Below are 57,671 nucleotides of genomic sequence, written 5' to 3'. Positions count from 1 at the left end.
GTGATACTATTAAACAAAATTGATTTACTAGAAAAAGAAGAACTTGAAAAAATTGAAAATAAAATTCGTCTACAAAATAGATGTGCTGCCATAATAAAAACTCTAAATTGCAATATAAACCCAAATGAAGTAACCAATCAAGCCCAATTAACTAACAGTACAAATCATATCTCAACAGAGTTTAATGAAGAAACAACAATATTTAGAACCCATTTAGAGGATAATATTTCAAGTATAAAAAAACTTGTAGATAAAAAATTAAATAGAAAAGAGTTCGAAGAATCATTAAAAAATATTCCAAAAAATATTTTAAGAGTAAAAGGAATAGTAGAGTTTGAAGACTTAAACTCGCAATATATAGTTCAATATGTAGATGGCTTTTACGATATTAAAGAGATAGAAGATGATAAAAGAAAAGAAAATTTTTTAATCTTTATAGGAGAAAAAATCCAAGACTATGAGGAACTAGTGGCATAAAGAAAAGAGGTTTATGATAACCTTGGAGCAATATTAATAATAGCCCTATTTTATAATACTGAATTGTCATATTCGTCTTTATTTTTTGCTTTTTTGGCAATAGTTATTTTGATTTTGCTAAACTATTTCCATGTAAAAAAACTAGGTTTTTATCTTTTTGTTTGAATCTTCTTATGGTTTTTTATTTTAAACTCAGGAATACACGCGACACTTGCTGGGATAATCATAGCTTTTACTGCTCCTCTAAAAAGTACAACAATACAAAACAAAAATACATCTCCTTCAAAAATATTAGAACACCATAGTAGATTTTGGGTAAATTACTATATTTTACCTTTGTTTGTTTTTTTAAATACAGGAATAGATTTAAGTGAACTAAGCTTCAAAAACCTAATAACAAATTTATCACTAGGGATAATATTTGGTCTTTTTGTAGGAAAACAACTAGGCGTATTTTTATTTACATATATTTGTATAAAACTAAAAATATCAAAAATCCCAACTCTATCAAACTGGATGCACATATATGGAGTAGCAATATTAACAGGAGTAGGATTTACTATGTGCATATTTGTAGATACCTTAGCTTTTGAAGGATACACTTATATATTAAATTTTAATAAAGTTGCTATTTTAATAGGTTCAATACTATCGGCTGTTATTGGGTTTATAATCTTGAAAAAATCTAGTATTAAAAGTGATGGGTAAGTTATAAATATATTTATTAAGTCTTAATTCAACTACTGATTTCATATTAATAGAAAAAGATTTTAATAACTAATGGCACGCCTGGTAGGATTCGAACCCACAACCACCGGGGCCGAAACTTTATTTTATATAATATTCAATAAAATGTAAAAAATTAAATATCCACTAAAGCACCATAGAATAGGGCTTTTAAGATTTTAACAAAATTCAATTAAATCTAAAAAATTCAATTAAATCTATTGTCAGGTTGGAAATAGGTTGGAAAGATTATGATATAATATCCTCATGAATAAAAGAATAAAGACTTCTAAAACTGGCGTATATTATAGAGAATCTATTTCAAATGGTAAACCAGATAAAACTTATTATATCACATATAAAGATTTAAATAACAAGACAAAAGAAATTAAACTAGGTAAATTTTCAGAAGGTATTAGAGAAAACTATTGCTATCAGAAAAGAAATGAAATCATTACAAAAATAAGACTAGGTGAAGAGCCACCGGCTGCAGCAAAGAATAAAAAAGCTAAAAAAGTACTATTAGATGATATTCAAGAAAAATATTTTAAAACGAGAAAAGAAGGGAAAAGCAAAGATAGTGATTATTCTACGTTTAAAAAACATCTTAAGCCTTTTTTTTATGAAAAAGATCTTGAAAGTATTACAAAAGAAGATATCAGAAAACTTCAAACAAAAATTAAAGAGTCAAAAAACCAAAGACGATTGCCTCTATCAGATAAAACTGTTCACAATATACTAACAATTCTTAAATCGATTACTAGTTTTGCAATTAAGGAAGAGCTATTAAAAAACAATTATATAAAGTATATTGAACTTGAATCAATTAGAAACACTAGAGATCGATATTTGACGTTAGAAGAAATAAAAGAATTGTATAAATACCTAGAAGATAATCCAAGACTTTTTTTATTTACAAAAATTGCCTTAACAACAGGAGCAAGGTTAGCTTCAATTCTATATATTTCTAAAAAAGATATAGACTTTAGTAATCAGCGTATTACTTTATATGATTTGAAAAAAGATCAAGAAGGGAGAATCTCATATAAAAGTTTTTTAACAGATGAACTTACTATTTTACTTGATAAATGGTGTAAAAATCTAAACTTTAATGACAAAATATTCTCTGATAGACCAACAACAATTCAAAGACAGATGTTAGATATTCTAAATAAACTATTCAATCAAGATTTAGATAAAGAAGACAGAAAGAATAGAGCTGTAGTTCATACTCTTAGGCATACTTTTGCATCTCATCTTGCTATTAATGGAACTCCTATTTTTACGATACAAAAACTTATGAACCATAGTGATATAAAAATGACCCTTAGGTATGCTAAGTTATCTCCTGATAGCGGGAAAGATGCAATAAGCAATTTAAACTTTTAAAATAATTCCTAGTATATTATACTAGGAATTATTTAACTATTTGGAAGGGTTATTACCTCTTCCTTTTCCAGATGGTTTTCCTGTTGTACTAGGCCCATTAAAAGGTCTTGGTTTTGACATGATTTATCCCTTAAATAAAAATTTTACTACTTTTAATCAAAAAAGAGTATAAAAAATTATATATTATCTTTAAAAATAAAAATTACTCTAATAGTGAAACTTTATATTTTCACTTTTTACAAAATCATTCATTTTATCTTGCATACTATCATTTATATTCAAAGCATCTATTTTATTTTCAAAAAAAGAATATATATTCTTTATCAAATCATCCATATTAATAGTAATTTCATTGTCTAATTCTCCAAATATTTTTTCAAAACTTATACAATATTTTTTTTGTAGCCGATCTATTTCCTCAAAGGACTTATCTTTAAAAAGAGAACTTAACTCTTCTCGAAAGAAAGAATACCTTTTAATAAATCTATTCTCTATATCTACATTTATCTTATATGAGTCTTTTATATATAACAATCCCCTTGCTATTAAAAGTAATAAAAAACTTGCAAACCTTTCTTCCTTAGGATAATTTTCAAATAAAGCAACTGATAAAACTAACAATTTGAAAAACCCTGGCAATTTCCCTTTTTTCCAAGTTGAAATATCTTTTTCAAACGTAGATCCAAAGCTTTCATCTTCTTTCATTTCTTTAATAGCTGTTTTATATCCTCTCTTTTTTATATCTCTTAGTAGATTATTATGAATTAAAGAAAGTTCTCTTGCTATTCCATATGTATTTTTATTCTTTTTGATTTTTAATTGCTCTATATAGTGCATTAAAGATTTGGTTTTTATAGTCTCATCAAATAATTTAACATCAATCTTTATAGTTTTCATATGTTCTACTATATATGCTATTTGAAATGAGATTAAATCAATGATAGTATTATTATCACATACATTAAAAATCTGACAGAACTTAAAACTAAAAGATAAATTATTCAGTTCTTTAACATAAAAAAGATTGTTTTTTTGATTATTTAAAAGATTTTCAAAAAGTAAATAGAATGTATTTGGTTCATTATATAAAATTTGAATAAAAGTTCTATCTGAAATTTTTTCTTTATTCAAAAATTTAAAAAAATTTCTTTTTATAGATTCTCTCCATGAACTTTTAATCCTAAAAACATCTTCATCTGTATATATTCGCCTATTACCTACAATTCCCCAGATATTCCAAAACTCTTTGTTAAAATCTTCTAGCACTATTACAAACCACCTAATTATTCTATTTTCAGTATATAGTCAAATAGATTTAAATTATACTAAATTATATTCCATAATAACTAAAATTATATAATATTATTAATAAACACTAATATATACCCTGGATTTAATCTTCTGAAGCTGTAGAAATTTGGCCTGATTAATACACCAAACTTCCAAAATAATACCCTTGGAATAAATCACTTACACTTTAGCTAATACTTTTACATGCTCATATCAGCGAGGTTTCATAGTGGGTAATGCGATACTGTATATTTTTCATATCATTATAGTTATAAGTTATATCAATGATTTGTAGGTCAATGTAAAGTTATATAACTAGACTTAGAAAAAATACCTCAAGTTTGGTTGAGAATCTAGTATCAAACACTACGCCATATCTGCATGTAGTCCATCTTTTTAGCTTCAATTGTTTCCTCTCTCACTACGTCCGCAATGCACCTTTCAAAGGTTTTAATCCAAATAGTTATGGAACATTTTCGGTCTCTTTTTCATTTGTTCACCAAATGGCGTTTATACAAGATACCTATAACTAGAATTGGCCTTGTAGATGGCTACTTCATCAGACACAAGAGAATATGCCTATCTTTTAACAAGCAGTACTTAATTCTCAACAATTGAGTTGATTAAAAATTTTGTTTATGTTAAAATACAAAATATAAGATTTTATCTTAGTGAAGCTCTTCAGTCGCCAAACAGAGGGAGCTTCATTCACCCCTTCCAAATATAAAAAATCAATAACTAATTTTTATAAATTATGTATAATGTTTGAGACTTTTGAGTTTGAATAAATTATCGGCATACAATTATCAATCTCAAAAAATACTCTAGGCTCAGCAAGAAAATCAAGTGACCACTTGCTAAGCAGATTAATAATTGCTTTGCCGAGCCTAGAATACTTTATATTAAATTGTGGTAACTATTATATTAATATTTTTAAAGTCTGTACATAAAATAAAAATAGATTAATAAGTACTTCAATAAGCATTAAAAGCTTCAATAAACTACTATTAATTTAATAAAGATTTGAAGTTTATACACTAACCTTAAAAAAGAAAACTAATTCTTTCTAATATTTTAGCTATTAAATATACATTTATGATTTTTTTAATAAAATATATATTACTTAATTATATAAAGTTGGTCGTTTGTGAAAATATTAGATAATTTAAATACTTTATTAGGGGATGATTTAAAGCAATCGCTTTCAAATGGTTCAAAATTAAAAATAGCAGCTTCATACTTTTCTATTTATGCCTATGAAGCATTAAAAGAAGAATTAGAGAAAGTGGAATCAATTGAATTTATTTTTACTTCACCTTCTTTTACTCCAGTAGAAGCAACAGATAAACTAAAAAAAGAACAAAGAGAGTTCTTTATTCCTAAACAAAAAAGAGAAAAAGACTTCTATGGAAATGAATTTGAGATACAACTCAAAAACAAGTTAAACCAAAAAGCTATAGCACAAGAGTGTGCTAATTGGATAAAAAGAAAAGCAACATTTAAATCAAATACTACAAACTCACCTATGCAACAGTTTCTATGCATTGATGGAGAAGAGACTTCTGCCTATAATCCAATTTCTGGCTTTAGTGCCGTCGACTTAGGTTATCAAAAAGGTAATGCTGTTTCAAACTTTGTAAATAAAATTAATGATAAAGCAATGACTCAAATCTATTTAAATTTGTTTGATCAAATATGGAATGATGAAGAGAAAATACAAGATGTTACCAATAGTTTAATAGAACACATCTCTACAGTATACAAAGAGAACTCACCTGAGAAAATCTACTTTTTGATTCTATATAATATCTTTAATGAATTTTTAGAGGATCTAAATGAAGATGTACTGCCTAATGATTTAACAGGCTTTAAAGATACACTTGTTTGGAATAAGTTGTATAACTTTCAGAAAGATGCAGCAACAGGTGTTATCAATAAGCTTGAAACATTTAATGGATGTATTCTAGCTGATTCAGTTGGGCTTGGTAAAACATTTACAGCGTTAGCAGTTGTGAAGTATTATGAATTGAGAAATAGGTCTGTATTAGTTCTTTGTCCAAAAAAGCTTGCAGATAACTGGCTAGCTTATAATTCAAATCTAGTGACAAATATATTTACTAAAGATAGATTTAACTATGATGTATTAAATCACACAGACTTACAAAGAACAAGTGGTTATTCTCATGGTATAGCACTTGATAAAATAAACTGGGCAAATTATGATTTAGTTGTAATAGATGAATCCCATAATTTTAGAAATAACAATGCTTATAAAGATAAAGAAACTAGATATCAAAGATTAATGAATGAAATCATTAAAAAAGGTGTTAAAACCAAGGTTTTAATGCTTTCAGCTACACCTGTAAACAATAGATTCACAGATTTAAAGAATCAATTAGCCTTAGCATATGAAGGTAATGCAGATGAGATAAATGAGAAGCTTAAGACTACAAGAGATATAGAAGAGATTTTTAGACGTGCACAAGCTACATTTAACTGGTGGTCTAACCTAGAGGCAGAGAAAAGAACTGCTGAAGCTATTTTAAATGCTTTAGATTTTGATTTTTTTGAATTACTAGATAGTGTTACGATTGCAAGAAGCAGAAAGCATATTCAAACATTTTATGATACAAGTGATATAGGTACTTTCCCTAAAAGAAACAAACCAATCTCTTTTCACCCTAAACTTACTGAATTGCAAAATACATTAGGATTCAATGATATTTTTAAAGAGTTATCTTTATTGAAACTATGTGTATATGCACCTGTAAGTTATATCTTACCTAGTAGAGTCTCATATTATGAAGAACTTTATGATACAGAAGTTAAAGGTGGAAGAGGAAGGTTTAAACAAGTAGATAGAGAGAAGTCCCTTCAATCACTAATGACAACAAATCTTCTTAAAAGATTAGAGAGTTCTGTACATTCATTTAGATTAACGTTAGAAAAGCTAAAAGAGAATAATGAATTAATTTTAGAGAAAATCAAGCTGTTTGAACAAAATAAAGTAGGTTCAAAATTCAGTGACTTTACAAATATAAATGAAGATACGCTAGATGATGAAGATTTATCAAATTTTGATGATTTAACTGTTGGAAATAAAATTCAAATAGATTTATCAGATATGGATTTATCTTCTTGGAAATATGATATTTCAAGTGATTTAGAGATTATCAATGCATTATTGTTTGAAATGGAAAAGATTACACCAGAACATGACTTTAAATTTCAACATTTAAAATCTCATATTAAAAATAAGATGAGTAATCCAATAAATAAAGATAATAAAAAAGTTTTAATCTTTACTGCATTTGCAGACACAGCAATGTATTTGTACGATAACTTAGCTTTGTTATACAAAAATGATTATGATATAAATACGGGACTTATTACTGGTAGTCAGACTCCAAAATCAACTATTAAAGACACCTATGATTTACAAGGTCTTTTAACTTTATTTTCACCCATTTCAAAAGAAAAGAAACTTATATTCCCCGATGAACAAGAAGAGATAGATATTATTATAGCAACAGATTGTATTAGCGAAGGTCAAAACTTACAAGACTGCGATTACCTAATAAATTATGATATTCACTGGAACCCTGTAAGGATAATTCAAAGATTTGGACGGGTTGATAGAATTGGTTCTAAAAACGATGTTATTCAAATGGTTAACTACTGGCCAAATATCTCTCTAGATGAATATATAAACCTAAAAGAAAGAGTTGAAAATCGAATGATGATTGCAGACGTTACTGCAACAGGTGATGATAATGTTTTAAGTTCTAAAGCAAATGATATTTCGTATAGAAAAGAGCAACTTAGAAAACTTCAAGAAGAAGTTATTGAAATGGAAGATTTAAAGACTGGTGTAAATATCACAGATTTAGGTCTAAATGACTTTAGAATGGATTTATTAAACTACATTAAAGAGAATGGAGACTTAGGTTCATTACCAAATGGTCTACATGCAGTTGTAAATACTGATTATGAAAAAGGTTTAGTACCTGGAGTAATATTCATACTTTTAAATAGAGACAAAAGTGTGAATTCAAAAGTAGAAGGGCAAAATAGACTTTATCCATATTATTTAATATATATTGACAATGAAGCAAATGTAATTGCAGACCATACAGAAGCAAAAAAACTATTAGATTTAGCTAGAAATGCTTGTAAAGGGACAATTGAGCCTATTGATAAAGCATACCATACTTTTAATCAACAAACTAATGATGGAAAAGATATGTCTTTTTATTCAGACTTACTAGAGAAAGCTATTAAGTCTATGATAGACATCAACGAAGATAAAGATATAGATTCATTATTTACTGGAGGTTCAACTACTGCACTTGTAAATACTATAGAAGGACTTGATAATTTTGAATTAATTAACTTTATAGTAGTTCAGGATATTTAAATATGTACGCATATTTTGAATATCCTCTAAAAACAAGATTTAATAAAATCATACCAAAAAATAAGATATATGAAAAAGCATCAATAAATACAAGTTTGAAAGATAAGATTGTAAAACAAGTAGAAAAAATCATTTGGTTACACAAATTGTCTTCAACTACATTAAATCTAAATGCTACAGATAACATTACAGAGATTCAAGTATTTGATATAGAGCTAAAGCAAGATAATCTTGATGAAGATGTATTAAGGGCAATTGATAAAGCAATAGCATTTCCTATAATATTTCAACTAAGGAAAAAAGATAAGATACAAATCAAGTCTGCATATAAAAGGCTTAATGAAGCAGATACAAGTAAATGGATTGTTGATAAATACTTTAGTTCACCTTGGATTGATATTTCCCATCCAAAAGAATCATTACCTACGGTTTTAGATTTAGAAAAACTTTATGAAATAACAATTAAAGAATTAATACCAAATATCACATCTACAAATAAGTCTTTAAAAGAGGAAGTTGAAACACATAAGAAACTTGAAAAACTACAAAAACAATATGACCTGTTAAAAGCTAAAAGGTCAAAAGAAAAACAGTTTAATAAAAAAGTTGAATTGAATACTCAATTGAAACACTTAAAAAGTCAAATTATTCTACTAAACAACTCATAGTTACAATCAAAGTGCATTTTTTACAAAATTATGTCAAAAAATAAACTTTAATTAATATAATAGTCTATTCAACTTGACTTTTTTGCAATAAAATGTCAAAATATGGCAATTGATTAATAATAAGGTAAAACAATGCTAATTGAATTTAAAGTTAAGAATTATCGTTCTATAAAAGAGCAACAAACATTATCAATGGTAAAGTCAAATGCTAAAGAGCTAGAAGATACTAACACATTTACTACAACAGAAAAGAAGAAACCTATTAAACTACTTAGTAGTGCAACTATTTATGGTCCTAATGCATCTGGGAAAAGTAATTTACTAAAAGCTATGAAGACTATGCAAAGATTAGTTTTAGACTCTGATTCAAAAATTAAAAGAGGTACAAAGTTACCTATAACACCTTTTTTATTAGATAATGGTACGAAAGATGAACCAACTGAATTTGAAATAATCTTTGTTTCTAAAGAGGTTAGATATCAGTATGGGTTTATTTTAAATACTGAAAAGATATTGGAAGAATGGCTTTATGCTTTTCCAGAAGGACCTGCACAAACTTGGTTTGAAAGAGAATACAATCAAGATGAAGAAAAAACTGATTGGTATTTTGGTTCAAAGTTTAATGGAAATAAAAAAATATGGAGTGAATCTACTCGTAAGAATGCACTATTTTTGTCAACAGCAACTCAATTAAACAGTGAACAGTTAAAGCCTGTTTATGATTGGTTTAATGAAACTTTTCATGTATTAGAAAGTACAGCAAGACTAGACCCTAGTTTTACCTATGAGCTATACGAACAAGAAGAGTATAAAGATTTAATAAATAAGTTTTTAAATGTTGCAGATTTAGATATTGAAGAATTAAAAATTACAGAAGAAGAGTTTGATCCTTCAAAACTGTCTGAAGATATACCTGATGTATTAAGAAATAAGATAGTGGAAGATTTTAAAGATAAAAAACTTCTTGATGTTGCATCTGTGCATAAAAATATTCAAGGAGAAGATATATATTTTGACTTCGATGAAGAATCAGATGGTACAAGAAAGTTTTTAGCATTTTTAGGTCCTTGGATTGATACTCTTGAAAATGGAAATGTGCTTGTAGTTGATGAACTACATGATAACTTCCATCCATTAATGGTTAGGTTTTTAATAGAGTTATTTCATAGTAAGGAAACAAATAAAAAACATGCCCAATTAATTTTTACGTCACACGAAACTTCTGTAATGTCACAAGAGATTTTTAGGCGTGATCAAATATGGTTTTGTGAAAAGAAAAATAAAGCAACTGAACTTTTCTCACTGGTTGAATTTAAACCACGAAAAGGTGTAACAGATATTGAAAAAAGTTACTTTAGTGGTAGATATGGTGCACTTCCTTATTTTAAAAGTATAGAACGTGCTATGGGAGTTCAATATGTCGAGGAGAAATAGAAGTACTAATGTTGAAAAGAGGAATACTAAAACTCGTTATACTGGAGATACTGTATTAATCATTTGTGAAGGAACACAAACTGAACCAAATTATCTAATAGAATTAAAAGATTTTCTTTCTTTAGATAATGCTGCGATTCATATTGTTCCATCACAAGGGTCTGCTCCAAACTCTGTAGTTAAACATGCAAAAGAAGCAATTAAAGATGCATGTAATAAGGGGAACCCCTATACTAAAGTTTACTGTGTCATTGATAAAGATCAACATCAATCGTACACATCAGCATTACAAACGATCAAAGACTTTAACGAAAGTTCACGTAAAAAATGTGATACGATAATTTGTCCCATAACATCAGTACCATGTTTTGAATATTGGATATTAATGCACTTTTGCCAAACGACACAAAGTTTTGGTACATCAGGACATAGCCCTTGTGGACAATTGATAAGTACCTCACTTAGAACACATGTAAATGGTTATACAAAAGCAGATAGAGAATTTGCAAAAAAACTAATAGCTGAAAAATTAGAAGACGCAAGAGAAAATAGTGCAGTAACATATAAAGCAGCACAAAGTGCAAGTACAGATGACCCATCTACTAAAATGCATTTATTAGTAGATGAATTAGAACATTTAAAACAACACAAACATTTCCAAGATGATAGAAAAGGATGCCCTCAATGATAGAAAAACTAGATATGACAACACCTGATTTTACAAATGAAAATATAGCTCAAATTGCAGCACTATTTCCTAACTGTGTAACAGAAACAAAAGATGAAAAGGGAAATGTAAAAAAAGCTATTGATTTTGATTTGTTAAAACAAGAATTATCTGAAAATATTGTTGATGGTACAAAAGAGAGATACTCTTTAAATTGGCCTGGTAAGAAAGAAGCATTAGTAACTGCTAATAAGCCTATAAATAAAACGCTTAGACCTGATGTAGAAGATAGTGTAAACTTTGATACAACACAAAATCTATATATCGAAGGTGACAACTTAGAAGCTTTAAAACTTCTGCAAGAGAGTTATCTAAATAAAATCAAAATGATTTATATTGATCCTCCATATAATACTGGTAATGATTTTGTATACAAAGATAACTTTACAATTGACAAAGATGAAGAGCTTGAAGCAAGTGGCCAGATAAGTGAAGAGGGAAGACTTGTAGCAAACTTAGAATCAAATGGTAGATACCATAGTGACTGGTTATCTATGATGTATCCAAGACTTAAACTTGCTAGAAATTTATTAAAAGAAGATGGTGTAATATTTATATCGATTGATGATAATGAAGCTCATAATTTAAAAAAAGTCTGTGATGAAATTTATGGTGAAAATAATTTTATTACAGAATTAATATGGTCAGCAGGTAAAAAAAATGATTCAAGGTATGTGTCTGTATCACATGAGTATATTTTAATTTATGTAAAAAACATTGAATTTATAAAAAGTAAAAATATTATATGGAGACAAAGAAAAGAGGGTCTTGACAGTATATACGCACAATATGAAAAGCTAAAAAAAGAATTCGGAAACAACTATTCAAAAATAGAAGAGGCATTGAAAGTTTGGTTTAAAAACTTACCAGAATCAGATCCAGCTAAAAAAAATAAACATTATTCAAGTGTAGATTCAAAAGGAATATATTTTCCAGACAATATATCTTCACAGTCTGGAGCTTCACGACCAAGATATGAAATTCCACATCCAATTACCAAATTACCAGTGGCTGTACCATCAAGAGGCTGGGGATTTACGCTAGATACATTAAACAAACTCATTGCGGAGGATAAAGTAGATTTCGGGAAAGACCATACAACAGTTCCAAAACTAAAAGCTTACCTAAAAGATAGAGAGACTGAAGTTCCATACAGTGTTTTTTATATGGATGGAAGAGCTTCAACAAAAAGATTAATGTCTCTATTTGGGAAAAAAATATTTGAAAACCCTAAAGATGAGTTAGTTTTATCCAAAATTATAAATTTTGCTACAGAAAAAGACTCTATAGTTTTGGACTTTTTTAGTGGTTCCGCATCAACTGCCCATAGTATTATACATCTTAATAAAGAAGACAATGGTAATAGAAAATTTATATGTGTACAAATTCCTGAGTTAACTGATGAAAAATCTGAAGCCTACAAAGCAGGTTATAAAACCATTTGTGAAATAGGTAAAGAAAGAATAAGAAGAGCTGGTAAAAAAATAGTTGAAGAGAGTGGGAAAAGTGATTTAGATATTGGATTTAGAGTTCTTAAAATAGATAGTTCTAATATGGAAAATGTTTACTACAGTCCAGATGAGATAACACAAGAATCTCTTTTTGACACTACTGTTGACAATATAAAAGATGATAGAAACTCTTTAGATTTACTTTTCCAAGTACTACTTGATAGTGGGGTTGATTTAACTTTACCAATAGTAAAAAAAGATATCTTAGGAAAAGAAGTTTACTTTGTAGATGATAACGTACTTGTTGCTTGTTTTGAGAATACTATAGATGAAGCACTAGTAACTGAGATAGCTAAAATGGATGATATCTTAAAAGTAGTGTTCAAAGATAGTAGCTTTGAAAGTGATGATGTTAGAATCAATACAGAGCAAATCTTTAAACAATATTCACCTGATACAGACCTAAAGGTTATCTAATATGAATATTAGATTTAAAAAACAGCAGTACCAAGAAAATGCAGTAAATTCTGTAGTTGATTGTTTTAGAGGTCAAAAAAAAGTAGATGGTATTAGCTATAGAGTAGATCCAGGGAAAATAAAAACAGTCGCTCACGGTGAGCAATCTAATATAGATTTTGAAGAAGAGTTAAGTGGATTTAAAAATAGTGATTTTACTATTACTCCAATTCAAATTTTTGAGAACATCCATAAAGTACAAAGAGAACAAAATCTTCCAGTATCAGATAAGTTGATTACAAATAGTGTATGTGATATTAACCTTGATGTGGAGATGGAGACTGGTACTGGTAAGACATTTTGTTATACGAAAACTTGTTTTGAACTAAATAAACAGTATGGTTGGAATAAATTCATCATAGTTGTACCAAGTATTGCAATTAGAGAAGGTGTTCAACAATCTATAGAGCTTACACGTGAATATTTTAAAGAAGAGTATGGGAAACAAGTAAAATCTTTTATCTATAACTCTAAAGAACTTCATAATATAGAAGATTACTCTAGTGATGCTGGAATTAATATTATGATTATCAATGTTCAAGCATTTAATGCAACTGGAGCTGATAATAGAAGAATCTATGATGAACTAGATAGTTTTAATAGTAGACGTCCAATTGATGTTATAAAAGCAAATAGACCAATACTTATCATAGATGAACCTCAAAAGATAGAAGGTGATGCTAAAAAAGAGAGTAAGAGTTTTAAATCTCTAAAAGAGTTCAATCCTTTGTTTATACTCAGATATTCTGCAACATTCAAAAAAGAATATAACAAAATCCATAGATTAGATGCACTTGATGCTTATAATCAAAAACTAGTTAAGAAAATATCTGTTAGAGGTATTACTGTAAAAGGGCTTAGTGGTACAAATGCATATCTATATTTAGAAGGTATAGAAATAAGTAGTTCTAAACCACCAATAGCAAGATTAGAGTTTGAACTAAGAACTAATAGTGGTATAAAAACAGTTACTAGAAAAATTGAAGTAGGTGATGATTTAGAAGTTAAATCAGAAGGATTATCTCAATATAGAGATTTTGTAGTAAGTGAAATTGATGCTTATAAAAACAAGATTTACTTTAAAAATGGTATTGAACTTAGTGTTGGTGAAGCTAGTGGAGATGTAAATGAAGAGAGTATTAGAAGAATACAAATAAGAGAAACAATAAAAGCTCACCTTCAAAAAGAACAAATGCTTTATTCAAGGGGAATTAAAGTTTTAAGTCTATTTTTCATAGATGAAGTAGCTAAATATAGAATTTATGATAATGAAGATGAATCAAATGGTGAATACGCGAGAATCTTTGAAGAAGAGTATGAAGAAGCGGTAAAAAATATTGGTTTGATTTATGATAAAGATTATGAAGAATATTTAAAAGGGATTGGTGCCTATGAAACTCATAATGGATATTTTGCTCAAGATAAACATAAAAAGATGATTGATCCAAAAGTTTCAGCAAGAGGTGAAAATGCTGGACTTGCAGATGATGTAGATGCTTATGATTTGATTTTAAAAGATAAAAAAAGACTACTATCTTTTAAAGAAAAAACTAGATTTATTTTTTCACACTCAGCACTTAGAGAAGGATGGGATAATCCAAATGTTTTTGTAATTTGTACACTTAAACATAGTGATAATACTATTTCAAGAAGACAAGAAGTTGGTAGAGGGATGAGAATCTGTGTAAATCAGCATGGTGAAAGAATGGATAATCCTGCAACAGTTCATAAGACAAATATCTTAACAGTAATAGCAAATGAAAGTTATAAAGATTTTGTTACTGGTTTACAAAAAGATATTAGTGAAACATTAACTACTAGACCTAAAGTTGCAGATGCAGATTTCTTTAGTGGTAAGACGATTATTGTTGGTGAAGAGAAAATCAAAGTTGATGATAAAATGGCTAAACAAATCTACAAATATCTAGTTAAAAATGATTATGTAGATGATGAAGATATGATATCAAAAGATTACCATGATGCAAAAGATGAAGAAACACTTGCTAAGCTACCAGAAGAGCTAGAAGAGTATAAAGAACAAGTATTCCAACTAATTGATAGCCTATTTAGCAAAAATGCTCTTGATGGTATGGTTGAAGATGAGACTAAAGATAATACAAATCCAATAAATGAAAAGAACTTTAAGAAAAAAGAGTTCCAAGAGCTATGGAATAAAATAAATCAAAAAGCTGTTTATACAGTCGATTTTGATAGTAGTGAACTTGTTAAGAATGCAAAAAATGCTATAAATAAAGAGTTGCATGTAAAAGCTTTAGAATATACAGTTGTAGGTGGTACTCAAACAGATAATATTGCTTATGAGTCTTTGAAATCTGGAGCTGGATTTAAAGAAGAAGAAAAAGAGACAGTATCAGAAACTAGAAGCGTACAATCTAAAGTTAGATATGACCTTATAGGTAAGGTTGCAGAGAATACTAAACTTACTAGAAAAACAGTTGGTGAAATATTTAAATTAATAGAGCCTGATAAATTTAGACTTTATAGAGTAAATCCTGAAGAGTTTATTTCTCAATCAAGTAGAATCATCAATGAGCAAAAAGCAGCTATGGTAGTAAATAAACTTACATATAGTCCAATTGATCAAAAATTTGATAGTGATATATTCTTTGCTGAAAGTGAAAAACAAAACTTCTCTAAAGCAAAGAAAGTGGATAAGCATATTTACGATTACATCGTAACTGATTCTAAAAATGAAATTGATTTTGTAAATGAACTTGATACAAATAAAGAAGTTGTTGTTTATGCAAAATTACCAAGAGGATTCTTTATCCCTACCCCAGTAGGTAATTACAATCCAGATTGGGCGATATCATTTGAAGAGGGAAGTGTAAAATACATCTATTTTGTAGCTGAAACAAAAGGAAGTATGTCAAGCCTGCAGACTAGAAAGATTGAAGAGATAAAAATTGATTGTGCTAGAGAGTTCTTTAAAAAGATTAGTACAGATAAAGTGAAGTATGATAAGGTAGATAACTATGATACCTTGATGAAGATAGTTAATGGAAACTAGTTAATGAAAACAGAAAGTCAAAATAAAAGGATATATTGCATTTTGCAATATATCCTAAAGGTTTTTAAAAAAAAATGTAAAATAAATATTGGAAAATGGGAAATTTTCTAAATCTAATTTGATATAAGGAGCAAAATGGAATAGAAGCGAGTTAATTATTTAAACACTGATGTATATTGTTTTAAGCGTATAACCTGACGGCAATCAGGTTTTTTACACGCTTTTTGTATAAATTAAGTGTTACTAAAATTGGATGTAATTAGTACAATTAATCTATAAAAGTTCAAAAGAAGTATAGTTTCTTGTACATTAAACTAAAATAAACTAGATCATTAATTGATTTTTTTATTAAATATATCCTTTTTTGTAACACCAACTAATGTAAAGGATACTTTATTGGCTGAAAAAGTCTTAAATAGAAATATAAACCCTTCAGTAGAAAAAGAACTGTGGGCAAAAAGTGCTGGCAGATGTCAGTTTGATGGTTGTAATAGGGTACTATATAAATCTCCCGTTACTCAAGAAAAAGTTAATATATCAGAGAAAGCACATATTTATTCATTCTCAGAAGATGGACCTAGAGGTTGGAGCGATGAATTAGCAAGTGACCAGGCATTAATTAATAATATTAGTAATTTAATGCTTCTTTGTCACGATTGTCATAAGAAAATTGATAAAGATATTGATGGAACAATATATTCTGCAGAATTATTAAAACAATGGAAATATGAGCATGAATATAGAGTTTATATTACGTCAAGTATATCAATAGATAAACGATCTCATGTAGTTTTATATTGTGCTAATATTGGGGAACAAAACTCTACAATAAATACTAAAGAAGTATTTGCAGCTATGTTTCCAGAGAAATACCCTGTTAACGAATTACCATTAGACCTTTCAACAAAACTATCTTTCAAAGATGACGATATGATTTTTTGGCAAGCAGAATCACAAAACTTAGAACAGAGTTTCAAAGAAGTAATCTTACCAAAGATAAAAGATAATAACCCTGCAGACTTTTCGGTATTTGCATTTGCACCAATGCCTCTTTTAATAAAACTTGGAACGTTGTTTACAGATAAAATTTCTGTAGATACCTATCAACCGATAAGAGAACCAAAAACATGGTGTTGGCAAGAAGATCCAGAGGACTTTGAGTTTTTAATTTCAGAGCCAAGTAATTATTCAAAAGAGCCAGTCTTAGTTTTATCGTTAAGTGGAAAAATATCAGAAGATAGGGTTTATGAAGTTACTGGTGAAAATGTGAATATTTGGGAAGTGACTGTTTCTGAAAAGTTTTTACATAATGACTTTATAAAAGCAAAATCTCAACTCTCATTATTTAGAAAAGAGATGAGGAAACTTATGGTTAAGATTAATGAAAAGCATTCAAATAAACCATTGAAAATTTTTCCTGCAATGCCTATATCATGTTCAGTAGAGTTTGGAAGAATAAGAATGCCAAAATCAGATATGCAGTGGATTATTTATGATCAAAACAATAAACATAATAAGTTTATGGAAACAATAGTTATTGGAGCAGATACAAATGACTAACAGAAAAGAAAGTTTAATATTAGAAAAAATTGTAGAGTTATTAGAATTACCTGACTCGGCATATGAAAAAGCAAAAAATAGGTATGAAGATTTAGGAGACTGGTTTGATAGGGATGATTCACTGTTAAGTAGTAATGATGTACACATCTTCCCTCAAGGTTCATTTAGATTAGGTACCGCGATAAGACCTTTAGATAGTGAAGAAGAATATGATTTGGATTTAGCGTGTAATGCAAGAACAGGTATTTCAAAAGGCTCACATACACAAAAGGAATTAAAAGAAATTATAGGTATAGAGTTAGAGCTTTATAGAAAATCAAAAGGTATAAAGGCTGAAAAGGATGAAAAAAGAAGATGTTGGAGGCTTGAATATCAAGATTCTCTTAGTTTTCATATGGACATAGTTCCTTCTATTCCATTAGATGAATCAATTACAAATTTAATTTATGAAGACATTCACGAAAAGTTTGTAGCAGATACTAATTTAGCAAGAGATATTTCTAGTAAATCGTTATCTATAACTGATATAGAAAAAGATAACTATAATAAAATAGATGCAGATTGGAATATAAGTAACCCTGAAGGATATGCTATTTGGTTTGAGTCTCGAATGCATCCAAATCAAGTGACTTTATTAATGGAAAAAGCACAAGTTGATAAGTTACCAACTTTTAATCAAAAAACAGTATTACAAAGAGTTATTCAGTTATTAAAAAGGCATAGAGACTGTATGTTTAAAGATAATGAGGATTCAAAACCAATCTCTGTAATAATCACAACACTTTCTACTCATGCTTATAATGGAGAAACAGAATTGGCAAGTGCATTGAAAACTATTTTAAGAGATATGGATGACTTTATTAGTAGTACTATACCAAGAGTAGCTAACCCAACTAGACCTGAGGAAGACTTTGCTGATAAGTGGTATCTTCCAGACCATAAGCATTTAAAGTTAGAAGAAAACTTTAACTTATGGCTTATGGCTGCAAGAAGAGATTTTGCTTCAATAACTGGAAACGATAATGGTAGTTTTGATTCGGATTTTGTAGCAGAAAAGATGTCTATTTCTTTAACTGAAGCTACAAAAATAGGTATAGCTTTAGGTTTAGCTACTTCAGAGGTCTTTGCAAATGAGTTTAATATTAAAAAAGAGGAAACTGCAAAACCTTGGAGAAAGTCTTAAATGAGTTTAATCCATAAAATTAAACTAGAAGATTTTTTAAATAATAATATCCATATGTCTATCAAGCCATCAAATTTAGATGGCTTGATAGTTGAAGGAACATATCATTTTAAAGCAAAAACTGATGGGTATAAGGAACTAACTGATTCTTATAAATTGAAGATAACTATTAAAAATGACTTCCCCTCAAGTGTACCAATTGTTGAAGAGATAGGAGATAAAATTCCTAAAACTGAACATTTTCATATTAATCCGAGCACTTATAATCATAGTTTATGTTTAGGTGCACCTTTAAGACTGTTAGAACTTTTAAATAAAGAACCAACACTTAATGGATTTGTTAAATATTGTTTAGTTCCATATCTATATGCTGTATCATTAAAAATACAAGATGGAGTAGATTTAGTTTTTGATGAATTAGCTCATGGCGATGAAGGAATATTTTCAGAGTATAGAAATATATTTGGTATAGAAGATGAGAATGATATAAAGAAAATTATTAAAATGCTCTCGTTAAAAAAAAGAGTTGCAAATAAATTATCTTGCCCTTGTAATTGTGGAGAAAGACTTGGAAAATGTAAAAATAAATTGAATGTCAAGATTAATCGGTTTAGATATTTTGCATCAAGGTCTTGGTATAGTAAGTATTTAAGTGATTTTAAATAATGGTATTTATGTTAAAATAAAAATCAATTCGATTACAAGGAGGCAGTTATAGCAGAATTTATTGCCAGCATACTTGTATATGGTGTTTTGAATTGACTCATTAACGAAGAGATATTCCCCAATAAGGTGTTAGACTGATTTTATTAGTAGTCCTGGGCTATTGAATCGGGGTTGATTTGGTGTCATCCCTAGTGATGTGAGTAGTTGACACAGTTAGTTTTATCAGTCGGCGAAGCAGTATTCCAATAACTCTGCACCAATGCTTAGTGTGTAGCCAAAAACAAATCTAGGGCTTACAGGCAATACCCCATAAAGGACTGCCTGTATGATTTTACCTAACCAATGCATCCCTAATTTGTTCATCAGTAGGTCTAATATAACCTAAAGTTGTACTAACATTTTTGTGCCCAATAAAATTGGAGATAATTTTCACATTAATAGACTTACTTCCCATCTCCGTAATCAATCCTTGTCTAAATGAATGTGAAGTAAATCCAGGTCCAAGTATCTCTTTCATTTTGGAATTGACCTGTTGTATAAATACAATATTATTAATCTTATCTTTTCTATTGATACTTTTATGAATAACTCTATTTTCATCATTTTCATTTGTAAAATCAAATACCTTCTCAATTTCTTTTTTAAATGAACTAGATAAATAAATTTTTCTTTCACTAGAAGTTTTTGATACATAAACTTTTATCATTCTCTCATCAAGTAAATTTTTTATATCTTTTATTTTTAATTCCTGAACCTCATTTAATCTCAAACCAGAAAAGTATAAAAAAATAAATGTTCTAAGTAAATTGTCTCTTGTATTTTTTCTAATAGATTCATCACCTCTAATATATGACATTAATTTTTTAAACTCTACTTCTGTAATACTCTCTTTTATTCTTTTAATTTTCTCAACCATTTTTAAAAACCTTATAATTTATTAGATATATAAACATTTTATTATGTTTTATAAATCCTTTTTTTAATTTTTTATTTGTAAATACCATAAAACTGTAAGACCTTATAAAATATAGTATTTTATAGGGTCTTGAAATTTATCATGAAGTTTTCTATTATCATTCATATCATCCAAATCCAAACTTTCAATATCAAATTCTAAATCAACTAAAATATCTTTAAAATATTCAATATTTTCAATTTCACTTGCATCTACATTATTTACAATTAATTTTAAATATCCTCCAGCTTCACACCAGGTTTTATAAATTAATCTATGATTAGAACAAAGATGTTCATCTTTTGAACTAGAACATTTAACTTTTATATCTTTTAATAAACACATATCAATCCTTTTTATTTATTTGTTTTATAAAGTGCAGCTTCAATGAAGACAGAGAGAACATTAAAATAATAGTCAATATAAAAAATACAATATAAGCATACAGTGACAAATAGTAGTAAAATACACCAACTGCAAATATAGAGCTTAGTAAATAAATATTTATAAACTTATTTTCATAGTAAAGATTACTATATATCTCTTTTTTATTCATATTTTTTATATTTGAAATAATCTTATGATTGTATATAGTTACTTGAACAACTATAAGTAGATAACTACCTAGTAATATAATTTCATCTATTTTCATATATTTGATGTAATAAAAGATTTAGAGAAAAAAATAGTTTTTTAATCCTCTTCACTTTTTTTATCTTTTATAGTTTCTTTCCAATCATTTTTATCAATAATGCCAACTCCCACTCCAATTGATATAAGGCAAAAAACTAAATATATAAGAGCAAAGCTTACATCACTTGAACTTTTTACATAGTTTTCAAATGCCATAATATATAAAAAATAGAAAAATCCAACTATTAATGCAAGGGCACTACTAACTGTAATAAGTATATAAAACTCTTTAAAATACTCATTCATTGTTTTATAAAATTTACAAGACATAAATTACTCCTTTATTAAACATTTTGATAATTCAAAGATATTATCACCATCAGTTATTAAGTTAGACTCTTTTTTATAGTACTTATACCCTTTTGTAGAAGATACTACTTTATTATCACAAATAAGCTCTTGGTTATTTTCAAATGCTATAGCTATTTTATCAACTCTATTTTTATCTATACTATGAGTAAAATATAAAACTATATAAACAGCAATTAAAAATATAAGACCTTTTACATATTTAAAAAACTTCTTTTTCTCTTTTTCACACTCAATATCTTCAGACATAGTTACTCCTTTTATTTATTAACTTGATAAACAGGTTTTGTTTGTGAAAAGTATGCTATTGCAAAAGCTATAACTATGAGTCCAATTACACAAAAAGGAATAAATAAAATAGCTTGAATAATAGTAAATACTAAACCAAATAAAAATTTAGTACTTTGAATATTATAAATAGCAGTTCCAAGAAATATTAAAAAAGAGATAACCATTACAACTATTCCATTTAATATATCTTTCTCATCTTTTAAAGAACTAATGTACCATTCATATCCAATATAAGCAGATGCATAAATAGTCATATATATTCCAAATGTTGTTTCAGTAAAAAACTCATAGCTATATTTTTTATATGCATATTCATTTAATTTCATCATTAATCCAAATAGCAAAAATAGAGCTATTGCTACTGCTATAATTTTAAGTACTAGCATTTTTATTCCTTTTTTAATATTCATAATAAATGAATACTAAATAATTATATTAATATATTATGAATTCTAGTACTATAAAACTTATATTATTCTTATATTATTAATAATATTTATATTAAAAGTATATTTATTCATATATTATTAATCTTTTTACTAAGCAATTTAATTGTAAAATCTATTAAAGGAATTAAATGGCATACCATAAAGTTGTATCTAAGTTGATGGATTTTAGTATTAATAGTTACTATATATGGAAGAAAGAGGACAGACCAATAATCTCTTTACTTCATAAATATTTAACTGAAAAAGATATAGAAGAATTCTTAGAAACTGGTTCAATATCAAAGTTTGACAATATCCAATATTCAAAAGAAGATATTTATCAAGAGTATTTGATGTTTATAGCAAATTTTACTAATCAAGAATTATTAATATTTTTGAAACTAATTAAAAAAAATCAAGAGAATCTTTCATCCTTCTCTCAAAATTTTATAAAAGAAGTTATAAAATTTAAATGTGAGGAAGATATAAAAGTAAAACTAATTGAAGAGTATAGTAAAGTTATTGATAAAAATAAACTATTTTATTTAGGCTTGAATTTATTAATAAAAGAAGAGTTTAGAGGATTTTATAATTATGTAAAAAATTATGAGATTCATATGCCTCTATTCCATATTATAGAATATTTGAATGCATTTAAAGGGATTAAAGTAAAAGATATAGAAGAGTATTTTCCTCAATTAAAAGATTCTGTATTTGTAGAAAAATGTCAAGAGGAAGAGGATTATCAATCATTAGATTTTTCTGATGAATATTATGACAAGTTGTTGAAGCTGTTATAAAATAAAATCATCTATACAAAACAAACTTTTAAGCTTTAGGGAATAGTTCAGGGATAATCTCTGCTGCAAAATGTGAATTTAATTTAATCCTAATAGGGCTTGAAGGTTCACTAGATTGCAAATATCCTCTCTCTTCTAATTCTCTTACTATTTTTATTGCCGTTGGTTTACTAACTCCCAATATATCTTTAACACTATTTCTAGGTATTTCTCCTTGAACTAGAAGGGTTTGGAATATTATATTTGAATGTTTTGGTAGAGGTTTTATATTAAAATACATATTCTGCTCTGCGAACTTTACATAATTTGATATTCTTGATGAAATTTGGTCAATTCTAATCACACTTGACATATAACTAATTTGATCTAATGCAATATCTAACATAAACTCTAAAAAATAGGCAAGACCTTTTAATGATAAATTTCCTCTGCCATCATTATATCCACCTCTATATGGTTCATCAGCTTTTGATAAGGCATCTTGGTATCCATCTATATTTCTTGCTAAACCTCTTGATAAATTCCATAGTCCATAACCATCTAAATTTATTCTTTGAAATAGGTAATCTAAATATAATCTAGAAATCCTTCCATTACCATCAAAAAAGGGATGTATATACACTAATCTATGATGTGAGCATAATGCATTAATTAATTTTATTGTTTTAGTACTTGGTATACATTGATTATATAAAGTTTCAAATTCGTTAAAACAAGAATTTAATTCGTCATCTGCTGGTGGGATATGTAAACCTATTTTAACAGGTCCATCTCTGAGCTCTCCTGGCACCATTGAAACCGATAAATCTCCATGTTTTATGTCAAGAGTATGCTTCATTTCATCTTTTGAATAGAACTTTTCATGGATATTAAGAATAGTATTTTTTGAGAATAGTTTATCTTCACTATCTTCTAAAGCTTTTTTTTCAAGATATTTTTGTACTTCAATATGAATTAAAGACAATTGTTGTAAATTTTTTTCTTTAATGTCACTTGAGAAATCTTTTTTCATCGCTCTTTCAATATCAATAGGATGGGTACCTTCAGATTCAATTCTATTTGAGTAATAACTATTTGTAATTCTAAGTAACTCTTTTAAAGCACTAATAAAATGAATATTGTGTCCACCTGTTAATTTTGCACTTTCAACAACAACAGTTTCAGCTTTTTTTAAAAGGTTGTTATCTATTTTTATTTCATTTGTCTCTGGGATTACAGGGGTAATAAACATTTTAATATTCCTTCATTCTTTGCAATATATTTTACCTCAAATTTTACCTAGGTTTTTACCTATTAATATATCAATAAAATACCTTTGAATTGTATATTATCATAAAATCATAATTAAAACAATAAATTAAAATTTTATTAAATTTTTTACCTCTAATTTTACTTATAAGATATCGTTTATATTAATAAATTTTATATCACACAAGAAGGTTTAATAAAAAGAAAATTTAAATATAGTTAGGTTATCAATTACGATAAATAATGTTCAGTAATACTAGCTCTATAATGTTTCATTTCCCAAGAAACTCCTTGTAAAGCCTGTTCATATGAGTAACCACATTGTTGATATTCCCTCACCCTCCTTCGACAAAATGTCCAACGAAAACCGTGAGAACCATTTTCACTTTCTTTTGACATTAAGCAAGCTTGCCTAATGTCATTTGCATACTTTTGATATTTAATTCTAAAACTATTAACATTTTTATCTATAAAATATTGTTCCAACAACTCATATGTCTTTACTGAAACTAAAATATCCCCTACTTTACCTCCTTTTTCTTTTGTTTCAATAACTCCAATTTCTTTTTTTGTAATATCATCAATATTTATTCCTTTTAATTGAGATCTATTTATTAAAGTAACTCCCTCACTTCTTGCTCCACCTTCTAACTGCATTAGTGCAGCTAATTGATGGTTATAATATTCAAGATTTTCAATTATTCGATAGGGATTTATATATGCTCTAGATTTTTTTATATCAGAAACAAATTTTATTTTTTTTGAAGCGGATAAAAGTCTTTTTAGTTTACTAAAATCATACGATATTGGATTATCATATTTTTGTTTTGAATATTTATTTAAGATAAATTCTAATTTCATCATTGCACTTACAATTTTTTCAGCATACTGTTTTGTAGGATAATACTCAATTTTATAAAGATAATAAGCCTCAACATGTTCGTATGTTATTAATTCACAGTTTTTTAGCTTCCAGTGTTCTCTTAAATAGTTAAATAAGTTATTCCAAACTCTTCTGTATGTTTCCATACTTTTATATGATGCAACACAATTAAAATGATTGTGATCTGGATTTATTCTATCAATCTTTTTTGCACCTTCTACAAATATCTCCTTTGTTAGAACTGATGTTTGATAATAAACAGAACCCCTCATTTATTTCCTTTATCATTTTTTTCTCCTGCCTCATAATATACAGGTATGTGTTGAGTCAATCTACTTTTTGTTTGACTAATGAAGTATCAACATTAGTTCAATCTTTAGCTCATGAATGCTTGCATAACTTAATAAAATTATGACTTTACAGTTTTGCGAGAACTGATGAAACTCACCCTTCTTTGAAGGCACTCTATTTTTAATATAGTTTGGTTAAGACAAATAGAATAACTCTTAAGTCAAACCCAATTTTTTAACAATGAATTGAAACATTGTCTTATTTTCATAAGATAAAAATAAAACTTCATCCTAGCATGTATTTTGTAAACTATTTACCTAATTAGTTTTATATTATTACCATTAACTTATTTTTACTTCCGTTTCCTTTTTTCTGATTAAATAGCTATAGGTACTATGAATTCAAATTTTAAGAATAAAAAAACAAAAATAATTTACACTATATTTTACTTCTAAATTTACACATTGTTTACACTCTTGTTTACATTATTTATATATTATAAGTACATTTTTTATAGTATTTATCTGATAAATTGTTTAAAAACTATTAAGAATTTAATCAAGTTCTATACAAATAAGATTAGTAATAAAAATTGTAGTTGCTGTTCTATATGAGAGTGTTAGAGATTTTGTGTCACTCTGATAGAATTTATTCCAAAGGATTGAACAATGAATCAAACACTTGATTTAATAGATGCACTTGAACAAATTAAAGTAGATGCAAAAAAAGATGGTAAAGATGTAGTTTTAGCTCCTCTTATCAAACAACTTACAGAAGCTGCATTGCAAGTAGAACTTGAATCTCATCTTATCACAGAGATAAATAAAAATAGAAAAAATGGTAAAACTACTAAAACTATGAAAAGTAGTGTTGGTGAATTTGAACTTGATGTTCCAAGAAATAAAAGCGGTTCTTATGAACCTCAAATAGTTAAAAAACATCAGACTCATATGTCAATAAGAAATGGACTATGCCTATGAAGAATTAGTCTTTAACCATTTCTCAACTTGCTATATTTTTTGAAGGAAGGCTTGAAGAAAAATTAGATTTGTAATTTAAACAAGTGACTTTTATTGTTCCAAAACTCTAAAAGGTTTAAGAAAATTTAATATTTAGACTTTTTGAACACTTTGAGGAACACGGTAAGCTTATAATTACTACCTGTGTTCAAAATATAAGAAGTTAATGATAAGACTGTTCAGAATTTTGTGTCCTAATTTTTGTAGCCAGATCAAAACTAAAATAGAATTAAAAAAACATTGGAACAATCTATTGTTGTAATATCCAACTTTCAAGCAGACATAAAATTTAATTTATAATTTAAATATCTTTATATAAGAGTAAGTTTTCTCTAGCTTCAACAGCTTTTATATTTTCATTATTTATAATATCTTCATCTAAAAGCTTATAAAAAAGTTGTTTGTAAGCCTTTTTTCGTAGTGTTTTTATAGACTTTCCATAATGTTCAACTTCGATTTTATCATTTAAAAATATTTTAAAATAAGAATTATCTTCTTTTTCTCCGAATGAATCTTTTAAGACAATCTTTCTATTTTTTGCTAAAGTTTTTGATAAGTCTATATAGTCTATCTGTGTATTCGTATTTTGATTAAGTGTTGTAAAAAAATGTAAAAAAACTTTGTGAAAAAATTTATTACAAAGCTCCTTATTTTTGTCATTAAATATATAAATCATAGTGTATAAAAAATCTCTATTTGGAATAGACTTACTACTATTTCTTGTATCTATATTTAAGAAAGTGTATATATTATTTAAAAAGTTTTCAGATTTAAAATAGTTGATTGTTTTTAAAGCATAAGATAAATCTTTGTCTATTTTAAAAAACTCAATAAATTCTTTTATTTGCAGTTCATAAAAAGTTCTGCCATATAGCTTCCTATATTCAAATATAGCAGTATTATTCAATCCCTCATTTATAAATGTTTTATTCTCTTTAAAAAACTTTAATGTATCTTGTAAAGGCAGATGATAAATATGTTTTGCCACAATAGTCCTTAAATTGGAGCGGACGACGGGAATCGAACCCGCGTAACTGGATTGGAGTCCAATCTGGGGTTGAAGCCCAGCACACAGCCATTATGTCACATCCGCAATTTAATCGATTCAATTATACAAAAAAATAATAAAAAAAAGTTTTAATTATAAATATTTTAAGTAAATTTTTAGATTAAGGTTAATATAATAATTTCATATTTTTAATAATAAATAATATAATCACCATATATGATTTTATAAAGTAAGCTAAACTTACCCTTTAGCAAAAATGTTAAAATCAAAAAAAGAATAAAACGGTTTAAAAGACAGACTTTTATTGTTATAAACTATTTGTGATAAATACTTGGAGGGATACCAGGTTACTAAGGGCAAAAAAGTTTTATAATTGAGGTAAATAAAAGATAAATCTTCTGATTTTATGTAATTGCTTATATGCTCTGATGAAAATATTTATTGTTTTACCCAATTATAAAAGAAGAGATACTCTTTTTTTATAATTGGGTTGTATTTATGGAGAAGAAATGAAATACTGAAAATTACCACTTTCAATTGTTACAATAATGCTTTTAGCAAATAATGTAAATGCAACAAATGATAAAAACTTAATTAGTAAAAAAAATTTAGAAAAATCTTTCTTAGATAATATTTCTTTTTATGGTGCAGGTGAAAAAGTAGATGATACATCATATAATGGTATGTGATTTAAATATGATTCTGACTATACTGACTTTAGAATAGAAAAAGGTAATGATTACAAAAAAGCTGGTTTAGTACAAAGAATAGATATAAATAATATGTTCTATACAAAACTTGGATTAGGTTATTTAAATAAAGAAGAGACTATTTATTGAAGTTTAACTGATATTAGACAAGTAACTTTAGGTACCGCATTTGGTTATGGTAATGATAAATCTTTTAACTTTGAATTTGGTTATTTAGCAAATAAGTTAACTAATGCAGGTGATGCAGATACAACAACAAAAATATGGTATGTAGAGGGTGCTTTAAAAAAAGATATAGGTACTTTGGGTTCTGTTGATTTATTAGGTTCTTATCAAAATGCAAAAGCATATAGTAAAACCATCTCTGATTATTCAGTTAGTTCAGCTTACTATCCTATTGATGATTTAAAACTAGAATTGAAATATGATTCAATAGAACATGATGATGATAATTATAGTATTAGGGCTGGAATAAATTATAAATTTGCAGGATTCTCAAATTTTTCAAATGGTACTTTCTCTCCAATATTAACAGCAACACGAAATACAAGTAAAAATATGATGGTAACTTTAGCATATCAAGAAAATATAGCAAATAGAAGTTTAAAAATGAGAGATAAATTCGAAGAACAAATTTATACATCTGAGATTATAGCAAAAAAAATCAACCCAGAAGAATTTAATAAAAGAATCACATCAAAACCTATTCCCACATTTAAATCATTTTCTGTAGAACAAAACCAAACTTATAATGGTAGCTTAACTGCAACAGATAAAGATAGTGAAAATTTAATTTATGCAAAAGTAAAAGAACCAGTAAATGGAACTTTAAATGTTAGTTCAAATGGATCATTTAGTTACACACCAACGACAAATTTTTTAGGAGCAGATAGTTTTCAGTATAGTGTGTCTGATGGAACTCATACAGTAACCCAAACAGTATCTATTGTAGTTTCAAATGCATCTATTTGAGCAGATAATTCTACTACGATTAGTGCTCCAACTTTAGATTCCAAAACAGATACTTCAATCAATACTACTATTGGTAGTTTCACTGATGAGGACGGAGTTCAGAATGTTACTGTTGAATTATATTCTGATGCAGGTTTAACTAACTTAGTAAGTTCTAGTTCCTCTGGAGACTTTAGTGGATTAACTGCAAGTACTACTTATTATGTAGTTACTAAAGGAGAAGCTCTTAATACTACTACTTCTAATTATGAAACTAAAAGATCTAATGCTTTAACTGTTACTACAAATACTAATGCATCTATTTGAGCAGATAATTCTACTACGATTAGTGCTCCAACTTTAGATTCCAAAACAGATACTTCAATCAATACTACTATTGGTAGTTTCACTGATGAGGACGGAGTTCAGAATGTTACTGTTGAATTATATTCTGATGCAGGTTTAACTAACTTAGTAAGTTCTAGTTCCTCTGGAGACTTTAGTGGATTAACTGCAAGTACTACTTATTATGTAGTTACTAAAGGAGAAGCTCTTAATACTACTACTTCTAATTATGAAACTAAAAGATCTAATGCTTTAACTGTTACTACAAATACTAATGCATCTATTTGAGCAGATAATTCTACTACGATTAGTGCTCCAACTTTAGATTCCAAAACAGATACTTCAATCAATACTACTATTGGTAGTTTCACTGATGTGGACGGAGTTCAGAATGTTACTGTTGAATTATATTCTGATGCAGGTTTAACTAACTTAGTAAGTTCTAGTTCTTCTGGAGACTTTAGTGGATTAACTGTAAATACTACTTATTATGTAGTTACTAAAGGAGAAGCTCTTAATGCTAATACTTCTAATTATGAAACTAAAAGATCTAATGCTTTAACTGTTACTACAAATACTGTTGTAGTAACTGATACTACTCCACCACCTGCACCACTATCATTTAATATCAATAATGATGCAGCTACTACTAGTTCAACAACAGTTAATTTAACTAATTTAGTCTATGCTTGAGAAACTGTTTCAGGATAGATTGTTACAGAATCCGCTACTACACCTGCTGTAAATGATAGTAATTGGGTATCTTCTAAACCAAGTACATATACTTTCTCAAATAGTACTTTAGGTACAAAAACTCTTTACATTTATGTAAAAGATCCTTCTGGAAATATATCAAATAGTATTAGTGATAGTATTGAGTTAACAGGAGTTGATATTTCTGGTTCAACTGTTTCATGAGTTGACTTAGTAGCATCTTCTGATACTGGGCCATTGAATTTCGATAATAAAACAAATGATAATACTCCAACAATCTCTTGGACAAGTTTAGCTTGAGCAACTTCATATGAAGTTAGAGTAAATGGTGGTTCTTGGGTAGATGTATGAAATGTAACAACTTATACATTACCAGCACAAGCTGACAATTCTGCTCTATTAATAGAAGTTAGAGGAGTAAATGCAAGTTATACTTCAAATGCAGGAAGTATTACAATTGCTTTAGATACAGTTGCACCAAGCTCATTTGTATATAATACTTCAGTTGATACTAAATATGCTACATATTCAATTGTAGATTTAAGTGCAAATGATTCATTAAGTTGAGCATCTTTAAATACTCCATCTTATGCTAATGGTACAACTATTGGTTCTCACAATATTGTATCAGGAAATTTAAGATTAAATAATGTACAAACAAATGTGCCTCATCCAATTGCTTGAGATATTCTTACTATTACTTGAACTGATGTATACTGAAATTCAATCAATTCAACTGTAAATAATACTTTTACAAGTAGTAATAATACAAATCCAACACTATCAAATCCAACATCTACATGAAATATGATTGGTGCTGCTCAATTAACTAATATTTGATTAACTATTACTGATGATGCTCTTTCTGATGTAAGTTGGTCATTATCTGAAGCTTCATGATATTTAGGTACTTTTTCTACTCAATCATGAACTTGAAATACACTTTCAGGTATCACTTTCACTCCTGATGATTGATGATATAAGAATGGTTAGACTATTAGAGCAACTGTTACTGATAATAGATCAGGTAATGTACAACAAGTTATAATATATTCTGACTAATAAGCAACTAACTTTTTCATTATCAGTTTAAAATAATTACTACCTTTTATAATAATGTGGGTATAGTGTAATGGTAGCACACCAGACTCTAAGCCTGGAGAGAGTACTTCCAATACTCAGAGTGGGTTCGATTCCCTCTACCCTCGCCATATAAAGGAAATAATATTGAACAAAGTAATTATTGGTATAGATGAAGATACAAATATTACTGTACTTCTAAACCAAGGTATAAAACAATTTTATTTTGGATACTTACCTAAAGAGTATTATGAGAAATACTCCTCTCAAACTTCTTTAAATAGAAGATATAGAGTAAAAGAACAATTTACTAACCTAGATAAAATATATGAAACCATAGATATTATACATAAAAATAATGCAACGATATACTTAGCATTAAACTCTTTTACTTCAAACACTACTATGCTAGAGTATTCAAAAAAGATATATGAGCTTTTTTATAAAAAAGTAGATGCAATTATCGTTGCTAATATTACAATGGCACAATTTTTAAAATCTCAAAACTACTCTAAAATAGTATTATCAAATCTTTTTGGACTTTATACTACAAATGCTGTAAAATTTTTCAAAGGACAGTTTAATCCATATAAATTTATACTACCAAGAGATATTCAAATAAAAGATTTAGAAACTATCGTTTCAAGTTTTCCTGACGATAAGTTTGAATGCTTTTTATTTGGGGATAATTGTCGATATTCAGAAAGCTTTTGCTTTAGTGAGCATGGATATGACTCTGTTGGCTTTGGATCTTTGTGTAACTTTGCTTTTACAAATAAAAAGCCTATACAAAGTGCTAGTGCTAGTTTTAAACAGATAGTTAAAAATAGAAAACTAAATGACCAAGAGAAAAAAGAATTATTAAATAAGCACTTTTTAGATTTAAATTCACTACTTGATGAAATAGAATTAAACAGATATGAATTTAACTCTCAAAATATAGCCAAATGTTTAGATAGGATAAATAGATATGATATTAACTACTTAAAAGAATCAAAAAAAGATTTTATCAGACTTTTAAATCTTTTAAAATCCCTAGAGTTTCCAAAAGCAAAAGAGATACTCAATAAACTAAAAGCTGTAAAATTTGAAGATATGGATTATTATCCAACGTTTCATAAACTAAATAATAAAGCTATCTTAGCAACTATTAGAATTTTTGAAAAGCATAAAAATATAGTCTCATATAAAGTTCCATCAAGAGGAAGAGAATTATATAAGCTACTAAATGAACTAAATGAAAATGAAACCTATGATTATACAAAGAGTCAATATCAACTATGAAACTGTATATTAAAGCAAATAACCTAAAAATACTAAAAAACTTAGATGATTTACTTCCTTCATCTTTATCAAAAGCTTCACTTTTAATAGATGCTAACTCTTTAATTGAATATCAAACTAATTTAAATTGTGCAAATGAAATATTAAAATACCAAGAAGAACTTTTCTTTGATAAAAGAGATATAAAAAATATAATAAAAGGTATCTACTTTGGGAATAGCTCTTGTGAGCATCTTATTCCATCATTTACAGATATATTAGAAGCAAAAAAGATTTGTGACTCAAGACACTATAACTTTGTATTTAGTTTACCACCAATTAGTGAGTTTAAATTAAATGATATAAAAGAGGTTTTTGAACTTTTAAACCAAAGCTATACAGAAGTTGTTGTAAATGACTTTGGAACTTTACAATTAGCAAGTGAGTATAAAAATCTTAAACCTGTACTTGGTTTAACCTTTTCAAAAGTGATTAAAAGTGCTTTTATTGATTCTATAAAGCCAAGTGATTTAACAAATGAGCAACTAGTAAGTCAAAGTGAACTTTTATCTCAAAGTGAATTTGAGTGTAGTCAAACAAGGGAATTTTATAAAAGTTTAGGTGTTGGAAGATTCTCAATAGAAAATATCAATCTAAACTTAGAGTTTTTACAAGAAAAACCAAAGCTACAAGTTGACTTTTACTACCCAAATATAACAATAGCCAACTCAAAAGCTTGTGATATAGCAGGATTGTTTGAAGATAAAAATAGGTACTTTGTTCAAGAACAGTGTAATAAATATTGTAATCAAATATCATTAGAGTTTGAACACTCAAAAGTCTTAGGTCTATATCAAAGGTTTAACTCTATTTATAAGATAAATACAAATATTAATGTCAAAGAGAATTTATCAAAAGATATAAAAAATAGATTTATATGGGAAATTTTTATATAAATTTGTTTTTTTATTGTAATTATATAATATTCTTTTAAATTAATATTAAATGTATGATCTGGCTACAATAATTCATACTTAGAAGTTCAAATTATCTAAGTTAATATATTTAAAGTTCAACAACCTGTACTTTTGGAGAATGTTCCAAAATTCAACTATTTTTGGGAAAAGCTCACCTTTAATAAAAACTGCTCCTAAAGTAAGAGCTTTAGGAAAATTTTATGTCCTATTTTCTGTTGACAAATCATCTATTATTTTAGATATCTAGATTTACGTTCTTCTAACATAATTTGATGAGATGTTAGTTTAATAGCAAAGACTCTTTGTCCTATCTTTGAAAAATGTAGTGTAGTAAATTCAGATAATCTTTCCTTTCTATATTTTACTACTTTATCAATAAAGTCGGGTTTTAAATCAAAATACTCTGCAAATCTTTTTGCTGCTTCTTCAGCATCATGAACTGTAGCAACACCTTGACTAAACCTTTCAAGTTCTGATTCAATTTTTTGCCCTAATTGATCAAGTTTTTGAGTATTTTTTTTAAGTATCTTTTTTACTTCTGTCTTTACTTTTTCAAAATTCTCATTGCTCATTCCTGAATTAGAAGGTTCCTCTTTACCTAAAAAAGGAAAACGAATCTTGCCTTTTTCCCCTTTAATAGATTTTTCTAAATGTACATTTCTCCATTTGACTTCTTGTCCATCACCTGCTTGATGAGTATCAAAAGTAATTCTTTGATTTTTAATTAGTTCATATAATTTCAATATTATTCCTTAAAAAATATTTTTTTTAATTATATAAAATTTAGAATTAAAAAAAGTAATACTTTAAAATAAAAAGTTTAACTCTACGAGCCCCATTGAAATTATTGTTAAAACTATTAAAAGAAAAAAAATATAGATTAGATTTTTTAATTGCAAAAGTTTGAATTTACTCTATATTAATAATCCTCCTTACTTAGGAGGGGGAGGGGATAAGAAAGTATTATCTCTTTTTTAAAATCCCTAACTGTTTAGATATATCGCATATTAATTTATTCATCGGTGAATTATTCATTTCATCTTCATTTATGTCAGTGTTTAATACCATATCAAAAACTTCTTTTTTACTTTTAAAAATACCCTTATAATTTTCATATAGTTTTTCTACATATTCATCAGAATAAATAATTTCTTTTTTTAAAAGATCAGAAACTATATTTCTATGTTCATTATATATACTTTTTATATTAAACACACTGTTGTAATTCTCAGCTTTAATTTTTTCATGTTCATCCCCGAAATATTCTAATTCAAGTTTTACTCTTTTTTCATGGAAAAAATCATATTTTTCATCACTATCAACTATTCCATTATATTTGAAATTTGCATGATTATGAAAACAGTCAGAGTATGGATTAAAAATTTCTTTATTAAGATTACTTTTTCTAATATTGCAAGTAGGACATGATGGAATTAAATTTTCAATTGTAACTGAAAAAAAAGGAAATTCATCTTTATTATGAAAATGGTCTAATTGTGCTGTGACCTGCTTCCCATTATTATTTTTAAAGTTTACAATATAATTTCTATTACAATATAAACATACCTTAATATTTAATGCCTCTATTATTAAAAAGTTATCTAATCTTATATACAGTTCATGAAAATATTTAGAAAAAGACACTTTTTCAAGATCTTTTTTATCATTAAACTCTATTTTATCTTTTTTAATAGAATTGATTAAATTATCCATTTCTTTTGAAGAATATTTTACTAATTTTTCTAAATTAATATCTCCATCATATTGAAATAAATATTTTTTAATTAGTTCATTAAAATCTTCTAATTTAATATCCCAAGTATCATCCTTAGAATTTTTCTTAAAACCTCCATTAAACTTAGTCTTTATATATTTATAAATTTCATTTTTAGATGAATCATCTATTTTAACTTTGTTCATTATTTAGTCTGCTTTTCTAAGTATTCTTTTATTTCCAATAAGTTACTTTTAGACTTTGATTCTGAATTTTTGATTTTAGAATGATACATACTCCATAATCTTTCTTGCAATACTGGTTCTCCAATAATTGAGATTATTTTAATACATAATAAATGTTCTTCCTGAATCAATTCAGAATTTTTATTCAATAATTTAATGACTTCTTCAATTTTTGATTTTGCAAAAGTTCCAATAGGTAATTCATCATCCATAAAAAAAGAATGACTTAATAGTTCATGAATATTTGAACCAAAAGTATCAATAACAATTTCATTACTAGAATTTTTACTGTATCCATTTTCATTCTTTTCTAAATATATAATGTCCTTATCCTCAAGATCAGATAGTACAAAAGGTGAATGTGTAGTCATTATGATATTAAAATTGTAATCTTCAAACTCTTTTAATTTTAAAAAATCATTAATTGACTTTATAAAATTTTTCTGCCAATTTGGATGTAAATAAGCCTCAATTTCATCAACAACGATAATATAGTTTTTTATTGAGGGATTTTTTCTGAAAGTTTGAAATAATCTTGAAAAAAAATACATTAAAGATTCCTCACCTGTACTTAGTTCAAGCTCCCATTTTAAATTAAATATTCCATACTTTATAAATGGGAATAATGATTCTATAAACTTTTTAGTACAAAATCTTTTTTTTGCTATTATTAAACTTTCATTATCATCTTCAATATCAATATCATTTTCAATTCTTTCAATAAATTTTGTGTACTCATCTTCAAAAAGTTTTATATCTTTTAATTTATTATTTAAAAATTCATAATCTATTAAATCTGTATAAGTAATAGATTTTATTTCTTTTCTAATATCTTGAAAATTGATTTTCCTTTCTTCCTCTAATCCTATATTTAAATTCTCATCTAAAAAATCTTTTAACCCTAGAAGAGTTTGTTTATTTTCTTTTAATGAATCTTTATCATACTTTAGTAAACTTTCATCTATATACTCACTAAAAACTATAGAAATAATACAAGAAGTGACTTCTTCAACATTATGTATATCAACTTGTGCAAATTTTTCATGAGTTACTTCAAATAACACTTTGTTTATTTTTTTTTCAATATTTGGATAATACTTTAACTCATGTTCTAAATAAAGTTGATTTAATTGCATTTCACTTTTAACTTTATTAATTGAATAATTTAATGAAACTTCTTCTATTTCAGAATTAAAATCATAATCTTCATCTAAATAAAGTACACTCTCTTTATTAAAATTATTATTGATGTGCTTCTTTATATATTTTAATTGTACTTTTTGTACTTCTTTCCAAAAAGAGATATTTTTTAATTGCCTATATTCGATTACATTCTTTGTAGGAATTTCTGAATAAAATATTGTACTATAAGAGGACAATTCTTCAAAAGGCTTAATTTTTTCTTCTTTTATACTATCAGAACTACTATGAATATAGAGTGTTTTGTCATTATCATTAATTAAATAATAATATATATCATCTTTTTTATACACTTTAAATATTAAATTATCTTCAGAAAGTTTTTCTTGGTTTAAATTACATATTGTCTCTAAAACATTCGTTTTCCCTGTCCCATTTTCACCAACTATTGCATTAAATGAAACATTACAGTCAAATATATTTAATTTTTCAGAATCTTGTTTTTCTTTATTTTTTATTTCAAGATAAAAAGCTTTTTTTTTACTATCTTTTTTATCTTCCATATGAAGAAGTGTAACTTCATGATTTTGATCAAAAACTAACTCAATATCTTCTATATTCTTATACTTTTGAATCTTTAGGTATATTAACTTCATTTATATCCATGTCTCACTTATCTATAATAAATTAAATAATAAATGATTATACAAATAAAACTCTAAATAATTATTAAATTATTTAGGTGGTGTGAATGGTGAGAATCGAACTCACACTCCGAAACCAGAATGGGATTTTAAGTCCCACGCGTCTACCTATTCCGCCACACTCGCACAAATAAAAAGAATAATTTTTGTAAAAATACAAAAATTAATAAAAAAATGGAGGGGATATCTGGACTCGAACCGATGAATATCTGATTTGCAATCAGGTGCATTATCAACTTTGCTATATCCTCATTCGATAACCATTTTAACAGTGATAATATAAAATGATTAAAAAATAATGGCAGAGAGCAAGGGATTCGAACCCTCGGAGGCGTGAACCTCGCCGGTTTTCAAAACCTTTTATTAAAAACTCTATCTATATCTGAACCCCATATAAAGAGACTTTTTATGTTTTTTAGGTGTGTCTAAAAAATGTCTTTTTATTGTCTTTAAAAAGCTCTTTTGGGACAGGTTTCTATTGGCAAAAATTTAGACACTAATTATGTTTTGTTTTAAGGTTAAATAAGAAATCTAAAAAGGTAAAAAAGATTTAAAAAAATTCAATTTTATTTTATTTCTTCTCTGATTCCTCTAAACTTTTCTTATATGCTAAAGCAAGTTTTATTGCTTGTTCTTTTGTTATTGGTTTATCTTTAATTTGTCCATTAAAAAAAGATTTTGGACTAGGAAATTCAAAATTTTCATTCATATCTTCTTTTGTAGGTTCACACCATGGTAACCCATCTTCCATAACCATTATAAAGTACTCGTTGTAAACTGGAAAGCCATCAGGATCTAACATAGGCTTAAGATTATTAAGCTCTTCTTGTGACATACTAGCTCGTCTCTGTTTTTTTTCTTCAAGTGTCATAGTTTGTATTTTCTTTATTTATATATTATTTCCCAAAGATAAAGGATAAAAAAGTTTTTACATACGGAAAGATTAAAATTATAAACATAATAACTACGGCAACTTTCCCAAATGTATGTTCAAATATATCTTTTAATTTACCAAATTTAGACGAAATTGTATTAAATTGACTTGATAATAGATCAATTTCATTACATTTTCTAAAGAATTTATAGGAGTTATCTACCGATGCACTATTAGAAATGACTTGAAAATTATAGTTTGTTAAAAACTTTTTATATACTGCATTTTGTTCATCCATTGTCATCATTCTTTTAAAACCAAGGTAAGCTTTTCTAATCCATTTTGTAAAAATATTATTTTCATTTTTTTCAAAATCAATATTCAAAATTGATGAATTTATAATATTTAACATTTTTACTCTTTGATAGATTGTTAATTGATAAATAAAATAATGTTCATTAAGTTTTATATTTAACATATCCGGATTAGAAACTAAATGTACAATGCTATTTGTATTTCCTATTGTGTACGTGTCCACTTGAGACTGATATATTTCAAAAAAATCATTTTTATGAATTTTTGCACCTTTTTTACTTTTATAATTTAAAAAAGGTTCATACGAAATGAAATTATTATTTATTTCTTCATCTAATTCTGAGGAATTTATATTTATAGCTACGTAACTATTTAAATAACTTGTTGCCAAAGGATTAAAATTATCATAGAACATATAAGATTTATTTGGCTTAACAAACCTCAAAATTAATGATGTAATAAATGTATCATAATTTATAAAATATTCTTCATCTTTATTTTCAAAATATTTAAATAGTTTTATTTGATTCTCATAGAACAAATAGTGAGGATTTATACTAGCAAATCTATCGACTCTAAAATTTTCATTTTCTTCTTTTATTTTTTCTTTCTCTTCTTTGTTAAACCCTACTCTACCTTTATAGTAATTCTTAGTCTCTAATATTTCTTTTATATATTCAGGAAAGAAACTACAGTTTTTATGAGAATCATTATATGAAAAAGGATAGTCATTTTTAACTTTGTTTTGTTTTGTATTATTATGTGGATTATAAAAAGTTTGTTTTTCTGGATTAATATTATTTTTAACTTTATTAGCTGCAGTTATTGAAATAAATGTTTCATTATTAGATTTTGAATATATTGAAGATAAAGACTTATTAATTAAATACAATTCTGATAATTTTGGTTTAATCAATTTATAAAAAATGTTTAAAATAGCAATTGTATCATCATGAAATTCTATATACATATCTTCAATTTTAATTTCATGAAATTGTCTTTTAATTTTTAATTTTAAATAATTCATATGTTTAAGATCATATTTGAAAGTTTCATTACTTTCATTAAGCCTATCAACATAACTAAGAAGATTCCCTGGAATTTTATCTTTTTTATTATGAGATAGGCTTTTTTCTAGGGATTCAATTAAACTATCTTTGCAATAAATAAATGGATATGAAACTTTTAAGTTAAGCTTAATTTTGCTAGACTCTTTTTCTTCAAAATCTTTATGCATATTTATTCCCTTCTATTTGAACTAGATAATAATTATCTTTTGGATTTATTGTGTCATTAATTATTAAAGCTGTTAATTTATTTCCATGAACGCACCCTGTATCAATACCTATTGAATATTCATCAATTTTTATTTTATCAAATGGTTGATGACCATATATTATAAAACCTTGATTTCCATTATAATATTCACTCCACCATTTGTAATTTAAATTACTATCTCTTAAAGCTACTGGCTTTTGATTATCATCAAGTTTTCTAATCCACAAAAGTTTTTCTAAATCATGTTGATTATTCTCATCAAGCTTAATATCGTTAGTAATTCCGGCATGAATCAAAGTAAGATTATCAATTTTTTTATAAAAATTCATATTTAAAAGATATTCAAAATCTTCATTATTTAAACTTTCAAATATTTTTGACTTTTCATCATCAAGTTTCATTGGAATTTTCTTATTTGTTTTTACAAATAACTCATAATGTTTTTTGTATCTTAAATATTTATATTCATGATTCCCTAAAATTGATTCTATCTTGTTTTCTATACAAAATCTCAAAGTTTCAACTGAATAGGGACCCTTGTCTAAAATATCTCCAATTACAATTTCTTTATCATTTTCATTAAAATCAATTTTTTTTCTAAGATTTTTAAATTCTTCAAGACATCCATGAATATCTCCGTATATTATTATTCTACTCACTTTAAACTTTCTTTAAAATATTCTATATTTCTTTTAAAAGTTTTATATGTAAATTCTTCTTCATACTCATCTTTTGTTATATCAAGTTCATTACCATATAAATTTATGAATTTTTCAAGCATAAAATCATCATTTCTTACTTCTTCTTTTATAGTTGTAAATATTTTTTTGTCTCCACTATTACTTATCATTTTTTCAAGTAAACTATATAGTTTTGAATCTTTATTATTTTCAACTTGAAATTCAATATTATAATAATCTAATACATCATCAGGTGATAGTAAAGAAAGAATATCTATAGTTTCGTTTATATTTGTATTTTGATTAAATAACTTATTATAAAATAGATAGTTTAATAAATTTGTTTTTTTATCAATTTCTAGTTTTAATTCATAATAATTCTTCAAATTAATTGAGTAATTCACCAATCTTCCTAAAACTTTATTTTGTAATTTTTCATCAATTATTCTTGATATAATGTTTTTAAAAGCTTCTAATTTATAACTTTCATCTGAGATATTATTTGCTATTTCTAAAGCTTTTTCAAGATCATTTGTTTTTGATATTACATATGAAAGTATTTTAGATTTATAATTTTCATTAGTAATATTATTAGCTTTTTCTAAAACTTTATTTAATATTTCTTCATCAACTGTTCTTGATATTATGTTAATAAAGGCTTCTAATTTATAATTTTCAACAGAAATACTATTTACTATTTCTAATGCTATTTCCATCTCATTTATTTTAGATATTACAGATAAAAATATTTTAGATTTATAATTTTCACTAGAGATAATACTTGCTATTTCCAATGCTATTTCTATCTCATTAGTTTTCATTGCAATAGCTAATAGAGATTCAATTTTATCATTTTCATCATAGATACTATTTGCTATTTCTAGAGCTTTTTTAGTATCTTTTATTTGAAGTACAATATAAGAAACAGAACCAGGTTTATCCCACTCGTCGTATATATTAGTAAAACTATTTATTATTTCTGGAACTTTTTTTAATATTTTATTATTATTAGTATTTGATAATATATCTGCAAGGACATCGGCTTTATCCCATTCATAAGCATCAATAGTATCAAATATTTTTAAAGCTTCATCAATTTTATTAATTTTTGATAATATATTTATTAAAAGCCTTGATTTAGAATATTCATTAATTATGCAATTTACTATTTTAAAAGCTTTATCTAATATTTTTTTATCTTCTGTATTTGATATTATTTGTTCAAGAAGTTCAATTTTATAGGATTCATCAGAAATACTATTTATTATTTCTAGAGCTTTTTCCAAATCATTAGTTTTTATTGCAATATCAAATAAAAATTCAATTCTATCCTCTTTATCGGAAATACTATTTACTAGTTCTAGAGCTTTTTCAGTATCTTTTATTTTCAACAACAAATGTGAAAGAATAGGTGTTCTATAAATTTTAGAAGGAATTTTATTAACTATCTGTATAATCAGAATTGCCTTTTCAATATCACTTATTTTTGATAATACATTTATAAGAGCTTTTGATTTGTATTCATCAACAGAAATACTATTTGCTATTGCTATGGCTTTATCAATGTCATTTGTTTTTGATGCAATATTTACAAGTGTATTAAATTTGTACCTCAAATGAGTAGCATCGTTAACTATTTGTATAGATTTTTCTAATATTTCTTTATAATTTGTATTTAAAACTATTTTTGTAATTAAATCAAATTCAATTCTTTCATAAGAGATAATACTATTTATAAATTCTAATGCTTTTTCTAATATATTTTTATTATTTGCTTTTATTCCTATATTTATAAGAGCATTTGATTTATCTATTTTATCATTTATACTATATGCTATTTCTAATGCTTTTTCAATATCATCTATTTTAGATGCTAAATTTCTGAGTACTTTTGATTTATACCATCTATCGGAAATATCATTAACTAATTCTAAAGCTTCATCAATTTTATTAATTTTTGATAGAAAATGAGAATATGCTGTTATAGAATCTACTTTATAAGAAATACTATTTATTATTTCTAATGCTTTATCAGTATCATCAATTTTGGATACTATATAACTTAATGCTTTTGATTTGTCTTCTTCAACAGAAATACTATTTATTATTTCTAATGCTTTATCAGTATCATCAATTTTGGATACTATATAACTTAATGCTTTTGATTTGTCTTCTTCAACAGAAATACTATTTATTATTTCTAATGCTTTATTAGTATCATCAATTTTAGATACTATATAGCTCAATGCTTTTGATTTGTCTTCTTCAACAGAAATATTATTTATTATTTCTAATGCTTTATTAGTATCATCAATTTTAGATACTATATAGCTCAATGCTTTTGATTTGTCTTCTTCAACAGAAATATTATTTACTATTTCTAAAGCTTTTTGAATATCACCCATTTTAGATAATATATTTACTAAGGCTTCAAATTTGTAATGATGATCAGAAATATTATTTGTTATTTCTAAAGCTTTTTCGATATTATCAATTTTTGATACAATTTTTGGAATAACTTGTAACGTACCCCATTCAATATTAATTTTAGCTATATCTAAAACTTTATCTAATATTTTCTCATCAACTGTTTTACTTATAATTTTTTTAAGTGCATCAACTTTATACCATTCAGGAAAATTTTCCTGTAGCTCTAAAGCCTTTTGAATTGATATTTTAGAAAAAAGTTGCACACTATGATTATCTTCCAAAAATAACAATACATCATAAAAACTGTCATCTAAAACTTCTTGTTGTGAGATTATATTTATAATAATCTCTTGAATATCTTCATTTAAAGCATTAGCCCAATCATCTTTATGTTCTACAAACTTTTGTATATAATCTAATTTATCTATATTAAGTGCTATATCCAAAAATAAATCTTGAACAAACTTTTCGTACATATCTTTATACACTAATACTTTTTTATAGTCTTTTGCTATAAAAGCCAACTCATAAGCATATCTTATTTCAAATAGATGTTTGTTTTCTTTTTTGTTAAATAAATTAAAGAAATTATTTACTTCATTAATATTTTCTTCTGTTAAATCTACATGATTTTTAATAGATTCATATTTTTCATTTTTCATGTTTTCATGATTAATCATTGAAATATAAATATTACTCCATACAAGGGTATTTAAAATATGAAAATAGTTATCTTTATAATAACTTGAAATATTATCTTTATTAATATTTTTAGATAAAGATTCTAAAAAATTGTACAAATCTGAGTTTTTCTTTATGTATAAAATATCATCAATTTTATTTGAATAAAAATCTATATGTGCTTGATACATTATCGAGTCTAATTTTTCTTTATTAAAAGAAAATGCTTGATTAATATCTTTAAAATATTCAACTAGTTGTTCTTTAACTGACAAGTGATAGAAACTATATTTAGATTCATTATCTATACTTAAAAATATCTCAATTTCATTAAAATGATTTTCTATAAAAGATGTTTCATCTAAGTCATTAAATCTGTTAGGTTCTGTGGCTTTTAAAATTGTATATAAATCTTCTTTACTAATATTTGAGTATGAGAGCATTACCACTTGAAGAATAGACCTTGATAAAGGTTTAATTTCTTTAAAGGTTTGTATATAAAAGTTTGCCAGTTTTGGAGGAAGTTTTTTTGCCCATTGTTTTATTTCATATACAATGTTTTCATTATGAGAAATATTTTTTTCTTTAAATAACTGTGTAATGTAGTGAATATACAGTGGTACTGATTCTGACTTTTCAATTATTGTATTAGTCACTTCAATATAATCATCAGACTCTATAGGAAATTCTTTCTTAGGTAAAACTCTTGATAAAAGCTCTTTTACATCATCATCCTTCAGTCTACCTATAATAAATGAACTCCCTTCTTTAATAAGATTATCTTGGTTTAATATATTTAAAGATTCACATGTTGATAATATAGAACTTATTATCTTTTTAATATTCGAATATGGTCTTGAAGAGTATATTAATTGAATTTTTGAATTAAAATTTAATGGTATTTTTCTAATTATATCTTCTGGATTTGAGAACTCATCTAATCCATCAATTATTAAAATTAGGGGTTTAGTTTTAGTGTCATTTTCATATGCTTGAAATAATGTTTCAAGATTTTTAATTAAACTAAATTCACCCTCTTGTTTTATACTTACACCATGATTATTAAAATATGAACTTAGTTTGTTCCATATATATTTATCTTCTTCTGTATTTCCACCCATTTTATTCTTTTGAGCAAAAAAAGTATAAGTATTAATTTCATTTTGAAGATTCTCATCTTCAATTATAATTTGTTGTAGTTGACTTAAGAATGCTGATTTTCCAATTCCTGGCTCTCCCATTATACTTATAAACGATGAGTTTCTATTATTAATAGATTTTAATATATGTTCTTTTGCTAGCTTAAGTTCCTCTTCACGTCCAACAAAATGTGATAGTAAATGTGATTGTCTTTGTATATCTGAACTTGAATGTTGAAGAATCTCTTCTTGTAATTTAGTTAAATTTTCATATATTTCATTTTTTGAGGTTATTTGATAATAATGGTTATAACTATAATCTAAATAGTGGGATTTAGATTCTTTTCCATCATTATAAAAGAATAATTTAACTTTAGGATCTAAACTACAAGATAGCTTCTCACACTTAACATATGAAACTATAGGTAAAAGTTCACAAGTAGTATTAGAATTTGTATGGTATATTTTTAACTGTTTAATATCCTCTATTAAATAAAAATCTATTTCTTTTAAAATTTCTTCATATTTTGATTCTAAATGATTTAAAAGCTTGTCTAAAGATTCTAAAATTGCATTTATTTGCTTAGTATCTTCATTTTTAAATGAAGCACCATGTCCTTTTAGTTTATTTCTAAAACTAACAACGTATTCATTTAATAAAATGATTGTTGAATTGATAGTTTTAGTTTTAATTTTACCTTCATATAACAAATTCATATCTATTAATTCTAAAGATACTTTTTCATAAAAAAGCTTATCTAAAAAACTATATATTTTATTAAGTTCTTTTTTATTTATTATCTTTTTACTATTTTTAGAAAATGGTGTAGTAGTTAAACTTTTGAAGTCACCTAAAGATGGGCAAAGTTTAAAGTTTTTACTAAATAACTCCTCAAATAAATCATTGTCTATATCTTTTATCACTGAAATGGATAGAGTCCCAAAAAGTTTAATCAAAGCTTCCATATAATCAAATCCACACTGTAGTTGAGACTGATATTGTTTGTTTTCTTTATGCTTTTTATAATCTTCTTTTAAAGATTTATAGAGAGCTTCATTTAAATCAATTTTGTACATTGAATTATCCAAGATTAAATTTTATATAAATTCATTAATAATGACTATGTCAACAAAGGCTCAAATAATAAATTTAGCAAGAAGTTTAACTTTCAATAGTTTTATAATAATATTTTAAAATTCTAAAACTATTCAAATATATTATTAAAAGCTGAAAGATAATATCAAATAAGTGTTTAATTTATTATTTATAAAAAATCTATACAATAAAGCAGTTATGTATTTGGCTTGTGGATCTTTTTATTCCAGACCAATCTGATATGATACTTGTTATCCATCTTCTAATATTATTCTTCCTTAACCTTCAGTTTTATTTATTTGTCTAAAGTGTACAACATATTTTTTCCAGCATAATTTGGTTGAATAAATCGAAAACTTTTTCCAAAGTATTGATAGTGACTTATAGAACAATCATGCTTTCTATCAGTAATTCCAATAGATTTCTATGACAAATTCAGGTCAAAATAGCAAGTCAAATTTGTGTCAAAAAATATAAAAAGGTATTGATTAAAAATTGATTTGAAGTTAAAAAATTTGATTGATTTTAGAAAAAGTGGCAGAGAGCAAGAGATTCGAACTCTCGGAGGCGTGAACCTCGCCGGTTTTCAAAACCGGTACTATTAAACAACTTAAATTAAAGTAATATAAATATTCTAACATTCCATAAACTTTTTTATATTAATCTTTGAATAAAGCTTTAAAATTTGGCTAGATGCTGACTGTTCCACAACCTGTAATATTTGGAACAAATCGTTCCACTAAGATAGACTATGTTACAATTTCATAATCTATTGGCTACTGAATATTTAATGGTCTTTAATTAGGGAGTGTTAAATCCCCCTTTATAATCTTAGTTCCATTTCTCTAATATTTTCTCTTAATCTTGTATTCTCTTTTTTCAAAACTTTTATTTTTTCTTCAAGTTTTTTTCTTTCATCAAGTGTGTTTTTTATGGCAACTGTAAGTAGTGAAATGCCATGAAGATCATTCATAATCGTTTCTGTAGTGTCTTTTAAAGGATGCAAAGTTAGATCTATTCGTTTTAATTGATCTCTACTTAAGTGCAATTTTCTACTAAGATTCTCAATATCATTGTTGTGCACAAGTAATATTTCATCTATACTTTTTTTGATTTTTTTTCTTTCTTGAACAAGAAAACTAATAAAGATTCTCTTTATATTATTTTTAATTATCACTACACTTATTATTAATGTGATTATATAGATAATTCCATATAATACTGAATTATTGTCCATCCTTTAACTCCTCATATACATTTTTTATGTATTGATGTGAGACATCTTGTCTATATTTAGTTTTAAAAATCAGCGAAATATCTCTCCAGCTGTAACTCTCTTCTCTCAACTTATCTATAATTGAAAACCTATCCACAATTGCATCATACTTTTCTTTTTTTGATACTTTCTTAAATGATTTCAATTCAAGATTAGTGATGTGGGTAATTTCATTTAATGATTTGCTTTTATTTTTTTTATTCAGATAATCAAGCTTTTCATGGATAACTTTTACGGCTAAAATAAAAGACATGTAATCAACTATTTCATTTTTTTCATTGATATCTTGTTTCAGTTTAAAAAAATGATTTCTCTTTTCTTCAAATATTTTTAGTTTTATTTCTTCATTTTGTCTTGAGAACCAATTAATCATTTTTTTTTGACTCTCATTCGTTAATTTTAATTTTAATTCTAGATCTTTCAATATACACTCTTTACACGCACTTAATTGAATTTTTTAATACCCAGCTAACTAAATTGTCTATTAAAAATAACGTTCCTTTTACTTTTATAGGTTCAATAAATAATCCTTCTTTTCTATACTCTATTATTGTTCCTGGCTTAACACCTAATATTTTTGCAATAGTATTTTGATTTATTATATTACTATTTAACTCTAAATAGTCAGATTTTTTAATCTGTCTTACAAGCCAATCATGTTTATTCGCAATTTTCATCTCAGTTGTAAATTCACATATATTAATTAATGGATAAAGTACTCTTGATCTTTTTTTTATTTGTATATATTCAATATACTGTTTCCCTGCACTACGTAAAGTACTTAATGTTGAGACTGATGCTCCTTGTCCAAGTATAGATGATAATTCTAGTTCATTGACAGTTATTCTATTACGCATTTCTGGATTATTTACAATTATATCTTTCCATTTTTCATCTGGATTTTTGTATATATCCATATAAATATCACTTTTCTCATATTTATAATTATATGTACAACTCATTTTATTCCTTTCATATTTAAATATAATCATTATTTATTAAATAAATATTTAGATAATAAATAATTAATCAAGATAATATCAAATATTTCAATATATGTCAATACTTTTTATTTACTTTCTAAATATTTTCTTTATTTTTTATCATTATTATTGTATATTTCAATAAATTATCATAAAAAAAGGTTAATTATGAATGCAGGCAAGCTTATTGAAAAATTAATATTGTATTTCAATGTAAAAAATACAACAGAATTAGCTACAGTATTAAATACTCAACAATCTACAATAAGTGGATGGAAATCAAGAAATGCCATAGGAACATTATTAGAAAAGTTAGCAACAATTGATGAAAATGCATTGTATTTTTTATTCAAAGAGAGTGAAGAACCATCTCATAATATATATATAGAAGATGAATTGATCTCTAATTCGATAAGATATAGAATTGTTGAAAAATCTAAAAAATCAATTTCTAATTATCAAGCAGAACTTATATTAATGTATCGAGCTTTCCAGAGTGAAACTGTTGATTTAAAAAATATAGATAGAAATTCTTTAATACAAGCAATTAGAAATTATAGAATTGAATTACTAAAAGACAAAGTTCAGCATGGTATTATAGAAAGAAACAGAACTAATGCTATTATTTTTATTGAAGAACTATTTGATATAGAAATAGATTTTATTTCTAAACGGTATCAATATTTTCTTTCTATGTTATGGGAAGGTAGAAATCTTTCAAATAAACATTTATCTTTTGAGTAATAGTTGGAAATAGGTTGGAATTTAAATTTTATTAAAATAATAAAGCCCGATATAAAAACTCTACAGAGTTCATTATATCGAGCTTCTAAATGGCACGCCTGGTAGGATTCGAACCCACAACCACCGGGGCCGAAACCCGGCGCTCTATCCAGTTGAGCCACAGACGCGCTTGTGTGTAAATACACTTTAGAGTGCGAATTTTACACACACTATGTTTAAACTACTCTGAATTCTACTTAGTTTAGACTCTAGAGTTAGATAAAAGCAAAAATTACTGCTGCTGCTAAAATTATTCCAAGGTAAATTGAGAGATTTGTAAAACTTGCTTTTTTACTTGTTTGCATATTTGCATCTAGTTTTAATTTATAAATACTCATAATTATATCCTTTCTCTATATTTTATTACCATTATAAACAATATATATTGTTTTGTCAAGTAGTACCTAGAATTACCGTTAATTCAACTATATATAATTTTTTAATACATTTTTCTTAATAGTTTTGTATAAGTAGGAACTTAAGATTAAGTTAAGTTTAAGATTATCGTTTTATTTTGCTTCTTGTTTATTTTTATACATCAATTCATCTACTATCTCTAGTATTTCATCAAAAGTATCACCATGTTTGAAAGTTGTCAAACCATAGGCAAAAGAGAAGTGCAAGCTATCTATTTTTGAGGATTTTAGATTTTGTTTTGCTAGTTTTATTTGTAGTTCATTTACCACTCTATTTATATTAGGAATGGTTACTTTACTTCTATTAAATAAAAGTAAGAATTCATCTCCTGCATATCTTACTATATCGACACCAGGGAAAGTTAACTCTTTTTTTAAAAACTTAACTAGATATTTTAAAACTTGGTCACCTACAAGATGACCATAAGTGTCATTTATTTTTTTGAAATCATTTAAATCTAAAAAAGCAATAAATCCATCATTTTGAAAACAATCATCTTTTAGGTATGTTTCATTTAACCATTTTCTGTTTAGTGCTCCAGTTAAAGGATCTGAGAAAAGTTGTTTTTGTAAAAAAGCAATCTCTTCTTTCATCTTTTTTAACTCTTTACTTATCTCTTCTAGAGTCTTTTCATTTTTATCTTTTATTGCTTGTTGGGCATCTTCAGTAGATTTTTGTATTTGATTTAAATTTTTACTTGTTTGGTCAACAATATTATTTAAGTGGTCAATATCGCTACTTAAGTCTTTTATTACAATCTGTTTGTCCTCTAAATCAACTTCTAAAACCTTTGCAATATTTTCAAAAGTGTTTGTATACTTGCCAGGTAAAACGATATCTAGTTTTTTTAAATCTTTTTTTGTTAGATATGTTACTTCTTTTAGTTTATTGCTCATAAAAAGGCCTTTTTAATTGATTTCAATATTATATTGAAATACAACTAAAAAGTTTTTAAGTTATTTTTAAATGTTGATTAAACTTTGTCTCAAAATGAGTCAATAAGTATCAAGAAGAAAAATACAATCCCCAGATATCCGTTAACTGTAAAAAAAGCTTTATCGATTTTTGTGAAGTCTCTATTTACTAAAATATGTTCATATGTAAGCATAACTGCTGCAACTATTACAGCTAAATAAGCAAAGATTCCACTAGTTGAAGTAATAACAAATAAAAACCAAAACAAAACAGTACATAAGTGAAACATTTTTGAGATAAGCATTGTCTTTTTTGCACCAAATTTACTAGGTATTGAGTGTAATCCTAACTTTTTATCAACTTCAATATCTTGTAAAGAATACAATAAGTCAAAGCCTGCAACCCAAAACATAACACCGATACTTAATAAAACTGACCATAAAGTTATAGTTTCACTAATTGCTACAACTCCTGCAATTGGAGCTAAACCTAAAGAGATACCAAGTATTATGTGAGCTAGATAAGAGAATCTTTTAAAATAAGAATATGAACCTATAACAAATAAAATAGGTATTGAAAGATAAAATGCCAAGTCATTTACAAAATATGCCACCACTATAAAAGCTAAAGCATTCAAAATAACAAAAACTAGCATTTGAGTAGGAGTTACTCTTCCATCTACATTTGGTCTATTTATTGTTCTTGGATTTAAAGCATCAATATCTCTATCCATATATCTATTGAAACCCATTGCAAAATTTCTTGCACTAACAGCGGCTAATACACCTAAAATAAGTAATTTAAAGCCAAACCACGCACTACCATTTACTTCAACTGATGAAACAATCATAGCAATAAAGATAAAAGGTAAAGCAAAAATTGAGTGTTTGAACATAACTAGTTCATTAAAATTGTTTAAAATTCGTTTTATATTTTCCATGGGCGAAAGTATATCAAAATAAGAGTAAAATTTTGATACAATTTTTTTATGAAAGAAATTGCAATTATTGGCTCAACTGCCTCAGGAAAAACTGCACTATCAATAGATATTGCTCAAAAAACAAATTCTATTATTCTCTCTTTAGACTCTTTATCAGTTTACAAAGAGATAGATATAGCCTCAGCAAAGCCTACAAAAGAGGAAAGAGGTGATATAAAACATTTTGGTATAGATGAAGTGTATCCAAATGAAAACTTTGATGTAATCCAGTTTATCCAAACATACAAAGATGCAAAAGAGTATGCAAAAAACAATAACAATAATCTTATTATTGTAGGAGGAACAGGGTTCTATCTAAAAGCTTTAATAGAAGGTTTATCAACAGGTATTGAAAAAGAGTTTCCACTTGAGAGTTCTGAGCAAGAAACTTATGAGATGTTATACAACTTAGATAAAGAGTATATGGAAAAAATCTCTTCAAATGATTCTTATCGTATTAGAAAAGCTTTTTCTATCTATAAACAAAGTGGAATGGCTCCATCAAAATACTTTGAACTAAACCCAAAAGAGCCTGTTGCAAAAGATTTAAAGATATTTGAAATAGTTTGGGATAGGGAAAAACTTCGTGAAAGAATAGCTTTAAGAACTAATCAGATGATAAAAGACGGTGTTATCGATGAAGTAATCTATTTAGAAGGTAAATACACAAGAGAGCCAAATTGTATGAGTTCCATTGGTATTATTGAAACCCTTGATTATTTAGATGGAAAACTAAACAAAAAAGAGTTAGAAGAAAAAATCAGTCTAAATACAGCAAAACTAGCAAAAAGACAAAACACTTTCAACAAGGGTCAATTTAAAGAAAAAACTTCAAACTTTATAGAAAACTTAAATTCAGAGATACTTAAGTTTTTTTAGATATAATCCGATTTCATTTTAAGAGTTTAGTAAAGGGCGGCAAGAGATTCGACCTTTTATTAGACATTAACCAAACTAAGGAAAATCAAGTGAAAAAAGATATTCACCCAGATTACAAAGCTTGTACAGTATCTTGTGCTTGCGGAAACACATTTGAAACAAAATCAAATGTTGAGTCAATGAGAATCGACATTTGTTCAGCTTGCCACCCATTCTTCACTGGTGAGCACAAAATTGTTGATGCTGCTGGTAGAGTAGAAAAATTCAAAGCTAAATACGCTAAAAAATAATTCTAGCTTACAGCAAGTGTTAACTTTAGTTCCAACCCCAATAGGAAATTTAGAGGATATCTCTAAAAGAGCAATCACTGCCCTATTGGATGCGGAATTAATCTTTTGTGAAGACACAAGAGTTACAAAAAAACTTCTTCAACTTTTATCCCAAAGAGAAAATTTACAATTCAACTGTAGTGATTTTAAATCATTTCATTCACACAACGAAAAACAGATACTAAAAACTTTAACATCAGAAGATTTTGAAAAAAATATTGTATATGTTAGTGATGCAGGGATGCCTTGTGTATCAGATCCTGGAGCTTCACTTGTAGAGTTTTGTATTCAAAATAATATCGTTTATGATGTTATTCCTGGAGCAAATGCAGTTTTGACAGCTTTTGCGATGAGTGGATTTGAACAAACAGAATTTACATTTTATGGATTTTTAGCTCACAAAGGAAAAGAGAGACACCAAAAACTTTCACAAGTTATGCAAAGCTCAATTTTACCTATACTTTATGAATCACCACATAGACTTTTAAAAACATTAGAAGAGATTAAAAATATAGATGAAAATAGAACACTTTTTTTAGCAAAAGAGCTTACTAAACTTCACCAAAAGATTTATAAAGATACTGCTTCAAATCTTTTTGAACAATTTAAAAATGAAAATATAAAAGGTGAATGGGTTATAATAATTGAACCTACAAAAACAAAAGGTGAAAATCTAGAGCTTTCAGATATAGAAGAGCTTGATTTAGCACCAAAAATAAAAGCAAAACTAATAGCTAAACTTACAGGGAAAAGTGTAAAAGAGATATATAATCAACTATCTCAATAAAAAAATTTTTATATATTCTATTATTAGTAAATATTATTTCCATTTAAAAGTGAATTATCAACAAATTTTAGATAAAATCTAGCCCATGATTATATACGGAAAACAAGTAGTACTCTACGTACTTGATAGACATCCAAATCTTATAGAAGAAGTTATGTTTTCAAAAGATATTGAACCAAAACTATTTAAAAGATTTACAAGTCTAAATAAAAAAATTATAAAGCTTGATAATAAAAAAGCACAAAGTTTAGCAAAAGGTGGAAACCACCAAGGATTTTTTCTAAGACTAAAAGAGTTTGAAACTTCATCTTTAAAAGATATCAAAGATTCAGATTTTGTTATTGTTTTAGATGGACTTACTGACGTTGGAAATATTGGAGCAATTTGTCGGACAGCTTACTCTTTGGGTGTAAATACAATAATTGCAAGCAATGTAAGACAACTAAACTTTGAAGGTATAGCAAGAACTAGTAGCGGAGCACTTTTTGATATTTCCTTTTGTCATAATCCAAACTCATTGGATGTAGCCAATGAATTAAAACAAAATGGATTCAAACTTTTTGGAGCATCTATGGATGGTATTGACTTAAAAGGTTTTGAAAACAATTGTGAGAAAACGGCATTAGTGCTTGGAAGTGAAGGTGATGGCCTTTCAAACAAGATGATAAAAAAGCTTGATCAAAAGATTTCAATAAAGATGTCAAATGACTTTGATTCTTTAAATGTATCTGTTGCTGGTGGAATATTAATTTATAACTTAAAAAAATAAGAGTGGAAAATGATAAAAAAATTAAGTTTACTTTTTATTAGTGTAATAGTGTTGAATGCTTCTGTTTTGGATGATAAGATTCAAAATATTATAGGATATAAAGAGTTTAATGAAAATAGAAGTTTAATAGACTATTTATTTCAAAAAAACTCTGCATTTTATTCAGATGGAAGTGTTAATTATATTACAGTAATGGAGAAACTTAAGGAAAATGGATTACTAAAGGTTGGATTAGATAGACCAGAAGATATTTCAATAACTTTTAAAATCTCTAACGATCCTATTAAATCTATGAAAATCATTTCTGATTCTTTAACAGCATTGGGATATTATCACTATTTTACAAAAGAGTTAATTTACGAAGAAAATAAAGTTATTAGATGGACAATTAACCTAAAAACCGAGGCCGCCATCGACCCTCTTATGTTATCAAAGGAATTAGCAAAAAACAATTGCAAATTTGTTGATATCAAACAAGAGGGGTTTGTAAAGTGGGTGTATGAGATTGATACATCTAACTCTATCCTTTCAAATGCGTATACAATTACAAACAATGAGAGGGTAAATTTCAGGAAACCGTTAAGTCCGTATTTTATTAAAATAGAAAATGCAAAGATTATTAACATAATTTCAAAATATGGTAATGAATGGTTTCCTCAAGTGGTTTTTTATGATAAACATCTAGATATTCTAGCTATCGTAAAAGCAGAAGAAAAGAAGGATTCTCTTCTATTAGAAATTCCAGAAGAGACTAATTATATAAAAATAGATGATATTTACACGCTAGCAAATATAAAGCGTGGTTTAAGTGTAATAATTAAGGAGTAAAAAAAATGTTTCCAGAGATCGAATTTGAAAGAATGAAAAGACTTCCAAACTATGTGTTTGCAGAAGTTAATAATATTAAAATGGAAGCAAGAAGAGCCGGTGAGGATATTATAGATTTCTCAATGGGTAACCCAGATGGTCCTGCACCTCAACATATAACAGATAAGTTAATTGAAGCAGCAACAAAACCAAAAAACCATGGATATAGTGCAAGTGCGGGAATTTATAAACTAAGACTTGCAATTTGTAACTGGTATAAAAGAAAATATGGGGTTGATTATTTAGATCCAAATAAACACGCAGTTGCAACTATGGGAAGTAAAGAGGGGTATGTTCACCTAGTTCAAGCAATTGTAAATGTTGGTGACGTAGCAGTTGTTCCAGATCCAACTTACCCTATTCACTCATATGCATTTATGCTTGCAGGTGGAGCAATTCACAATTTTGAATTACCATTTGATGAAGAAAGCTTCAAAGTTGATGAAGATGAGTTTTTTGAAAGATTAAATAAAACATTAAGAGAATCAATTCCAAAAGTAAAATATGTATTGGTTAACTTCCCACACAACCCATCTTGTGCCACAGTTACACCTGAGTTTTACCAAAGATTAGTTGATTTGGCAAAACAAGAAAGATTTTATATCATCTCTGATATTGCATATGCAGATATCACTTTTGATGGTTATAAAACTCCATCAATCTTCCAAGCTGAAGGTGCACTTGAAGTTGCTGTTGAGTCATTTACTTTATCTAAGTCATACAATATGGCAGGATGGAGAGTTGGTTTCATAGTAGGTAATGAAAAACTTGTTGGAGCTTTAAAAAGAATCAAATCTTGGCTTGACTATGGTATGTTTACCCCTATTCAAGTTGCAGCTACCGTTGCACTTGATGGACCACAAGATTGTGTTGCAGAGCATACTGAAAAATATAGAAAAAGAAGAGATATTATGGTTGAAGCATTTAAAGATGCTGGTTGGGATATGAGTGTTCCAAATGCTTCAATGTTTATTTGGGCAAAAATTCCAGAAAAGGCAAGACACCTTGGAAGTATGGAGTTTTCTAAACAGCTTCTAACAGAAGCTAAAGTTGCAGTAAGCCCAGGTATTGGTTTTGGTCATTATGGTGACCAATATGTAAGAATAGCCCTGATTGAAAATGAAAAAAGAATCAGACAAGCTGCAAAAAACATAAAAAAATATTTAAATAGTTTATAGGAAATTTTATGAAAATAGGAATAATCGGAGTAGGAACTGTTGGAGCTAGTGTTGCAAATATCTTAAGAGACAATAAAGATATTATCACAGCAAGAGCTGGTTGTGAAATTGTGCCTGCAGTAGGTGTTGTTAGTAGTCTTAGTAAAAAAAGAGATGTAACAATCGAATTAACAGACGATGTTGAAAAAGTTTTAAATGATGACTCAATTGATGTTATTGTTGAACTTATGGGTGGTATTGAAAAACCTTACGAAATAGTAAAGAAAGCTTTAGAAAAAGGTAAAGCTGTAGTTACTGCAAATAAAGCACTTCTTGCTTATCATAGATATGAGCTTCAAGAAATAGCTGGGGATACAGCTTTTGAATATGAAGCTGCAGTAGCAGGTGGTATTCCAATTATTAATGCTTTAAGAGATGGATTAACAGCAAATAATATCCAATCAATCAGAGGTATCATGAATGGTACTTGTAACTATATGCTTACAAAAATGATTGGTGAAGGTATAGATTACGATACTATTTTAAAAGAATCTCAAGACTTAGGTTATGCAGAAGCAGACCCAACATTTGATGTTGGTGGATTTGATGCAGCACATAAACTTCTTATTCTTGGTTCTATTGCCTATGGAATTGATGCGAAACCTGAAGATATCTTGATTGAAGGTATTCAAGATATATCACCTGAAGATATTGATTTTGCAAATGAGTTTAACTACTCAATTAAGCTATTAACAATTGCTAAAAAAGTTGAAAATGAGATTGAGCTTAGAGTTCACCCTGTTCTTATTCCAAAAGAAGAGATGATCGCAAAAGTTGATGGCGTTATGAATGGTGTTTCTGTAATAGGAGACAAAGTTGGTGAAACTATGTATTATGGAGCTGGAGCTGGTGGTGATGCTACAGCATCAGCTGTAGTTGCAAATATTATTGATATTGCTAGACGTGGAAAAGGTTCTCCAATGTTAGGTTTTGAAAAACCACATGGTAAAAACCTAAAACTAATGTCAAAAGACAACATCGAAACAAAATATTATCTAAGACTTAGAGTTGAAGATAAAGCAGGCGTTTTAGCAAAAATTGCCACTATTTTAGGGGAAAGAAATATCTCTATTGAAAAAATGATTCAAAAACCTCTAAATAGAACTTGTGCACATATTTTATTATCAACTCACACATCAGTTGAAAAAAATATAGTTGACGCACTTAAAACAATTGAAGAAACAAAAGTAGTAACTGCAAAACCTGCTATGATTAGGATAGAAGATTAATCTTCTATTCTAAATCTTTTTAAACTTTATTTAGTTAGTATTCCAAAACAATTTAGGACTAATTCAGTCTTATTTACTTTTATATTATTATCGAGAAATTATGAAAACAGATTCAAAATATTTATTAAATGACGATATTCCCTCGTTATTAAAGCAAATAGCACTTCCTGCTAGTACAGGAATGTTTTTTAATACTATGTACAATGTTGTTGATATATTTTATGCAGGACAAATCTCTACACAGGCTATTTCTGCCCTATCTTTATCATTTATGATTTTTTTTATGGTTACAGGCTTAGGATATGGTTTTTCAGCTGCAATTACTGCTTTAATAGGAAATGCCTCAGGAAGAAGTAAAAAATTTCTTGCATCACTATATGCCCACAAAGGTATATTGTTTATGCAATTATTAGCACTTGTTCTTACAGCAATAGGCTTATTGTT

At 26.7% G+C, this 57,671-nt stretch carries 50 protein-coding genes, 3 tRNA genes and 1 pseudogene (2 of these 54 cut by a window edge); 29 read left to right on the top strand and 25 right to left on the bottom strand.

The features are described from left to right. The 4 genes and pseudogenes from ACKU3H_RS04575 to ACKU3H_RS04560 form a co-directional block, all read left to right on the top strand. On the top strand, positions 1 to 477 hold the 3' portion of the coding sequence (locus ACKU3H_RS04575; RefSeq protein WP_320035798.1) for a GTP-binding protein. Its footprint begins 1,302 nt before the window's first position; 477 of the gene's 1,779 nt are visible here — the last part of the coding sequence; the start codon falls outside the window, past its left edge; its stop codon occupies positions 475 to 477. A 63-nt stretch (positions 478 to 540) separates the two neighbouring features. After that, positions 541 to 1,185: pseudogene (locus ACKU3H_RS04570) on the top strand (Na+/H+ antiporter NhaA). 285 nt (positions 1,186 to 1,470) lie between these two features. Further along, a complete protein-coding gene (locus ACKU3H_RS04565; protein ID WP_320035797.1) occupies positions 1,471 to 2,592 on the top strand; it encodes a site-specific integrase in 1,122 nt (373 codons plus the stop codon). A 40-nt stretch (positions 2,593 to 2,632) separates the two neighbouring features. Next, positions 2,633 to 2,764, top strand: coding sequence for a hypothetical protein (locus ACKU3H_RS04560; RefSeq protein WP_320035796.1), 132 nt, complete (start codon positions 2,633 to 2,635; stop codon positions 2,762 to 2,764). Positions 2,765 to 2,799: 35 nt separating this feature from the next. Here ACKU3H_RS04560 and ACKU3H_RS04555 read toward each other — a convergent pair whose 3' ends face one another. After that, the gene (locus tag ACKU3H_RS04555; protein WP_320035795.1) at positions 2,800 to 3,858 is read right to left on the bottom strand and encodes a hypothetical protein; all 1,059 of its coding nucleotides are present in this window, start codon (positions 3,856 to 3,858) and stop codon (positions 2,800 to 2,802) included. Between the two features lie 1,171 nt (positions 3,859 to 5,029). Between ACKU3H_RS04555 and ACKU3H_RS04550 the strand changes: the two genes are divergently transcribed. The 9 genes from ACKU3H_RS04550 (at position 5,030) to ACKU3H_RS04510 (ending at position 19,535) form a co-directional block, all read left to right on the top strand. After that, positions 5,030 to 8,299, top strand: a complete 3,270-nt coding sequence (locus tag ACKU3H_RS04550) for a helicase-related protein (protein WP_320035794.1) — start codon at positions 5,030 to 5,032, stop codon at positions 8,297 to 8,299. 2 nt (positions 8,300 to 8,301) lie between these two features. Beyond that, positions 8,302 to 8,967, top strand: coding sequence for a DUF4391 domain-containing protein (locus ACKU3H_RS04545; protein ID WP_320035793.1), 666 nt, complete (start codon positions 8,302 to 8,304; stop codon positions 8,965 to 8,967). A 132-nt stretch (positions 8,968 to 9,099) separates the two neighbouring features. Further along, the gene (locus ACKU3H_RS04540) at positions 9,100 to 10,401 is read left to right on the top strand and encodes an ATP-binding protein (protein ID WP_320035792.1); all 1,302 of its coding nucleotides are present in this window, start codon (positions 9,100 to 9,102) and stop codon (positions 10,399 to 10,401) included. Further along, a complete protein-coding gene (locus ACKU3H_RS04535; protein ID WP_320035791.1) occupies positions 10,385 to 11,089 on the top strand; it encodes an RloB family protein in 705 nt (234 codons plus the stop codon). The genes ACKU3H_RS04540 and ACKU3H_RS04535 overlap by 17 nt, the downstream gene beginning before the upstream one ends. Continuing rightward, positions 11,086 to 13,056 carry a site-specific DNA-methyltransferase gene (locus ACKU3H_RS04530; RefSeq protein WP_320035790.1) on the top strand — a complete coding sequence of 657 codons (1,971 nt, stop codon included), beginning with the start codon at positions 11,086 to 11,088 and terminating at the stop codon, positions 13,054 to 13,056. The genes ACKU3H_RS04535 and ACKU3H_RS04530 overlap by 4 nt, the downstream gene beginning before the upstream one ends. A 1-nt stretch (position 13,057) precedes the next feature. After that, entirely contained in the window at positions 13,058 to 16,126 is a 3,069-nt protein-coding gene (locus tag ACKU3H_RS04525) for a DEAD/DEAH box helicase family protein (protein WP_320035789.1), read from the top strand. A gap of 396 nt (positions 16,127 to 16,522) precedes the next feature. Continuing rightward, positions 16,523 to 17,686: an SAVED domain-containing protein gene (locus ACKU3H_RS04520; protein ID WP_320035788.1), complete on the top strand. Its 1,164-nt coding sequence runs from the start codon at positions 16,523 to 16,525 to the stop codon at positions 17,684 to 17,686. Next, positions 17,679 to 18,869: a nucleotidyltransferase gene (locus ACKU3H_RS04515; RefSeq protein ID WP_320035787.1), complete on the top strand. Its 1,191-nt coding sequence runs from the start codon at positions 17,679 to 17,681 to the stop codon at positions 18,867 to 18,869. Before ACKU3H_RS04520 ends, ACKU3H_RS04515 begins: the two co-directional genes overlap by 8 nt. After that, complete coding sequence (locus tag ACKU3H_RS04510) at positions 18,870 to 19,535, top strand: hypothetical protein (RefSeq protein WP_320035786.1); 666 nt, start codon at positions 18,870 to 18,872, stop codon at positions 19,533 to 19,535. Between the two features lie 331 nt (positions 19,536 to 19,866). Here the strand turns inward: ACKU3H_RS04510 and ACKU3H_RS04505 are convergent, their stop codons facing one another. From ACKU3H_RS04505 to ACKU3H_RS04485, 5 genes are all read right to left on the bottom strand, one after another. Next, a complete protein-coding gene (locus ACKU3H_RS04505; protein ID WP_320035785.1) occupies positions 19,867 to 20,451 on the bottom strand; it encodes a site-specific integrase in 585 nt (194 codons plus the stop codon). 102 nt (positions 20,452 to 20,553) lie between these two features. Then, on the bottom strand, positions 20,554 to 20,835 hold the full coding sequence (locus tag ACKU3H_RS04500; RefSeq protein WP_320035784.1) for a hypothetical protein: 282 nt from the start codon (positions 20,833 to 20,835) through the stop codon (positions 20,554 to 20,556). Between the two features lie 348 nt (positions 20,836 to 21,183). Further along, complete coding sequence (locus tag ACKU3H_RS04495) at positions 21,184 to 21,453, bottom strand: hypothetical protein (RefSeq protein ID WP_320035783.1); 270 nt, start codon at positions 21,451 to 21,453, stop codon at positions 21,184 to 21,186. 3 nt (positions 21,454 to 21,456) lie between these two features. Then, a complete protein-coding gene (locus ACKU3H_RS04490) occupies positions 21,457 to 21,741 on the bottom strand; it encodes a hypothetical protein (protein ID WP_320035782.1) in 285 nt (94 codons plus the stop codon). Between the two features lie 11 nt (positions 21,742 to 21,752). Then, positions 21,753 to 22,169, bottom strand: a complete 417-nt coding sequence (locus ACKU3H_RS04485; RefSeq protein ID WP_320035781.1) for a hypothetical protein — start codon at positions 22,167 to 22,169, stop codon at positions 21,753 to 21,755. Between the two features lie 191 nt (positions 22,170 to 22,360). Between ACKU3H_RS04485 and ACKU3H_RS04480 the strand changes: the two genes are divergently transcribed. After that, positions 22,361 to 23,011, top strand: coding sequence for a hypothetical protein (locus ACKU3H_RS04480; RefSeq protein WP_320035780.1), 651 nt, complete (start codon positions 22,361 to 22,363; stop codon positions 23,009 to 23,011). A 28-nt stretch (positions 23,012 to 23,039) separates the two neighbouring features. Here the strand turns inward: ACKU3H_RS04480 and ACKU3H_RS04475 are convergent, their stop codons facing one another. Further along, complete coding sequence (locus ACKU3H_RS04475; RefSeq protein ID WP_320035779.1) at positions 23,040 to 24,242, bottom strand: Fic family protein; 1,203 nt, start codon at positions 24,240 to 24,242, stop codon at positions 23,040 to 23,042. A 248-nt stretch (positions 24,243 to 24,490) separates the two neighbouring features. After that, a complete protein-coding gene (locus tag ACKU3H_RS04470; RefSeq protein ID WP_320035778.1) occupies positions 24,491 to 25,414 on the bottom strand; it encodes a hypothetical protein in 924 nt (307 codons plus the stop codon). Between the two features lie 687 nt (positions 25,415 to 26,101). Between ACKU3H_RS04470 and ACKU3H_RS04465 the strand changes: the two genes are divergently transcribed. Beyond that, on the top strand, positions 26,102 to 26,413 hold the full coding sequence (locus tag ACKU3H_RS04465; protein WP_407933677.1) for a transposase: 312 nt from the start codon (positions 26,102 to 26,104) through the stop codon (positions 26,411 to 26,413). Between the two features lie 340 nt (positions 26,414 to 26,753). Here ACKU3H_RS04465 and ACKU3H_RS04460 read toward each other — a convergent pair whose 3' ends face one another. Next, a complete protein-coding gene (locus ACKU3H_RS04460) occupies positions 26,754 to 27,440 on the bottom strand; it encodes a hypothetical protein (protein ID WP_320035777.1) in 687 nt (228 codons plus the stop codon). 569 nt (positions 27,441 to 28,009) lie between these two features. Between ACKU3H_RS04460 and ACKU3H_RS04455 the strand changes: the two genes are divergently transcribed. The 5 genes from ACKU3H_RS04455 to ACKU3H_RS04435 all read left to right on the top strand — a co-directional run bounded on the left by ACKU3H_RS04455 (position 28,010) and on the right by ACKU3H_RS04435 (position 33,480). Next, positions 28,010 to 28,150, top strand: a complete 141-nt coding sequence (locus ACKU3H_RS04455) for a hypothetical protein (RefSeq protein WP_320035776.1) — start codon at positions 28,010 to 28,012, stop codon at positions 28,148 to 28,150. Positions 28,151 to 28,474: 324 nt separating this feature from the next. Further along, the gene (locus tag ACKU3H_RS04450) at positions 28,475 to 29,143 is read left to right on the top strand and encodes an Ig-like domain-containing protein (protein WP_320035775.1); all 669 of its coding nucleotides are present in this window, start codon (positions 28,475 to 28,477) and stop codon (positions 29,141 to 29,143) included. 699 nt (positions 29,144 to 29,842) lie between these two features. Continuing rightward, positions 29,843 to 30,160, top strand: a complete 318-nt coding sequence (locus tag ACKU3H_RS04445; RefSeq protein WP_320035774.1) for a hypothetical protein — start codon at positions 29,843 to 29,845, stop codon at positions 30,158 to 30,160. A gap of 1,248 nt (positions 30,161 to 31,408) precedes the next feature. Next, entirely contained in the window at positions 31,409 to 32,545 is a 1,137-nt protein-coding gene (locus ACKU3H_RS04440) for a U32 family peptidase (protein WP_320035773.1), read from the top strand. Then, positions 32,542 to 33,480, top strand: a complete 939-nt coding sequence (locus tag ACKU3H_RS04435) for a hypothetical protein (RefSeq protein ID WP_320035772.1) — start codon at positions 32,542 to 32,544, stop codon at positions 33,478 to 33,480. The genes ACKU3H_RS04440 and ACKU3H_RS04435 overlap by 4 nt, the downstream gene beginning before the upstream one ends. A 251-nt stretch (positions 33,481 to 33,731) precedes the next feature. On the opposite strand, the gene ACKU3H_RS04430 is transcribed toward ACKU3H_RS04435, so the two are convergent. The 12 genes from ACKU3H_RS04430 to ACKU3H_RS04375 all read right to left on the bottom strand — a co-directional run bounded on the left by ACKU3H_RS04430 (position 33,732) and on the right by ACKU3H_RS04375 (position 48,035). Next, positions 33,732 to 34,244 carry a hypothetical protein gene (locus tag ACKU3H_RS04430; RefSeq protein ID WP_320035771.1) on the bottom strand — a complete coding sequence of 171 codons (513 nt, stop codon included), beginning with the start codon at positions 34,242 to 34,244 and terminating at the stop codon, positions 33,732 to 33,734. 220 nt (positions 34,245 to 34,464) lie between these two features. Continuing rightward, positions 34,465 to 35,421, bottom strand: a complete 957-nt coding sequence (locus ACKU3H_RS04425) for a hypothetical protein (protein WP_320035770.1) — start codon at positions 35,419 to 35,421, stop codon at positions 34,465 to 34,467. Beyond that, positions 35,421 to 37,256, bottom strand: a complete 1,836-nt coding sequence (locus ACKU3H_RS04420) for an AAA family ATPase (RefSeq protein ID WP_320035769.1) — start codon at positions 37,254 to 37,256, stop codon at positions 35,421 to 35,423. The genes ACKU3H_RS04425 and ACKU3H_RS04420 overlap by 1 nt, the downstream gene beginning before the upstream one ends. 87 nt (positions 37,257 to 37,343) lie before the next feature. Further along, positions 37,344 to 37,430, bottom strand: a tRNA-Leu gene (locus ACKU3H_RS04415). A gap of 49 nt (positions 37,431 to 37,479) precedes the next feature. Continuing rightward, positions 37,480 to 37,555, bottom strand: a tRNA-Cys gene (locus ACKU3H_RS04410). 320 nt (positions 37,556 to 37,875) lie between these two features. Then, complete coding sequence (locus tag ACKU3H_RS04405; RefSeq protein ID WP_320035768.1) at positions 37,876 to 38,175, bottom strand: hypothetical protein; 300 nt, start codon at positions 38,173 to 38,175, stop codon at positions 37,876 to 37,878. A 25-nt stretch (positions 38,176 to 38,200) separates the two neighbouring features. Beyond that, a complete protein-coding gene (locus tag ACKU3H_RS04400) occupies positions 38,201 to 39,730 on the bottom strand; it encodes a hypothetical protein (protein ID WP_320035767.1) in 1,530 nt (509 codons plus the stop codon). Then, a complete protein-coding gene (locus ACKU3H_RS04395; protein ID WP_320035766.1) occupies positions 39,723 to 40,430 on the bottom strand; it encodes a metallophosphoesterase family protein in 708 nt (235 codons plus the stop codon). Before ACKU3H_RS04395 ends, ACKU3H_RS04400 begins: the two co-directional genes overlap by 8 nt. Further along, positions 40,427 to 45,778, bottom strand: a complete 5,352-nt coding sequence (locus tag ACKU3H_RS04390) for a DUF4476 domain-containing protein (RefSeq protein WP_320035765.1) — start codon at positions 45,776 to 45,778, stop codon at positions 40,427 to 40,429. Before ACKU3H_RS04390 ends, ACKU3H_RS04395 begins: the two co-directional genes overlap by 4 nt. A gap of 842 nt (positions 45,779 to 46,620) precedes the next feature. Next, on the bottom strand, positions 46,621 to 47,034 hold the full coding sequence (locus ACKU3H_RS04385; protein ID WP_320035764.1) for a hypothetical protein: 414 nt from the start codon (positions 47,032 to 47,034) through the stop codon (positions 46,621 to 46,623). After that, complete coding sequence (locus ACKU3H_RS04380; protein ID WP_320035763.1) at positions 47,024 to 47,497, bottom strand: hypothetical protein; 474 nt, start codon at positions 47,495 to 47,497, stop codon at positions 47,024 to 47,026. Before ACKU3H_RS04380 ends, ACKU3H_RS04385 begins: the two co-directional genes overlap by 11 nt. Before the next feature lie 10 nt (positions 47,498 to 47,507). Beyond that, positions 47,508 to 48,035 (bottom strand): hypothetical protein, encoded by a 528-nt coding sequence (locus ACKU3H_RS04375; RefSeq protein WP_320035762.1) that lies wholly within the window; start codon positions 48,033 to 48,035, stop codon positions 47,508 to 47,510. A 189-nt stretch (positions 48,036 to 48,224) separates the two neighbouring features. On the opposite strand from ACKU3H_RS04375, the gene ACKU3H_RS04370 reads away from it, so the two are divergent. After that, positions 48,225 to 48,800 carry a hypothetical protein gene (locus ACKU3H_RS04370; protein ID WP_320035761.1) on the top strand — a complete coding sequence of 192 codons (576 nt, stop codon included), beginning with the start codon at positions 48,225 to 48,227 and terminating at the stop codon, positions 48,798 to 48,800. A 90-nt stretch (positions 48,801 to 48,890) separates the two neighbouring features. On the opposite strand, the gene ACKU3H_RS04365 is transcribed toward ACKU3H_RS04370, so the two are convergent. The 4 genes from ACKU3H_RS04365 to mqnP form a co-directional block, all read right to left on the bottom strand. Further along, positions 48,891 to 48,967 (bottom strand) — tRNA-Arg (locus ACKU3H_RS04365). 87 nt (positions 48,968 to 49,054) lie between these two features. Then, positions 49,055 to 49,177: a hypothetical protein gene (locus ACKU3H_RS04360; protein ID WP_320035760.1), complete on the bottom strand. Its 123-nt coding sequence runs from the start codon at positions 49,175 to 49,177 to the stop codon at positions 49,055 to 49,057. Positions 49,178 to 49,348: 171 nt separating this feature from the next. Next, complete coding sequence (locus ACKU3H_RS04355) at positions 49,349 to 50,152, bottom strand: diguanylate cyclase domain-containing protein (RefSeq protein ID WP_320035759.1); 804 nt, start codon at positions 50,150 to 50,152, stop codon at positions 49,349 to 49,351. Positions 50,153 to 50,241: 89 nt separating this feature from the next. Next, complete coding sequence (gene mqnP / locus ACKU3H_RS04350) at positions 50,242 to 51,111, bottom strand: menaquinone biosynthesis prenyltransferase MqnP (protein WP_320035758.1); 870 nt, start codon at positions 51,109 to 51,111, stop codon at positions 50,242 to 50,244. Positions 51,112 to 51,159: 48 nt separating this feature from the next. On the opposite strand from mqnP, the gene miaA reads away from it, so the two are divergent. The 8 genes from miaA to ACKU3H_RS04310 form a co-directional block, all read left to right on the top strand. Continuing rightward, positions 51,160 to 52,029, top strand: coding sequence for a tRNA (adenosine(37)-N6)-dimethylallyltransferase MiaA (gene miaA, locus ACKU3H_RS04345; RefSeq protein WP_320035757.1), 870 nt, complete (start codon positions 51,160 to 51,162; stop codon positions 52,027 to 52,029). Between the two features lie 89 nt (positions 52,030 to 52,118). Beyond that, positions 52,119 to 52,319 carry a 50S ribosomal protein L31 gene (rpmE, locus tag ACKU3H_RS04340; RefSeq protein ID WP_320035756.1) on the top strand — a complete coding sequence of 67 codons (201 nt, stop codon included), beginning with the start codon at positions 52,119 to 52,121 and terminating at the stop codon, positions 52,317 to 52,319. Positions 52,320 to 52,335: 16 nt separating this feature from the next. After that, on the top strand, positions 52,336 to 53,145 hold the full coding sequence (rsmI, locus tag ACKU3H_RS04335) for a 16S rRNA (cytidine(1402)-2'-O)-methyltransferase (RefSeq protein WP_320035755.1): 810 nt from the start codon (positions 52,336 to 52,338) through the stop codon (positions 53,143 to 53,145). 85 nt (positions 53,146 to 53,230) lie between these two features. Next, the gene (gene rlmB, locus ACKU3H_RS04330) at positions 53,231 to 53,914 is read left to right on the top strand and encodes a 23S rRNA (guanosine(2251)-2'-O)-methyltransferase RlmB (protein WP_320035754.1); all 684 of its coding nucleotides are present in this window, start codon (positions 53,231 to 53,233) and stop codon (positions 53,912 to 53,914) included. 9 nt (positions 53,915 to 53,923) lie between these two features. Further along, on the top strand, positions 53,924 to 54,742 hold the full coding sequence (locus ACKU3H_RS04325) for a hypothetical protein (protein ID WP_320035753.1): 819 nt from the start codon (positions 53,924 to 53,926) through the stop codon (positions 54,740 to 54,742). Between the two features lie 5 nt (positions 54,743 to 54,747). Then, positions 54,748 to 55,959 (top strand): LL-diaminopimelate aminotransferase, encoded by a 1,212-nt coding sequence (locus ACKU3H_RS04320; protein WP_320035752.1) that lies wholly within the window; start codon positions 54,748 to 54,750, stop codon positions 55,957 to 55,959. Positions 55,960 to 55,967: 8 nt separating this feature from the next. Then, a complete protein-coding gene (locus ACKU3H_RS04315; protein WP_320035751.1) occupies positions 55,968 to 57,227 on the top strand; it encodes a homoserine dehydrogenase in 1,260 nt (419 codons plus the stop codon). 100 nt (positions 57,228 to 57,327) lie between these two features. Next, a protein-coding gene (locus ACKU3H_RS04310; RefSeq protein ID WP_320035750.1) for an MATE family efflux transporter crosses the window boundary here: on the top strand, positions 57,328 to 57,671 show its start. Its footprint extends 1,006 nt past the window's final position; the window shows 344 of its 1,350 coding nt (coding positions 1-344); its start codon is at positions 57,328 to 57,330; the stop codon falls past the right edge of the window.

This window comes from Halarcobacter sp., from assembly GCF_963675975.1.
In the GTDB taxonomy this organism is placed as follows: domain Bacteria; phylum Campylobacterota; class Campylobacteria; order Campylobacterales; family Arcobacteraceae; genus Halarcobacter.
Note: the sequence above shows the minus strand (reverse complement) of the source record. Positions and strands in the feature narration are given on the sequence as shown.

What these genes read in the sequence shown, in the direction of transcription:
- ACKU3H_RS04565 (WP_320035797.1), top strand. Translation starts at nt 1,471, where the DNA reads ATGAATAAAAGAATAAAGACTTCTAAAACTGGCGTATATTATAGAGAA.
- ACKU3H_RS04545 (WP_320035793.1), top strand. Translation starts at nt 8,302, where the DNA reads ATGTACGCATATTTTGAATATCCTCTAAAAACAAGATTTAATAAAATC.
- ACKU3H_RS04540 (WP_320035792.1), top strand. Translation starts at nt 9,100, where the DNA reads ATGCTAATTGAATTTAAAGTTAAGAATTATCGTTCTATAAAAGAGCAA.
- ACKU3H_RS04535 (WP_320035791.1), top strand. Translation starts at nt 10,385, where the DNA reads ATGTCGAGGAGAAATAGAAGTACTAATGTTGAAAAGAGGAATACTAAA.
- ACKU3H_RS04530 (WP_320035790.1), top strand. Translation starts at nt 11,086, where the DNA reads ATGATAGAAAAACTAGATATGACAACACCTGATTTTACAAATGAAAAT.
- ACKU3H_RS04525 (WP_320035789.1), top strand. Translation starts at nt 13,058, where the DNA reads ATGAATATTAGATTTAAAAAACAGCAGTACCAAGAAAATGCAGTAAAT.
- ACKU3H_RS04515 (WP_320035787.1), top strand. Translation starts at nt 17,679, where the DNA reads ATGACTAACAGAAAAGAAAGTTTAATATTAGAAAAAATTGTAGAGTTA.
- ACKU3H_RS04510 (WP_320035786.1), top strand. Translation starts at nt 18,870, where the DNA reads ATGAGTTTAATCCATAAAATTAAACTAGAAGATTTTTTAAATAATAAT.
- ACKU3H_RS04505 (WP_320035785.1), bottom strand. Translation starts at nt 20,451, where the DNA reads ATGGTTGAGAAAATTAAAAGAATAAAAGAGAGTATTACAGAAGTAGAG.
- ACKU3H_RS04500 (WP_320035784.1), bottom strand. Translation starts at nt 20,835, where the DNA reads ATGTGTTTATTAAAAGATATAAAAGTTAAATGTTCTAGTTCAAAAGAT.
- ACKU3H_RS04495 (WP_320035783.1), bottom strand. Translation starts at nt 21,453, where the DNA reads ATGTCTTGTAAATTTTATAAAACAATGAATGAGTATTTTAAAGAGTTT.
- ACKU3H_RS04490 (WP_320035782.1), bottom strand. Translation starts at nt 21,741, where the DNA reads ATGTCTGAAGATATTGAGTGTGAAAAAGAGAAAAAGAAGTTTTTTAAA.
- ACKU3H_RS04485 (WP_320035781.1), bottom strand. Translation starts at nt 22,169, where the DNA reads ATGCTAGTACTTAAAATTATAGCAGTAGCAATAGCTCTATTTTTGCTA.
- ACKU3H_RS04480 (WP_320035780.1), top strand. Translation starts at nt 22,361, where the DNA reads ATGGCATACCATAAAGTTGTATCTAAGTTGATGGATTTTAGTATTAAT.
- ACKU3H_RS04475 (WP_320035779.1), bottom strand. Translation starts at nt 24,242, where the DNA reads ATGTTTATTACCCCTGTAATCCCAGAGACAAATGAAATAAAAATAGAT.
- ACKU3H_RS04470 (WP_320035778.1), bottom strand. Translation starts at nt 25,414, where the DNA reads ATGAGGGGTTCTGTTTATTATCAAACATCAGTTCTAACAAAGGAGATA.
- ACKU3H_RS04465 (WP_407933677.1), top strand. Translation starts at nt 26,102, where the DNA reads ATGAATCAAACACTTGATTTAATAGATGCACTTGAACAAATTAAAGTA.
- ACKU3H_RS04455 (WP_320035776.1), top strand. Translation starts at nt 28,010, where the DNA reads ATGCTTTTAGCAAATAATGTAAATGCAACAAATGATAAAAACTTAATT.
- ACKU3H_RS04435 (WP_320035772.1), top strand. Translation starts at nt 32,542, where the DNA reads ATGAAACTGTATATTAAAGCAAATAACCTAAAAATACTAAAAAACTTA.
- ACKU3H_RS04425 (WP_320035770.1), bottom strand. Translation starts at nt 35,421, where the DNA reads ATGAACAAAGTTAAAATAGATGATTCATCTAAAAATGAAATTTATAAA.
- ACKU3H_RS04420 (WP_320035769.1), bottom strand. Translation starts at nt 37,256, where the DNA reads ATGAAGTTAATATACCTAAAGATTCAAAAGTATAAGAATATAGAAGAT.
- ACKU3H_RS04405 (WP_320035768.1), bottom strand. Translation starts at nt 38,175, where the DNA reads ATGACACTTGAAGAAAAAAAACAGAGACGAGCTAGTATGTCACAAGAA.
- ACKU3H_RS04400 (WP_320035767.1), bottom strand. Translation starts at nt 39,730, where the DNA reads ATGCATAAAGATTTTGAAGAAAAAGAGTCTAGCAAAATTAAGCTTAAC.
- ACKU3H_RS04390 (WP_320035765.1), bottom strand. Translation starts at nt 45,778, where the DNA reads ATGTACAAAATTGATTTAAATGAAGCTCTCTATAAATCTTTAAAAGAA.
- ACKU3H_RS04385 (WP_320035764.1), bottom strand. Translation starts at nt 47,034, where the DNA reads ATGGACAATAATTCAGTATTATATGGAATTATCTATATAATCACATTA.
- ACKU3H_RS04375 (WP_320035762.1), bottom strand. Translation starts at nt 48,035, where the DNA reads ATGAGTTGTACATATAATTATAAATATGAGAAAAGTGATATTTATATG.
- ACKU3H_RS04370 (WP_320035761.1), top strand. Translation starts at nt 48,225, where the DNA reads ATGAATGCAGGCAAGCTTATTGAAAAATTAATATTGTATTTCAATGTA.
- ACKU3H_RS04360 (WP_320035760.1), bottom strand. Translation starts at nt 49,177, where the DNA reads ATGAGTATTTATAAATTAAAACTAGATGCAAATATGCAAACAAGTAAA.
- ACKU3H_RS04355 (WP_320035759.1), bottom strand. Translation starts at nt 50,152, where the DNA reads ATGAGCAATAAACTAAAAGAAGTAACATATCTAACAAAAAAAGATTTA.
- mqnP (WP_320035758.1), bottom strand. Translation starts at nt 51,111, where the DNA reads ATGGAAAATATAAAACGAATTTTAAACAATTTTAATGAACTAGTTATG.
- miaA (WP_320035757.1), top strand. Translation starts at nt 51,160, where the DNA reads ATGAAAGAAATTGCAATTATTGGCTCAACTGCCTCAGGAAAAACTGCA.
- rlmB (WP_320035754.1), top strand. Translation starts at nt 53,231, where the DNA reads ATGATTATATACGGAAAACAAGTAGTACTCTACGTACTTGATAGACAT.
- ACKU3H_RS04325 (WP_320035753.1), top strand. Translation starts at nt 53,924, where the DNA reads ATGATAAAAAAATTAAGTTTACTTTTTATTAGTGTAATAGTGTTGAAT.
- ACKU3H_RS04320 (WP_320035752.1), top strand. Translation starts at nt 54,748, where the DNA reads ATGTTTCCAGAGATCGAATTTGAAAGAATGAAAAGACTTCCAAACTAT.
- ACKU3H_RS04315 (WP_320035751.1), top strand. Translation starts at nt 55,968, where the DNA reads ATGAAAATAGGAATAATCGGAGTAGGAACTGTTGGAGCTAGTGTTGCA.